The 57,671-nt window shown below is 71.2% G+C and carries 45 protein-coding genes (1 of these 45 running past the window's edge); 37 read left to right on the top strand and 8 right to left on the bottom strand.

Annotated elements, in window-relative coordinates; genetic code table 11:
* From ACZ7MG_RS39835 to ACZ7MG_RS39805, 7 genes are all read left to right on the top strand, one after another.
* Nucleotides 1–1,350: the 3' portion of an ABC transporter substrate-binding protein gene (locus ACZ7MG_RS39835; RefSeq protein ID WP_471396660.1), read on the top strand. Its footprint begins 408 nt before the window's first position; the window shows 1,350 of its 1,758 coding nt (coding positions 409–1,758); its start codon lies off the left edge, out of view; the stop codon is at nt 1,348–1,350.
* Nucleotides 1,351–1,419: 69 nt separating this feature from the next.
* A complete protein-coding gene (locus ACZ7MG_RS39830; RefSeq protein WP_471396662.1) occupies nt 1,420–2,427 on the top strand; it encodes an ABC transporter permease in 1,008 nt (335 codons plus the stop codon).
* Nucleotides 2,424–3,518 (top strand): ABC transporter ATP-binding protein, encoded by a 1,095-nt coding sequence (locus ACZ7MG_RS39825; RefSeq protein WP_471396664.1) that lies wholly within the window; start codon nt 2,424–2,426, stop codon nt 3,516–3,518. Before ACZ7MG_RS39830 ends, ACZ7MG_RS39825 begins: the two co-directional genes overlap by 4 nt.
* On the top strand, nt 3,515–4,729 hold the full coding sequence (locus tag ACZ7MG_RS39820) for an ABC transporter ATP-binding protein (RefSeq protein WP_471396667.1): 1,215 nt from the start codon (nt 3,515–3,517) through the stop codon (nt 4,727–4,729). Before ACZ7MG_RS39825 ends, ACZ7MG_RS39820 begins: the two co-directional genes overlap by 4 nt.
* Nucleotides 4,730–4,791: 62 nt before the next feature.
* The gene (locus tag ACZ7MG_RS39815; RefSeq protein ID WP_471396670.1) at nt 4,792–5,424 is read left to right on the top strand and encodes a trimeric intracellular cation channel family protein; all 633 of its coding nucleotides are present in this window, start codon (nt 4,792–4,794) and stop codon (nt 5,422–5,424) included.
* 42 nt (nt 5,425–5,466) lie between these two features.
* On the top strand, nt 5,467–6,321 hold the full coding sequence (locus tag ACZ7MG_RS39810; RefSeq protein ID WP_471396672.1) for a thioesterase family protein: 855 nt from the start codon (nt 5,467–5,469) through the stop codon (nt 6,319–6,321).
* A 332-nt stretch (nt 6,322–6,653) separates the two neighbouring features.
* The gene (locus ACZ7MG_RS39805) at nt 6,654–7,058 is read left to right on the top strand and encodes a hypothetical protein (RefSeq protein ID WP_471396675.1); all 405 of its coding nucleotides are present in this window, start codon (nt 6,654–6,656) and stop codon (nt 7,056–7,058) included.
* Nucleotides 7,059–7,127: 69 nt separating this feature from the next.
* On the opposite strand, the gene ACZ7MG_RS39800 is transcribed toward ACZ7MG_RS39805, so the two are convergent.
* Nucleotides 7,128–7,754, bottom strand: a complete 627-nt coding sequence (locus ACZ7MG_RS39800) for a TetR family transcriptional regulator (RefSeq protein ID WP_471396677.1) — start codon at nt 7,752–7,754, stop codon at nt 7,128–7,130.
* 158 nt (nt 7,755–7,912) lie between these two features.
* Between ACZ7MG_RS39800 and ACZ7MG_RS39795 the strand changes: the two genes are divergently transcribed.
* From ACZ7MG_RS39795 to ACZ7MG_RS39785, 3 genes are all read left to right on the top strand, one after another.
* The gene (locus ACZ7MG_RS39795) at nt 7,913–8,077 is read left to right on the top strand and encodes a hypothetical protein (protein WP_471396679.1); all 165 of its coding nucleotides are present in this window, start codon (nt 7,913–7,915) and stop codon (nt 8,075–8,077) included.
* A 33-nt stretch (nt 8,078–8,110) separates the two neighbouring features.
* Nucleotides 8,111–8,395 carry a DUF4190 domain-containing protein gene (locus tag ACZ7MG_RS39790; protein WP_471396681.1) on the top strand — a complete coding sequence of 95 codons (285 nt, stop codon included), beginning with the start codon at nt 8,111–8,113 and terminating at the stop codon, nt 8,393–8,395.
* Between the two features lie 74 nt (nt 8,396–8,469).
* Nucleotides 8,470–9,633, top strand: coding sequence for a cysteine desulfurase family protein (locus tag ACZ7MG_RS39785; protein ID WP_471396682.1), 1,164 nt, complete (start codon nt 8,470–8,472; stop codon nt 9,631–9,633).
* A 36-nt stretch (nt 9,634–9,669) separates the two neighbouring features.
* Here the strand turns inward: ACZ7MG_RS39785 and ACZ7MG_RS39780 are convergent, their stop codons facing one another.
* Together ACZ7MG_RS39780 and ACZ7MG_RS39775 are read right to left on the bottom strand one after the other, a co-directional pair.
* A complete protein-coding gene (locus ACZ7MG_RS39780; protein ID WP_471396685.1) occupies nt 9,670–11,175 on the bottom strand; it encodes a multicopper oxidase family protein in 1,506 nt (501 codons plus the stop codon).
* Nucleotides 11,176–11,523: 348 nt separating this feature from the next.
* Nucleotides 11,524–12,252, bottom strand: coding sequence for an N-acetylmuramoyl-L-alanine amidase (locus ACZ7MG_RS39775; RefSeq protein WP_471396688.1), 729 nt, complete (start codon nt 12,250–12,252; stop codon nt 11,524–11,526).
* A gap of 60 nt (nt 12,253–12,312) precedes the next feature.
* Between ACZ7MG_RS39775 and mnmA the strand changes: the two genes are divergently transcribed.
* The 16 genes from mnmA (at nt 12,313) to ACZ7MG_RS39695 (ending at nt 32,932) form a co-directional block, all read left to right on the top strand.
* Complete coding sequence (mnmA, locus tag ACZ7MG_RS39770) at nt 12,313–13,443, top strand: tRNA 2-thiouridine(34) synthase MnmA (protein WP_471396691.1); 1,131 nt, start codon at nt 12,313–12,315, stop codon at nt 13,441–13,443.
* 145 nt (nt 13,444–13,588) lie between these two features.
* Entirely contained in the window at nt 13,589–14,434 is an 846-nt protein-coding gene (locus ACZ7MG_RS39765; RefSeq protein ID WP_471396694.1) for a class I SAM-dependent methyltransferase, read from the top strand.
* Between the two features lie 9 nt (nt 14,435–14,443).
* Nucleotides 14,444–14,983 (top strand): LOG family protein, encoded by a 540-nt coding sequence (locus ACZ7MG_RS39760; protein ID WP_471396696.1) that lies wholly within the window; start codon nt 14,444–14,446, stop codon nt 14,981–14,983.
* 54 nt (nt 14,984–15,037) lie between these two features.
* Nucleotides 15,038–15,727: an SDR family oxidoreductase gene (locus ACZ7MG_RS39755; protein WP_471396699.1), complete on the top strand. Its 690-nt coding sequence runs from the start codon at nt 15,038–15,040 to the stop codon at nt 15,725–15,727.
* A gap of 148 nt (nt 15,728–15,875) precedes the next feature.
* On the top strand, nt 15,876–16,892 hold the full coding sequence (locus ACZ7MG_RS39750; protein WP_471396702.1) for a methionine synthase: 1,017 nt from the start codon (nt 15,876–15,878) through the stop codon (nt 16,890–16,892).
* Nucleotides 16,893–16,907: 15 nt separating this feature from the next.
* On the top strand, nt 16,908–19,145 hold the full coding sequence (gene ligA, locus ACZ7MG_RS39745; RefSeq protein ID WP_471396704.1) for an NAD-dependent DNA ligase LigA: 2,238 nt from the start codon (nt 16,908–16,910) through the stop codon (nt 19,143–19,145).
* A gap of 228 nt (nt 19,146–19,373) precedes the next feature.
* On the top strand, nt 19,374–21,776 hold the full coding sequence (locus ACZ7MG_RS39740) for a putative bifunctional diguanylate cyclase/phosphodiesterase (protein ID WP_471396706.1): 2,403 nt from the start codon (nt 19,374–19,376) through the stop codon (nt 21,774–21,776).
* A gap of 284 nt (nt 21,777–22,060) precedes the next feature.
* Nucleotides 22,061–22,357 (top strand): Asp-tRNA(Asn)/Glu-tRNA(Gln) amidotransferase subunit GatC, encoded by a 297-nt coding sequence (gene gatC, locus ACZ7MG_RS39735; protein WP_005480000.1) that lies wholly within the window; start codon nt 22,061–22,063, stop codon nt 22,355–22,357.
* A gap of 7 nt (nt 22,358–22,364) precedes the next feature.
* On the top strand, nt 22,365–23,861 hold the full coding sequence (gene gatA / locus ACZ7MG_RS39730) for an Asp-tRNA(Asn)/Glu-tRNA(Gln) amidotransferase subunit GatA (protein WP_336541097.1): 1,497 nt from the start codon (nt 22,365–22,367) through the stop codon (nt 23,859–23,861).
* On the top strand, nt 23,858–24,100 hold the full coding sequence (locus ACZ7MG_RS39725; RefSeq protein WP_086751135.1) for a hypothetical protein: 243 nt from the start codon (nt 23,858–23,860) through the stop codon (nt 24,098–24,100). Before gatA ends, ACZ7MG_RS39725 begins: the two co-directional genes overlap by 4 nt.
* 15 nt (nt 24,101–24,115) lie before the next feature.
* Nucleotides 24,116–25,630: an Asp-tRNA(Asn)/Glu-tRNA(Gln) amidotransferase subunit GatB gene (gene gatB, locus ACZ7MG_RS39720; RefSeq protein WP_471388343.1), complete on the top strand. Its 1,515-nt coding sequence runs from the start codon at nt 24,116–24,118 to the stop codon at nt 25,628–25,630.
* A 258-nt stretch (nt 25,631–25,888) separates the two neighbouring features.
* The gene (locus tag ACZ7MG_RS39715; RefSeq protein ID WP_471388346.1) at nt 25,889–28,126 is read left to right on the top strand and encodes an MMPL family transporter; all 2,238 of its coding nucleotides are present in this window, start codon (nt 25,889–25,891) and stop codon (nt 28,124–28,126) included.
* Nucleotides 28,104–28,679, top strand: a complete 576-nt coding sequence (locus tag ACZ7MG_RS39710) for a GNAT family N-acetyltransferase (protein WP_471388349.1) — start codon at nt 28,104–28,106, stop codon at nt 28,677–28,679. Before ACZ7MG_RS39715 ends, ACZ7MG_RS39710 begins: the two co-directional genes overlap by 23 nt.
* Before the next feature lie 35 nt (nt 28,680–28,714).
* The gene (locus tag ACZ7MG_RS39705) at nt 28,715–29,350 is read left to right on the top strand and encodes a hypothetical protein (protein WP_471388352.1); all 636 of its coding nucleotides are present in this window, start codon (nt 28,715–28,717) and stop codon (nt 29,348–29,350) included.
* Between the two features lie 187 nt (nt 29,351–29,537).
* Nucleotides 29,538–29,753, top strand: coding sequence for a hypothetical protein (locus ACZ7MG_RS39700; RefSeq protein ID WP_471388355.1), 216 nt, complete (start codon nt 29,538–29,540; stop codon nt 29,751–29,753).
* A gap of 74 nt (nt 29,754–29,827) precedes the next feature.
* A complete protein-coding gene (locus ACZ7MG_RS39695; RefSeq protein WP_471389124.1) occupies nt 29,828–32,932 on the top strand; it encodes a helix-turn-helix transcriptional regulator in 3,105 nt (1,034 codons plus the stop codon).
* 11 nt (nt 32,933–32,943) lie between these two features.
* Here ACZ7MG_RS39695 and ACZ7MG_RS39690 read toward each other — a convergent pair whose 3' ends face one another.
* Both ACZ7MG_RS39690 and ACZ7MG_RS39685 read right to left on the bottom strand, forming a co-directional pair.
* Entirely contained in the window at nt 32,944–34,113 is a 1,170-nt protein-coding gene (locus ACZ7MG_RS39690; protein ID WP_471388358.1) for a PQQ-dependent sugar dehydrogenase, read from the bottom strand.
* Nucleotides 34,114–34,245: 132 nt separating this feature from the next.
* A complete protein-coding gene (locus ACZ7MG_RS39685) occupies nt 34,246–35,244 on the bottom strand; it encodes an aldo/keto reductase (RefSeq protein ID WP_471388361.1) in 999 nt (332 codons plus the stop codon).
* Nucleotides 35,245–35,319: 75 nt separating this feature from the next.
* Between ACZ7MG_RS39685 and ACZ7MG_RS39680 the strand changes: the two genes are divergently transcribed.
* From ACZ7MG_RS39680 to ACZ7MG_RS39650, 7 genes are all read left to right on the top strand, one after another.
* Nucleotides 35,320–36,321 carry a 2-hydroxyacid dehydrogenase gene (locus tag ACZ7MG_RS39680; RefSeq protein WP_471388364.1) on the top strand — a complete coding sequence of 334 codons (1,002 nt, stop codon included), beginning with the start codon at nt 35,320–35,322 and terminating at the stop codon, nt 36,319–36,321.
* A gap of 391 nt (nt 36,322–36,712) precedes the next feature.
* Nucleotides 36,713–39,718, top strand: a complete 3,006-nt coding sequence (locus ACZ7MG_RS39675; RefSeq protein WP_471388367.1) for a putative bifunctional diguanylate cyclase/phosphodiesterase — start codon at nt 36,713–36,715, stop codon at nt 39,716–39,718.
* A 352-nt stretch (nt 39,719–40,070) separates the two neighbouring features.
* On the top strand, nt 40,071–41,918 hold the full coding sequence (locus tag ACZ7MG_RS39670) for an acetolactate synthase large subunit (protein WP_471388369.1): 1,848 nt from the start codon (nt 40,071–40,073) through the stop codon (nt 41,916–41,918).
* A gap of 22 nt (nt 41,919–41,940) precedes the next feature.
* The gene (gene ilvN / locus ACZ7MG_RS39665) at nt 41,941–42,468 is read left to right on the top strand and encodes an acetolactate synthase small subunit (protein WP_381341224.1); all 528 of its coding nucleotides are present in this window, start codon (nt 41,941–41,943) and stop codon (nt 42,466–42,468) included.
* 129 nt (nt 42,469–42,597) lie between these two features.
* Nucleotides 42,598–43,599, top strand: coding sequence for a ketol-acid reductoisomerase (gene ilvC, locus ACZ7MG_RS39660; RefSeq protein ID WP_471388372.1), 1,002 nt, complete (start codon nt 42,598–42,600; stop codon nt 43,597–43,599).
* A gap of 231 nt (nt 43,600–43,830) precedes the next feature.
* Entirely contained in the window at nt 43,831–45,420 is a 1,590-nt protein-coding gene (gene serA / locus ACZ7MG_RS39655; RefSeq protein ID WP_471388375.1) for a phosphoglycerate dehydrogenase, read from the top strand.
* A gap of 248 nt (nt 45,421–45,668) precedes the next feature.
* On the top strand, nt 45,669–48,593 hold the full coding sequence (locus ACZ7MG_RS39650) for a helix-turn-helix transcriptional regulator (protein ID WP_471388378.1): 2,925 nt from the start codon (nt 45,669–45,671) through the stop codon (nt 48,591–48,593).
* A gap of 90 nt (nt 48,594–48,683) precedes the next feature.
* On the opposite strand, the gene ACZ7MG_RS39645 is transcribed toward ACZ7MG_RS39650, so the two are convergent.
* Entirely contained in the window at nt 48,684–50,312 is a 1,629-nt protein-coding gene (locus tag ACZ7MG_RS39645; RefSeq protein WP_471388381.1) for an MFS transporter, read from the bottom strand.
* Nucleotides 50,313–50,423: 111 nt separating this feature from the next.
* Between ACZ7MG_RS39645 and ACZ7MG_RS39640 the strand changes: the two genes are divergently transcribed.
* Nucleotides 50,424–51,023, top strand: a complete 600-nt coding sequence (locus tag ACZ7MG_RS39640) for a TetR/AcrR family transcriptional regulator (protein ID WP_471388384.1) — start codon at nt 50,424–50,426, stop codon at nt 51,021–51,023.
* An 11-nt stretch (nt 51,024–51,034) separates the two neighbouring features.
* Here the strand turns inward: ACZ7MG_RS39640 and ACZ7MG_RS39635 are convergent, their stop codons facing one another.
* Both ACZ7MG_RS39635 and ACZ7MG_RS39630 read right to left on the bottom strand, forming a co-directional pair.
* Nucleotides 51,035–52,846, bottom strand: a complete 1,812-nt coding sequence (locus ACZ7MG_RS39635; RefSeq protein WP_471388387.1) for a serine/threonine-protein kinase — start codon at nt 52,844–52,846, stop codon at nt 51,035–51,037.
* Nucleotides 52,847–52,951: 105 nt separating this feature from the next.
* Entirely contained in the window at nt 52,952–54,175 is a 1,224-nt protein-coding gene (locus ACZ7MG_RS39630; RefSeq protein ID WP_471388390.1) for a PucR family transcriptional regulator, read from the bottom strand.
* A gap of 119 nt (nt 54,176–54,294) precedes the next feature.
* Between ACZ7MG_RS39630 and ACZ7MG_RS39625 the strand changes: the two genes are divergently transcribed.
* From ACZ7MG_RS39625 to ACZ7MG_RS39615, 3 genes are all read left to right on the top strand, one after another.
* Nucleotides 54,295–55,227, top strand: coding sequence for a proline dehydrogenase family protein (locus tag ACZ7MG_RS39625; protein WP_471388393.1), 933 nt, complete (start codon nt 54,295–54,297; stop codon nt 55,225–55,227).
* A 240-nt stretch (nt 55,228–55,467) separates the two neighbouring features.
* Nucleotides 55,468–57,099, top strand: coding sequence for an L-glutamate gamma-semialdehyde dehydrogenase (pruA, locus tag ACZ7MG_RS39620; RefSeq protein WP_471388396.1), 1,632 nt, complete (start codon nt 55,468–55,470; stop codon nt 57,097–57,099).
* Between the two features lie 326 nt (nt 57,100–57,425).
* Nucleotides 57,426–57,557 (top strand): hypothetical protein, encoded by a 132-nt coding sequence (locus ACZ7MG_RS39615; protein WP_005479955.1) that lies wholly within the window; start codon nt 57,426–57,428, stop codon nt 57,555–57,557.
* Nucleotides 57,558–57,671: the final 114 nt, after the last annotated feature.

Here is a 57,671-nt window from a genome sequence, read left to right as displayed (position 1 = left end):
ACCTCCAAGGACGTCAAGTACGCCGTGGAGCGCTCGAACTTCGCGCGTGACGTGCTGTCCCTCGGTCCGAACTACTTCCAGCAGATGCTGGACGACCCGGACAAGTACAAGGGCCCCTACGAGGACAAGAGCGACAAGGGCATCGCCTCCATCGAGACGCCGGACGACCACACGATCGTCTTCAAGCTGAACAAGGCGTTCTCCGAGTTCGACTACCTGGCGAGCATGCCGCAGACGGCTCCGGTGCCGAAGGCCAAGGACACCGGCGTCGACTACACCAAGAAGGTCGTCTCCTCCGGCTCGTACAAGTTCGAGAAGTACGAGGAGGGCAAGCAGATCGTCCTGGTGCGCAACGACCAGTGGGACGCCAAGACGGACCCGCTGCGCAAGCAGTACCCGGACAAGATCGTGGTGAACCTGAAGGTCAACAAGGCCACCATCGACAAGGACGTCATGGCCGGCGACACCATGATCGACATCCAGGGCACCGGTGTCGACGCCCAGACCCAGGCCCAGGTCCTCAAGGACAAGGACCAGCTGGCCAACACCGACAACGCGCTCGGCGGGCGTCTGGTCTACACGGCGATCAACACCAAGGTCGCGCCGTTCGACAACATCGAGTGCCGCAAGGCCGTCGAGTACGCGATCGACAAGGTCGCCGTGCAGACCGCGATGGGCGGCCCGATCCGCGGTGACGTCGCCTCCACCGTCCTGCCCACCGATGTCTCGGGCTACGCGAAGGACGACCTGTACGCCACCCCGGACAACAAGGGTGACGTCACCAAGGCCAAGGAGCACCTGAAGGCCTGTGGCAAGGAGGGCGGCTTCAAGACCTCCATCTCCGCGCGCACCGACCGGCAGGGCGAGGTCGACGCGGCCACCGCGGTCGTCGAGGCGCTGAAGAAGGTCGGTATCGAGGCCGACATCAAGCAGTACCCCTCGGGCAAGTACTTCTCCGACTACGCGGGTGTGCCCTCGTTCAACAAGAAGAACAACATCGGTCTGATCATGATGCAGTGGGGCTCCGACTGGCCCACCGGCTACGGCTTCCTGCAGCAGATCGTGCACGGCAAGGCCATCGGTCAGTCCGGTAACACCAACCTGTCCGAGCTGGACGACCCGGCGATCAACAAGCTGCTGGACGACGCGATCGGCAACACCGACGAGGCCGCCCGCACCGCCGCGTACACCGAGGTCGACAAGAAGGTCATGGAGCAGGCCGCCATCGTGCCGCTGACCTACTTCAAGGTCCTGCTGTACCGCTCGCCGTACGCCACCAACCTGGTGTCGTCCTCGGCCTTCAGCGGTCAGTACGACTACCTCAACGTCGGCACCACGGAAAAGAAGTAGCCCCGGAAGGCAGGTGAAGGCATTGGCGCCCGCGGGTGAACACACCCGCGGGCGCCGGCGCCGGTCCTCGTGATCTCGTACATCCTCCGCCGGACGATCGCGGCGGTGATCCTGCTGCTCGTCGTCACCGCGGTCACCTTCGGCATCTTCTTCATCCTGCCGAAGCTCGCCGGGCAGTCCGTCGACCAGCTGGCACAGCAGTACATCGGCAAGAACCCCACGCCCGAGGACATCGCGGCGGTCAAGCGGAACCTCGGCCTGGACCAGCCGGTCTACGAGCAGTACTGGAACTTCCTCAAGGGGATCGTCTCCGGTGCCACGTACGACCTCGGTCCCACCACGGTCCGCTGCGACGCGCCCTGCTTCGGCTACTCCTTCAAGGACCACCTGGAGGTCTGGCCGCAGCTCACCAGCCGGCTCCCCGTGACGATCTCGCTCGCGGCCGGTGCCGCCGTGCTGTGGCTGCTGGGCGGCATCATCGCCGGTGTCATCTCGGCCCTGAAGCCCGGCTCGGTCTTCGACCGGGCCGCCATGGGCGTGGCCCTCGCGGGCGTCTCCCTGCCCATGTTCTTCACCGGTCAGCTGGCCCTGCTGCTGTTCAGCTACCAGCTGGAGATCTTCGGCAGGACGTACGTCCCCTTCACCGAGAACCCCTCGCAGTGGGCCAACACCCTCTTCCTGCCCTGGTGCTCGCTGGCGCTCCTCTACTCGGCCATCTACGCCCGGCTCACCCGCTCGGGCATGCTGGAGACGATGAACGAGGACTACATCCGCACCGCGCGGGCCAAGGGCCTGCGGGAGCGCAACGTGGTCGTGAAGCACGGTCTGCGGGCCGCGCTGACCCCGCTGGTGACCGTCTTCGGCATGGACGTCGGTCTGCTCCTCGGCGGTGCCCTCATCACCGAGACCGTGTTCTCCCTGCACGGCATCGGCGAGTACGCGGTCCAGTCGATCAGCGCCAACGACCTGCCCCCGATCCTCGGGGTGACCCTGCTCGCGGCGTTCTTCGTCGTCTTCATGAACCTTGTGGTGGACCTGCTGTACGCCACGATCGACCCGCGGGTGAGGCTCTCGTGACCGAACTGTCCAAGACCGGGGCCGCCGTCGGCGAGCCCGCACGCGCCGGGGACGCCCCCGAGGCGTTCCTCGAAGTGCGCGACCTCAGGGTGCACTTCCCCACCGACGACGGTGTGGTCAAGTCCGTCGACGGTCTCTCCTTCCAGCTGGAGAAGGGCAAGACCCTCGGCATCGTGGGCGAGTCCGGCTCCGGCAAGTCGGTGACCTCGCTGGCGATCATGGGCCTGCACCGGCTCGGCGCGCGCGGCAAGAACGTGAAGATGTCCGGCGAGATCTGGCTGGACGGCAAGGAACTCGTCGGGGCGAGCCCCGACGAGGTGCGCCGGCTGCGCGGCCGCGACATGGCGATGATCTTCCAGGACCCGCTGTCCGCGATGCACCCGTACTACAAGGTCGGCAGCCAGATCGTGGAGGCGTACCGCGTCCACCACGACGTGAGCAAGAAGGTGGCTCGCACGCGCGCCATCGAACTGCTCGACCGCGTCGGCATTCCCGAGCCCCACAAGCGCGTCGACGGCTACCCGCACGAGTTCTCCGGCGGTATGCGCCAGCGCGCGATGATCGCCATGGCCCTGGTCAACAACCCCGAACTGCTGATCGCCGACGAGCCGACCACCGCGCTCGACGTGACCGTGCAGGCGCAGATCCTCGACCTGATCCGGGACCTGCAGAAGGAGTTCGGCTCCGCGGTCATCATCATCACGCACGACCTCGGCGTGGTCGCCGAGATCGCCGACGACATCCTCGTGATGTACGGCGGGCGCTGTGTGGAGCGCGGCCCGGTCGACGACATCTTCTACCAGCCGGCCCACCCCTACACCTGGGGTCTGCTCGGTTCGATGCCGCGCATCGACCGCGCCCAGACCGACCGGCTCATCCCGGTCAAGGGCCAGCCGCCGAGCCTCATCAACGTCCCCTCGGGCTGCGCCTTCAACCCGCGCTGCCCCTACGCGGACGTCCCCAAGGACAATGTCACCCGCACCGAGCGCCCCGAGCTGCGTGAGGTCGGCGGCCGGCACTTCACCGCCTGCCACCTCTCGCAGGAGGACCGCACGCGGATCTGGACCGAAGAGATTGCGCCGAAGCTGTGAGTGAGACTGAGACCGGGGCCAAGACCGGGAGCGGGGCCGCCGTGCCGGCCCAGCGCGCCGACACCGACGAGAAACCGCTGCTCAGGGTCGAGGGCCTGGTCAAGCACTTCCCCATCAAGAAGGGCCTGCTCCAGCGGCAGGCCGGGGCGGTCAAGGCCGTCGACGGCATCGACTTCGAGGTGCGCCGTGGCGAGACCCTCGGTGTCGTCGGCGAGTCCGGCTGCGGCAAGTCGACCATGGGCCGGCTCATCACCCGCCTCCTTGAGCCGTCCGGCGGCAAGGTCGAGTTCGACGGCACGGACATCACGCACCTCAAGACCGCGGGTATGCGTCCGCTGCGCCGTGACATTCAGATGATTTTCCAGGACCCGTACGGTTCGCTGAACCCCCGGCACACCATCGGCACCATCGTCTCGGCGCCGTTCAAGCTGCAGGGCGTCGAGCCCGAGGGCGGGGTGAAGAAGGAGGTCCAGCGGCTCCTGGAACTGGTGGGCCTGAGCCCCGAGCACTACAACCGCTACCCGCACGAGTTCTCCGGCGGCCAGCGCCAGCGCATCGGCATCGCCCGCGCGCTCGCCCTGAAGCCCCGGATGGTCGTCGCGGACGAGCCGGTCTCCGCGCTGGACGTGTCCATCCAGGCCCAGGTCGTCAACCTGATGGACGACCTCCAGGACGAGCTCGGCCTGACGTACGTGATCATCGCGCACGACCTCTCCGTGGTCCGCCATGTCTCCGACCGCATCGCGGTGATGTACCTCGGCAAGATCGTGGAGCTGGCCGACCGGGACTCCCTGTACGCGGCGCCGATGCACCCGTACACCAAGGCGCTGCTCTCGGCCGTGCCGATCCCGGACCCCAAGCGCCGGGGCGCCAAGAGCGAGCGCATCCTGCTCAAGGGCGATGTGCCCTCGCCGATCGCGCCGCCGAGCGGCTGCCGCTTCCACACCCGGTGCTGGAAGGCGACGCAGGTCTGCACGACCACCGAGCCGCCCCTCGCCGAGCTGAAGCCGGGCCAGCGGGTCGCCTGCCACCACCCGGAGAACTTCGAGGACCAGCAGCCCCAGGACGTCGTCCTGCTGACGTCCGCGAAGGCCGCGGGCGAAGGGGTGGCGAAGGTGGCGCCGGAGAAGGCGCCTGAGGCGGCGCCGGAGAAGGCGCCTGAAGCGGCGCCGGAGAAGGCGCAGGACGTCGAGGGACCCGGCAAAGACTGACCCTGTCGCGTGTGCGCCTTGCATTGCAAGGCGCACACGCATTTCTGGGGGAGAATGTGCGGGTGTCCCAGTACCCGCTCGACCTGATAGGCATCTTCGTCTTCGCCATCTCCGGCGCCCTGCTGGCCGTCCGCAAGAACTTCGACGTCTTCGGCATCGCCGTCCTCGCCGAGGTCACCGCGCTCGGCGGCGGGCTCTTCCGGGACCTGGTGATCGGCGCCGTCCCCCCGGCCGCCTTCACCGACCTCGGCTACTTCCTCACCCCGCTGCTCGCCGCCCTCCTCGTCTTCTTCCTCCACCCGCACGTGGAGCGCATCCAGACCGGCGTGAACGTCTTCGACGCGGCCGGCCTCGGCCTCTTCTGTGTCGCCGGCACGACGAAGGCGTACGACTACGGCCTCGGCCTGACCGCCTCCGCCGCCCTCGGCCTCGCCACGGCGGTCGGCGGCGGTGTGCTGCGGGACGTCCTCGCCAACGAGGTGCCCTCACTGCTGCGCTGGGACCGCGACCTGTACGCCGTGCCCGCGATGGTCGGCGCCGGGATGATCGTCCTCTGCATCCAGCTCGACGCCCTGACCCCGCTCACCTCCGCCTTCGCCGCGCTCACCGCCTTCGTGCTGCGGCTGCTCGCGATGCGCTACCACTGGCGGGCGCCACGGGCCTGGAACCGGCGCTCGTCGGCGGCGGAGCAATAGATAAAGCTACCGCTTAGTAATAACCTGTTGTACGGTTCAGCCATGCCCGAAGCAGCTTCCGTACAGGCCACCGTCGGCGACAGCGAGTTCGACCGGGACACCGCGGTCACCCGGAGGGCGCCCGGCGTCTACGACATCGACCTCTCCGCCGGCTGGACGATCATCGGCGCCGTCAACGGCGGCTACCTCCTGGCGGTCCTCGGCCGTGCCCTCGCCGACGCGCTCCCGCACGACGACCCGTTCACGATCTCCGCCTACTATCTGACCGCGTCCCAGCCCGGCCCCGCCGTCGTCCGCACGGACGTCGTCCGCACCGGCCGGACCCTGTCGACCGGCCAGGCCTCCCTCTTCCAGTACGACGACGAGGGCCGCGAGATCGAGCGGATCCGTGTCCTCGCCTCCTACGGCGACCTGGACACCCTCCCCGACGACGTCCGGACGACGGCGAAGCCGCCCGCGATCCCGCCGATCGAGCAGTGCTTCGGCCCGCAGGACGCCCCCGGCCCGGTCCCCGGCGGCTCCGCGATCGCCGACCGGCTGTTCCTGAAGCTCGACCCCGCCACCCTCGGCTGGGCGCTCGGCGCGCCCTCCGGCAAGGGCGAGATGCGCTCCTGGTTCGGGCTCGCCGACGGCCGCGACGCCGACCCGTTCTCGTTGCTCCTCGCGGTGGACGCGCTGCCGCCGACCGCCTTCGAGATGGGCCTCAAGGGCTGGGTCCCGACGGTCGAGCTGACCGTGCACATCCGGTGCCGCCCGGCGCCGGGACCGCTCCGGGTCGCCATCACCACCCGCAACCTCGCCGGCGGCTTCCTGGAGGAGGACGCCGAGGTCTGGGACAGCGCGGACCGACTGGTCGCCCAGTCCCGCCAACTGGCCCGCGCCCGGCTGTCGGGCTGAGGCGTCAGGCTGTCGGGGCGAGCGGTCCGCGGCCCAGCCGGGCCGCCCTCCGACCGTAGGAGTCGGCCCCTTCGGGGCCACCCCGGTCGTCGGCGTCCGTGCGGACAAGCCGGACGGGGACCGGTCGCCGAGGCGCGCTCTGTCACGAGCCTGTATCAGGGCCGAGTTGCGGGGGAGCGGTGAAAGTCCAGGTGGGGCGGGGTGGGTTGGTGATCGCTTTGCTGTTCGCACAGGGTTGGCACAGTGCGCGCCCAAGAGAGCCCCAAGCTGCGTTGGTTCGATGCGGCCACGAACTCCCTCATCGTTCTTCATCGTTCCTGGAGTTGTTTCTCATGCAGCGTGCACGTCTCGTCCCCGCCGTCGCCCTGCTGGCGGCCGCACCCCTCTTCCTGGTGGCGTGCGGCTCCGGCGACTCGTCCTCCTCCACCTCGAACAACGGCAACTCGGGCCAGCAGACCTGTCAGGCCCCCTCGGGCGCGCCGTCCGGCGCCCCCTCCGGCCAGCCCTCCGCCAACGGCCAGGCCCCCTCGGGCGCTCCATCCGGCGCGCCGTCGGGCCAGCCGTCCGGTGCGCCGAGCGGTGCCCCGGGCGGCGGCGGCCAGAACGGCGGCCCCGGCGGCGGTGGCGGCTGCGGCGGCCCCGGTGGCGGCGGCCAGCCGGGCCAGGGCGGCCAGGCCCCGAGCGGGGCACCGAGCCAGGAGGCCTCGGCGTCGGCGTCGGCGTCCAAGGACAGCTGACGGCCCATACGCCAGAGGGAGGGCGCACCCGGTCACCGGGTGCGCCCTCCCTCTCGTGTGTGCGCCGGTTCAATCCAGCCAGTGCCGACAGCCGATGCTGATCAGCCGCATACGGCGGCTCGCCAGCCGGGTGACCCTCAGACGCTCCTCCGCCGGCTCGTCCCGGGCCTCCAGAAACAGAGAGGCGGTCACCAGCATCTGATCGACGTACAGACCGGCGAGCATCAGCCGGTCGTCGTCGGTCCACCCCTCGGTCTCCGGCCGCCGCGCCAGCTCACCGCACACCTCCTCGGCGAACCGCACCAGTTGCCCCTGGATCGCGTCCCGCACCTGCTGGACCCCGCTGTGCCGTTCGCGCGCGATGAACCGGACGTGTGCGGGGTACGCGTCCACATGGCGGGCGATCAGATCGACGGCGCGCTCGATGAGTTCGTCGCTGTCGCCCACCGCCGCCATCAGATCCCCGAGCACGGGGTGCAGACTGCCGAGCACCTCCTCGACCAGCGCGACCCCGAGGTCCGCGGTCGACCGGAAGTGCCGGTAGAACGCGGTGGGGGCGACGCCCACGGCCCGGGTGACCTCACGAAGTCCCAGGCTGCTGAGGCTCTGCTCCTCCAGCAGACCGAGGGCGGCGTCCATGAGCGCCTGGCGGGTCTTCTGCTTCTGGACCTGCCGGATGCCGAGAGTGTGACTCATGCCATGCAGTTAACAACTGTTCTCCGTAATTGCAAAGCCGGGAGGCGCGCTAGACTTGGCAGTCAGTGAACAGTTGTAACCACAACCGTTCACCCAGCTGTAACGAACAAGACGAACGACGAATCGAAACGACGAACCGAACGAGAGGCGAACCCGACATGCTGTTCCTCGTCGCCGCACTTCTGCTGCTGGGGGTCGTCCTGGGCACCGTCGCCCATGTGCCGCTGGCCGTCTCGTCCGCCCTCGCGGCCGGTATCGCCCTCTGGCTCGCGGTCTTCGCGTATCGCGAGCGCCACGCCCGCCGCACCCGCACCAGCGACTGACCGTCCCCTCCATCCGTTGGGAGCAGACCGATCATGCAGCTCACCGCCGCCCGTCAGCAGACCGCAACCACCACCACGCGCACCCGGGGCCGCGACGCCGACGGCATGGCCGTCGCCTCCTTCATCCTGGGCCTCCTGGGCCTCCTCGTCCTCAACCTCTTCCTCGGCCCCATCGCCATCGTCCTGGCGGCGGTGGCCCTGAAGCGCGGCACCACCCGCCGCGGCCGCGCCTTCCTGGGCCTCGGCCTGGGCGTCGCCGACCTCGTGGTCCTGGCCACCCTGATGCAGACGACGGACACGGTGTCCTGGAGCTTCTGAGCGCCGGGTGTCTTACGGCCAACTCCAGGAGCGCCCGAGGCCGCTCGAAAGCGGCCCCGTAGAATCGGCTCACCATGGCTTACCTCGACCACGCGGCGACCACCCCGATGCTCCCCGAGGCGGCAGAGGCCCTGACCGCCCAGCTGAGCGTCACCGGCAACGCCTCCTCGCTGCACGCCTCCGGCCGCCGAGCGCGGCGCACCGTCGAGGAGGCCCGTGAAACCCTCGCCGAAGCCCTCGGGGCCCGCCCCAGCGAGGTGGTCCTCACCTCCGGCGGCACCGAGGCCGACAACCTCGCCGTGAAGGGCCTGTACTGGTCCCGCCGCGACGCCGACCCGGCCCGCACCCGTGTCCTCGCCAGCCCCGTCGAGCACCACGCGGTCCTCGACGCCGTCCACTGGCTCGGCGAACACGAGGGCGCCACCGTCGAATACCTCCCGGTCGACCGGTACGGCAGGGTCCACCCGGACGCCCTGCGCGAGGCCATCGCCCGCAACCCCGACGACGTCGCCCTGGCCACCGTGATGTGGGCCAACAACGAGATCGGCACGATCCTCCCGGTCCGCGAACTCGCCGACGTGGCAAGGGAGTTCGGCGTCCCGCTGCACGCCGACGCGGTCCAGGCCTTCGGTCAGGTTCCGGTCGACTTCGGCGCCTCCGGCCTCGCCGCGATGACCGTCTCCGGCCACAAGATCGGCGGACCGTACGGCATCGGCGCGCTGCTGCTGGGCCGCGAGTACAGCCCCGTCCCCGTGCTGCACGGCGGCGGCCAGGAGCGCCATGTCCGCTCCGGCACCCTCGACGTCCCGGCCGTCGCCTCCTTCGCGGTCGCCGGCCGGCTCGCCGCCGAGCAGCAGGGCTGGTTCGCGCGGGAGATCGGATCCCTGCGTGACTCCCTGGTCGACGCGATCCGTGCGGCGGTGCCGGACGCGATCCTCGGCGGGGACCCGGTGGACCGCCTTCCGGCCAACGCGCACTTCACCTTCCCCGGCTGCGAGGGCGATTCCCTGCTCCTCCTCCTCGACGCCCAGGGCATCGAGTGCTCCACGGGCTCCGCCTGCACCGCCGGTGTCGCCCAGCCCAGCCATGTCCTGCTCGCCACCGGCACCGATCCGGACCTGGCCCGCGGCACCCTCCGCTTCTCCCTCGGCCACACCTCCACGGAGGCGGACGTCGAAGCGGTCGCCAAGGCGATCGGCCCGGTGGTGGAGCGCGCCCGCACCGCGGGCCTCACCTGAGAAGCCGTCTGCCGTCGTCCTGGGGCCCGCCGGACGCTAGCTCTCCATCACCATCAGGCCGGCCATCATGCCCTCGTCCTCGTGCTGGAGGAGATGGCAGTGGAGCATGTACATGTAGGTGTCGTCCGCGAAGTCGGTGAACTCCATGGCGATCTTGATGGAGCCGCCGCCGACCACCTCGTAGGTGTCGAACCAGCCGAGATCGACGCCGGTCGGTTCCTCGCCGTTGATCTCGATCAGCTGGAACGGCACGTCGTGCAGATGGAACGAGTGCTCCAGCATCGTGTTGTTGGTGATCGTCCAGATCTCCTTCGAACCGAGCGTCGTCATGATCGTCGCCATGGAATCCATGGTGGTGCCGACCGCCCCGTTGATCGCCATCTCCAGCCCGTCCTGGTCGAGCGTGATCTCCCGTGCGGTGAAGCCCGACGTGTCGTACCGCTCGATCGTGTTGAGCGAGGACGGCAGGTCGTCGGGGGTGTCCGAGGCGTCCGGGGTGACGGTCAGGAAGTCGAACGTACCGCTGCCGCCCCGGACCCACCCGGTCGTGATGACCGCCTGGAGCGTGACCGCGTCGCCTAGGTCCATGACGAACTCGGCGCGCCCGCCCGCCACCAGCCGGATGGTCGACACCTCGGTGGCCTCGGTGAGATAGCCCTGCTCGGTGGCGATCTGGGTGAGCGTGCCGCCGTCGCTCCGCTGGACGGTGATGATGTCGGACGGCGAGGCGTTCAGGACGCGGAACCTGGTGCGGGTCCTGGTCGCGGTGAAGGTGAGCGTCGTGTCGTCGACGTTCGTGCCGTTGCAGAGCACCGGGAAGCTGAGGGCGTTGCGCAGATAGCCGTTCAGGTCGTACTTGATGTCGCCCGCGGCGTCGGTGGCCAGGCACTGCAGCACGATCGGGATGTCGTCGACGCCGTACTCGCTCGGCAGCGCGGCGGACGCGTCGGTCTCGTCCTCCACGATGATCAGACCGGCCAGTCCGTGCACGACCTGCTCGGCCGTGGTCCCGAGCGCGTGCGGGTGGTACCAGAGCGTTTTGGCCTCGTCGAGGATCTCGAAGGTGGGGGACCAGGTCTCCCCGGCGGCGAAGGCGTTCTGCGGGCCGCCGTCCATGTCGGGCGGGATGTGCGCCCCGTGGAAGTGGACGCTGGTGTCGGCGTCGAGGTCGTTGGTGATGTTCAGCAGGACCGTGGAGCCGGTGGCCCACTTCATGGTGGGGCCGAGGTAGGACCCGTTGTAGCCGGCGGTGTCGCTGGTGACACCGCTGAGCACCTCGTGGGTGCCGGTCTGGGCGGTGAGCGTGAACGTGGTGGTGCCGTCGGAGGTGGTGCCCTCCAGGAGGTCCGGGATGTTCAGCGTGGCGGTGTTGGTCGCGGCGCCCGCCTTGTTGCCCTTCGCGTCGGTCAGCAGCGAGAAGGTGGTCCCGGCCGCCGCGACCGCCGCCAGCCCGGCCCCCGCCATCCCGCCGAGGAACTTGCGGCGGTGCAGTCCCTTGCCCTTGCCCCGGTGGCCGGCCTTGCGCTCCATGTTGTTCGTCATGGGCCGGGATGTTTGACCTGAGGGCTGTGTGATGACTGGGCCGACATTAGGAGGGGGCCGAGCGGGCTGTGAGACCGCCGTGAGCGACGGGCCGTCATCAACTCCCTTGCGGAGAGGGTGAGTTGGGTCCGCCGCAGGTCGAGTCCGTGACGCGGGACGTATCGGACGGCCGTCGCGCGTGCCGTGCTCGCGGGAACGTGATGATGTGATGCGTGTCACATTCTGCGGGGGCTGTGGCGTCGCTGTCCCGGCCCCCTCGCACCCCTGTGCCCCGACTGTCCGAGGCCCGGCGGAGCGGCCGTGGCGGGGGTGGTGCCCGGGCTGCGGCCGTCGGGGGTCAGGCGGGCGTCAGGCGGGCGTCGACGTCTGCGAGGCCGCCGCCGCGCGCACCAGCTTCATGTAGCGGTCCCAGTCCCAGCCCTCGCCGGGGTCCGTGTGGTCCGTGCCCGGGACCTCGACATGGCCGAGGATGTGCTCACGGTCGAGCGGGATGTCGTAGCGCGCGCAGATCCGGGCCGTCAGCCGCGCCGAGGCCTCGTACATCTCGGCCGTGAAGTCCTCGGGCTTCTCGACGAAGCCCTCGTGCTCGATGCCGACACTGCGCTCGTTGTAGTCGCGGTTGCCCGCGTGGTACGCCACGTCCAACTCGCGGATCATCTGCGTGACATGGCCGTCCTCGCGGACGATGTAGTGCGCCGCCGCGCCGTGCTGCGGGTCCTGGAAGACCTTCACCGCGCTGTCGAAGCTGCCCTGGGTGACATGGATGATCACCATGTCTATGCCGAAGTCGTCCGGCCGGTCCGCCAGCCGCCAGTTCGCGTCCGAGGCCGCGACCCACTTCGCGCCCGTGTAGTCGACCTCGCCCTCCTTGCGCGGCTTCGTCACCCCGGGCACCCGCCACCACGCGCGCGTCAGCTCGTCCCGGGCCACCACGGCCGTACCGACGGCGGCCACCGCCGTACCGATCAGCAGCGCGCGGCGGCCCACGCGCCGGCCCGCGTCCTTGCCGCCGGAGGCGCTCGCACCGGCGCCCCCGGAACCGCCCGACCCGTTCTTCGAAGCCCGTCTCGTTCCCACGAGATCGTCAACGGATACTCGCGGGCTCCGGTTCCCGGCGCCCCTTACCCTTGAAGGGTTATGACTGAGATCTCGCAGCGCCCCCGCCCCCTCCGTGTCCTCGCCGCCATGTCCGGCGGGGTCGACTCCGCCGTGGCCGCCGCCCGCGCGGCGGAAGCCGGGCACGACGTGACAGGCGTCCATCTGGCGCTGTCCGCGAACCCGCAGTCGTTCCGGACCGGCGCGCGCGGCTGCTGCACGATCGAGGACTCCCGGGACGCCCGCCGCGCCGCGGACGTCATCGGCATCCCCTTCTACGTGTGGGACCTCGCCGAGCGCTTCCGCGAGGACGTCGTCGAGGACTTCGTCGCCGAGTACGAGGCCGGGCGCACCCCGAACCCGTGCCTGCGCTGCAACGAGAAGATCAAGTTCGCGGCCCTCCTCGACAAGGCCCTCGCCCTGGGCTTCGACGCGGTCTGCACGGGCCACTACGCCCAGGTGATCGTGAACCCGGACGGCACGCGTGAGCTGCACCGCGCCTCCGACATGGCCAAGGACCAGTCGTACGTCCTGGGCGTCCTGGACGACCGGCAGCTCGCGCACGCCCTGTTCCCCCTGGGCGACACGGTGACGACGAAGGACGAGATCCGCGCCGAGGCCGAGCGCCGGGGGCTGGCCGTCGCCAAGAAGCCCGACTCCCACGACATCTGCTTCATCGCCGACGGCGACACCCAGGGCTTCCTCGCCCACCGCCTGGGCCGCGCCGAGGGCGACATCCTCGACGAGTCCGGCAATGTCCTGGGCACCCACGAGGGCGCGTACGGCTACACCATCGGCCAGCGCAAGGGCCTGCGCATCGGCACCCCGGCCCCCGACGGCAAGCCGCGCTACGTCCTCGACATCTCCCCGGTCGACAACACGGTGACGGTCGGCCCCGCCGCCTCCCTCGACGTCGACGCCCTCACCGCGATCCGCCCCCGCTGGTGCGGCGCCGCCCCCACCGGCCCCGGCACCTACACCGCCCAGCTCCGCGCCCACGGCGGCGAGACCGAGGTCCGCGCGGAACTGGTCGACGACACCCTCCAGGTCACCTTCACCGAGCCCGTCCGGGGCGTGGCCCCCGGCCAGGCGATCGTGCTCTACGACGACACGCGCGTGGTGGGCTCGGCGACGATCGCGTCGACCACGCGCGCGCGTGCGGCTGCCGTATAGATCCACGGGTCGGACCCACGGCCACGATCGCCCTCCCCGGGTAGCCGTCCGCGTCCGCGCGGCGCAGGCTGCTTGGTGAGCTTCGAAGCTCTTCCCAGGCGGCCCTGCCGGGCCGCAGGGGACGTGGGGGACGGAGGAGGTCGTCATGACAGCCACAGATCCGGCCGGGCGGTCCGGGAGCGACCTGGGCAGGAACCGGCGGAGTCTCGGTCATCGGATGCGGTACGCGCTGCGGCATCCGAAGCGGGTGCCCGCGCACGCCCACCGGGTGGCCCGGGACACCTGGCTGCGGCTGCGGCACCGGGACCACATCGCGTACTACCGGGCCGTGATGGCCGCCGACACGGCACGCAGCCCGGAGGCCGCCGTCGGGCACAACCCGTCGGTGGAGAAGTGGGAACGCCTCGGGCGGATGCAGTTCGACTACCTGCTGCGGCACGGTCTGCAGCCACGGCACCGGATGCTGGAGATCGGCTGCGGGAACCTGCGGGCCGGACGGCTGTTCATCGACCATCTCGACGCCGGGAACTACTACGGCATAGACATCTCGCCGGCCATCCTCATGGAAGCCCAGCGCACCCTCGCGCGCGAGGGCCTGCAGTCCAAGCTCCCGCATCTGGCGCTCGTCGCCGACCTGACGTTCTCCTTCCTGCCCGCCGGGCACTTCGACGTCGTCCACGCGCACAGCGTGTTCTCCCACTCGCCGCCGCACGTCATCGAGCAGTGCCTCGCGCACGTCGGCCGTGTCCTCGCCCCCGGCGGCTTCTTCGACTTCACCTTCGGCCGCACCGAGGGCCACGAACACCAGGTGCTCCACGAGGACTTCTACTACCGGACCGAGACCCTGGTCTCCCTGGCCCGCGAACACGGCCTGTCCGCCCGCCTCATGGACGACTGGGAGGACCTGCCGCACCGCCAGTCCAAGATCCGTGTGACCGTGGCGGAGGAAGCCGGTGGCGGGCAGGGGCCCGATGTCGGTGGGGCCCCTTAGCGTGGACGCATGAACATCTGCGTCTTCCTCTCCGCCGCCGACCTCGACGACCGTTACACGCGCCCCGCGAAGGAGTTCGCCGAGCTGATCGGCAAGGGCGGTCACACCCTGGTGTGGGGCGGTTCGGACGTCGGGCTGATGAAGGTGGTCGCCGACGGTGTGCAGGAGGCGGGCGGCAGACTCCTGGGCGTCTCGGTCGAGTTCCTGTCGGCCAAGGCGCGGCCCGGCACCGACGAGATGGTGGTCGCCCGGGACCTCGCCGAGCGTAAGCGGCTGCTCCTGGAGAAGGCCGACGCGGTCGTCATCATGGTCGGCGGGACCGGCACGCTCGACGAGGCGACCGAGATCCTGGAGCTGAAGAAGCACGGCCACACCGAGATGCCCGTCGTGCTGCTGAACACCGCCGGTTTCTACGACGGTCTGAAGGAACAGTTCCGCCGCATGGAGGACGAGGGATTCCTGCCCCGCCCCCTCACCGACCTGGTCTTCTTCGCGGAGGAGCCGGTGGGGGCGCTGGCGTACCTGGAGGAGAGCCGGGGCGTGGTCTAGGTCGTGGCGGCCGGGGCGTTCTTGGCGGTGTGGGGGTGATGCGAGCATGACCGTATGGCTACTCATGTGATCACCGGGGCGGGTTCCGGCATCGGCGCGGCCGTCGCCCGACGGCTGCACGAGCGCGGGGACGACCTCGTGCTGCACGCGCGCGACGCGGGGCGGGCGAAGGAGCTGGCGGCGGAGTTCCCGGGGGCGCGGACGCTGGTCGGCGATCTGGCGGACCCGGACAAGCTCTCCTGGGCCTTCTCCCACCAGACGCTGCCCGACCGGGTGGACTCGCTGCTGCACATCGCGGGCGTCGTCGACCTCGGTTCGGTGGGCGAGCTGACGCCGAAGGCCTGGCGGCACCAGCTCAACGTCAACCTCGTCGCACCCGCCGAGCTGACCCGGCACTTCCTGCCCCAACTACGGGCCGCGCGCGGGCACGTGGTGTTCGTCAACTCCGGGGCCGGGCTCAACGCGCACGCGGACTGGTCGGCCTACGCGGCGTCCAAGCACGGGCTGAAGGCGTTGGCGGACTCCCTGCGCTGGGAGGAGCACGGGAACGGAGTGCGGGTCACCACGGTGTACCCCGGGCGGACCGCGAGCCCCATGCAGGCGAAGGTCCACCAGCAGGAGGGCAAGGAGTACGACCCCTCCCGGTGGATCGCGCCCGATTCGGTCGCCACGACCATCCTCATGGCCCTGGACCTTCCCCGGGACGCGGAGGTCAACGACCTGACGGTCCGCCCGGGGGCCTGACCCGAGGGGCGCGTAGGCGGTGCGGGTGCGGGTGCGTGGGGGCTGGTCGCGCAGCCCCCGCTATTCAGGGGCGCGGGGAACTGCGCGAGAAGCCCCACCGGACCCGCACCCGACCACGCACCCCAACGGAAAACGTAGGCTTCGGCACGTGAAAGAAGACTTCGGCTTCGGCCCCGCCACCGGCATCGGCTCCATGCCCGGCGGCGACGCCAGAGAGGCCGCGAAAACCGTCACCGGCACCCTTGAATGGCCGGAGACGGGCATGGCCCACCTCCCCGAGCTGCCCGCACGAGGCCCCGGCGCCGACATGATCGGCAGAACCGCGGGCATGCTGGTCGAGCTGTACGCGCGCGTGGAGCCCAGCGGCTGGCGCATCGGCGACCGCCCCGGACGCGACACCAAGCGGGCCAGGTCGTGGCTGGGCGAGGACCTGGACGCACTGGAGGAGTTCACCCAGGGCTACGAGGGCCCGCTGAAGGTGCAGGCCGTAGGACCGTGGACGCTGGCGGCCGCGCTGGAGTTGAGGAACGGCGAGGTGGCCCTCTCCGACCCCGGCGCCTGCCGCGACCTCGCCGGCTCCCTCGCCGAGGGCCTGCGCCAGCACCTCGCCGAGGTCCGCCGCCGAGCCCCGCGGGCCCGACTCGTCCTCCAGCTCGACGAACCCTCCCTCATCGCCGTCCTGCGCGGCCAGGTGAAGAGCGCCAGCGGCTACCGCACCCACCGTGCCGTCGACCGTCAACTCGTCGAGGCCACCCTCCGCGACGTCATCGGCGTCCACACCGAGCAAGGGGCGGTCGTCGTGCACTCGTGCGCCCCCGACGTACCCTTCGCGCTCCTGCGTCGAGCCGGTGCCACCGGGATCTCCTTCGACTTCACCTTGCTCACTGAGCGTGACGATGACACGATCGGGGAAGCAGTGGAGGGGGGCACCAAGCTGCTGGCCGGTGTCGTGCCGACCACGGAGGGGGCGCTGTCAGACCCTGCCGGTAGCGTCATGGGGGTCAGGACGCTGTGGCGCAGGCTGGGGCTGCATCCGGGGCTTCTCGCGGACGCGGTCACGGTCACTCCGACGTGCGGGCTCGCGGGGGTCTCCCCGACGTACGCGCGCCGGGCGCTCGCCCACTGCGTCAAAGCGGCGAGATCCCTCGCGGACAACCCAGAGTAACGGGAGGACAACACGGTGGCCGGCGACAAGGACGCACAGCCCACATCGGTACCCGCCGAGGCGACGGTGCCTGCCGACGCGACGGTGCCCGCCGAGGCACGCGAGAAGCACGCGCGGCTCGCCGAGGAGATCGAGGAGCACCGCTTCCGGTACTACGTGAAGGACGACCCGGTCGTCAGCGACGCGGAGTTCGACCAACTCATGCGCACCCTGGAGGCGTTGGAGGACGAGTACGCCGAGCTGCGCACCCCGGACTCACCGACGCAGAAGGTCGCCGTCGAGTACGAGACCGGCCTCGCCGAGGTCGAGCACCGCGAGCGCATGCTCTCCCTCGACAACGTCTTCGACGACGAGGGCCTCGCCGCCTGGGCCGAGCGCGTCGCCAAGGACGTCGGCACCACCGACTACCACCTGCTGTGCGAGCTGAAGATCGACGGCCTCGCGGTGAACCTGACGTACGAGGACGGCAGACTGACCCGAGCCGCCACCCGGGGCACCGGCCAGGTCGGCGAGGACATCACACCCAACGTGATGACGATCGCCGAGATCCCGCACCGGCTGAAGGGCGACCGCGTCCCCGGGCTCGTGGAGATCCGCGGCGAGGTCTACTTCCCGATGGAGGCCTTCCAGGGCCTCAACGAACGCCGCGTCGCGGCCGGCGAGAAGCCGTACGCCAACCCCCGCAACTCCGCGTCGGGTTCACTGCGCCAGAAGGACCCCAAGGTCACGGCCACACTGCCGCTGCACATGGTCGTCCACGGCATCGGCGCCCTGGAGGGCTTCGACGGCGGCTTCACCCGCCTCTCCCAGGCCTACGACCTCCTCAAGTCCTGGGGCCTGCCCACCGCCGAGCACAACAGAGTGGTCGACGACCTCGACGGCGTACGGGAGTTCATCGCCTACTACGGCGAGCACCGCCACTCCGTGGCGCACGAGATCGACGGCGCGGTCGTCAAGCTCGACGAGATCCGGCTGCAGGGGCGCCTCGGCTCGACGGCCCGCGCCCCGCGCTGGGCGATCGCGTACAAGTACGCGCCGGAAGAGGTCAACACCAAGCTCATCGACATCAAGGTGGGCGTCGGCCGCACCGGCCGGGTCACGCCGTACGCCCAGGTCGAGCCGGTGACGGTGGCGGGCTCGGAGGTCGAGTTCGCCACGTTGCACAACCAGGAGGTCGTCAAGGCCAAGAACGTCCTCATCGGCGACACCGTCGTGATCCGCAAGGCCGGTGACGTCATCCCCGAGATCCTCGGACCCGTCGTGAGCCTGCGCGACGACAAAGAGGTGCGCCCCTTCGTGATGCCCACCGAGTGCCCCGAGTGCGGGACACCGCTGCGCGCGATGAAGGAGGGCGACATCGATCTGCGGTGCCCCAACGCCCGCAGCTGCCCGGCCCAGTTGAGAGAGCGCGTCGCCTATCTCGCGGGCCGGCAGTGCCTGGACATCGAGCACTTCGGGGGAGTCGCCGCCGCGGCCCTCACCCGGCCCCTGGAACCGGCCGACCCGCCCCTGGTCGACGAGGGCGACCTCTTCGACCTCACGGTGGAGAAGCTCCTCCCCATCAAGGCGTACGTCCTCGACATGGACAGCGGGCTGCCCAAGCACGACCCCGAGACGGGTGAGCCGAAGATCGCCACGGTCTTCGCCAACAAGGAGGGCGGGCCGAAGAAGAACACCCTCGCCCTGCTCCAGAAGATCGAGGAGGCCAAGAGCCGACCGCTCGCCCGCTTCCTCAACGGCCTCTCCATCCGCCATGTCGGACCGGTCGCCGCCCAGGCCCTGGCCCGCGAGTTCCGTTCCATCGACCGGATCGAGCAGGCCACGGAGGAGGAGCTGACGGCGGTAGACGGCGTGGGCGGCATCGTCGCGACGGCGCTCAAGGAGTGGTTCGCCGAGGAGTGGCACCGCGAGATCATCCGTAAGTGGAAGGCCGCCGGTGTCCCCCTGGAGGACGCGGGCTCCGGCGAGGACGAGGGCCCCAGACCCCTCGAAGGGCTGACGGTCGTGGTGACCGGCACACTCGAACACCACACCCGCGACGGCGCCAAGGAGGCTCTGCAGAGCCGGGGCGCCAAGGTGACCGGGGCGGTGTCCAAGAAGACCTCGTTCGTCGTAGTGGGCGAGAACCCGGGCTCCAAGTACGACAAGGCGATGCAGCTCAAGGTGCCCGTGCTCGACGAGGACGGCTTCGCCGTGCTGCTCGAACAGGGGCCGGACGCGGCGGCGGACGTCGCGCTCCCGATCGAGGAGTAGGGGTTGAAGGTCACCCGTTCGGCGCATACCAGATGCATACGGGTGGCCGGTCGCATTCGGGCAACCGACGTCGACCGCTGCCCGTGGAAGCCTTGTGCGGCCTACTGTTGAGGTTGTGCGCCTGCCGTGCCCGGACGCGTGGTGGGTTCTCGGACGCGGTGCCGTTGAGGGTTGTCGGGAGCAACGGGCCGCGTGGCGTGGGCACCGCCGGCTGTGAGAGGGACGGGAATGGAACCGACCGAGAGCGTCGCCCCGGACTCACGGCTGCGCCTGCGCCGGGTCTCCGGGGCCTGGCGATGGGGACGCTCCCTGCTCATGGGAGGACACCCGTTCGAGGGAAGCCGGGAGCAGGACGACCGGGAGTGCGGTCCCGGGCCGACGACGACGGCGGCGGAGTCCGGGATCGGGGCGGCCCGGCCGCCGGGCCGTGCGGGCGCGAGCGCACGCGGCGCCCTCGTACCGGGCCCGGCACGGCTCACCGCCGGCCCCGCGGCCGGCACCGGCGGCGCCCCCTCCCTCACCGGCGCGCTCGGCGCGGGCCGCGGACACGAACTGACCGGACACGAACTGCCCGGTCACGACGCCGAACGGCACATGTCCTGGCCCGCGCTGCCCGCCGTGATCGTGGGTCTCGCCGGCGCCATCCTCGGCGCCGGTTTCTACCGTGCGTTCGTCGGACAGCACGCGCTCTTCCCGGCCGGCACGGTCGGCTGGTCCCTCGCCCTGCTGACCGGCATCATCGTCGGCCACCTCGTCGCCATGGGCCGCGCCCGCTGGTGGGGCGGCACCGGCTCCGGCGCCGCTCTCACCCTCGCCGTCCTGCTGCTGTACGGCTGGGTGGCCGCCGGCATGGTCAGCCTCACCGTCGTCGTCCTCGTCGGCATCGCCCGCCGGGGCCGCTGGCGCCAGGGCGTGCTGCACGGCGCGGTCGACATCCTCGGCATCGGCGCCGCCGCGCTCGTCCTCCGGGTCTTCGGCCGCGTCCCCTCGGTGGAGCGGCCCTGGGACCCCGACAGCTGGACCTTCTACTCGGCGCCCCAGGTGGCCCTGGTCGCCATCGCCTACCTCGTGGTCAGCCGCGTCCTGCTCTGGCATCTGGCGGCGCCGCGCGGCGGACTGCCCACGGTCGCGCGCACCGCCCTGGTGAGACAGGGCCTCGTCGCCGTCGCGCTGCTCGGCATCGCCCCGCTCGTCTGCGTCGTCGCCCTCGCCCAGCCGCTGCTGCTGCCGCTCTTCGCCATCCCGCTCATCGCGCTCGACTCCACCCTGTGGATAGCCCGCGCCCGCGCCGAGGAACAGCTGCGCGACCCGCTCACCGGACTGCCGAACCGTCAGTGGCTGCTGGAACGCACCTGGACCGCCCTGGACGATGCCGAACGCATCGGAGCGAGGTCGGCACTGATGCTGATCGACCTCGACCGTTTCCGGTCCGTCAATGACACGCTCGGGCATCTCGCGGGCGACCGGCTGCTGTTGCAGATAGCCGATCGGCTGCGGGTCGCCCTGCCGCGCGGAGCGGAGGCCGCGCGGCTCGGCGGCGACGAGTTCGCCGTCCTGCTGCCCGTCGCCGACTCCACCACGTCCGCGTCGCGCGTCGCCCGCAACCTCGTCGCCGCGCTCGGCTCACCCCTCGACCTCGACGGGCTCACCCTCGTCCTGGAGGCCAGCGCCGGGCTCGCCGTCTTCCCCGACCACGCGCTCGACGCGGAGGGGCTGCTGCGCCGGGCGGACGTGGCGATGTACCAGGCGAAGCGGGACCGTACGGGCGTCGAGGTCTACGAGTCCAAGCGGGACTCCAACACCCCCGACCGGCTCGGACTGCTCGGCGATCTGCGGCGCGCGCTCGACGCGAACGAGGTCGAGCTGCACTACCAGCCGAAGGTGCGCTTCGACGGGCAGGTCGCCGGTCTTGAGGCGCTGGTGCGGTGGGTGCACCCCGAGCGCGGGAAGGTCCCGCCGGACGAGTTCATAGCGATCGCCGAGTCCTCCGGGCTGATGCCGCATCTCACGGAGTACGTCCTGGAGACCGCGCTCGGGCAGGTGGCGCGCTGGCGGGCGCAGGGGCTGCACGTCCCGGTCGCGGTGAACGTGTCGCCGCGCGACGTCCACACCCCCGGGTTCGCGGGCGCGGTGGCCGCGCGGCTCGCCCGGCACGGGGTGCCCGCCGGGGCGCTCCAGCTGGAGATAACGGAACACGTGCTCCTGGAGGACCCGCAGCGGGCCGCGGACACGCTCGCCGGGCTGACCGGGCACGGGGTGAAGATGTCGCTCGACGACTTCGGGACGGGGTACTCCTCGCTGGTGCATCTGCGGCGGCTGCCGGTGAGTGAGTTGAAGATCGACCGGTCGTTCGTGGCGCGGCTGGCCATCGACAACGAGGACGCGGAGATCGTGCGCTGCACGGTCGATCTCGCGCACTCGCTCGGGCTGCTCGTCGTCGCGGAGGGGGTCGAGGACGACGAGACGTGGGAGCGGCTGCGGGACCTCGGGTGCGACGCGGTGCAGGGGTGGCTGGTCGCCGCCGCGATGCCTCCGGAGGAGGCCACGGCCTGGCTGCGGGCACGGGGGTCTCGGGGGTGGCAGCGGCCTGCCGCGGCGTTGCCGGCGGCGGTGGAGGGCGAGGGCGCCTAGTAGCTCGGGGTGGCGGGTGCGTTGGCGGCTGCCGGCCCGGTGGGGCTTCTCGCGCAGTTCCCCGCGCCCCTTGAGGGCCTACGGCCCTTCCGGGCCGAAAAGCAGGGGCGCAGCCCTGCTTTTTCAGGGGCGCGGGGAACTGCGCGAGAAGCCCCACGCACCCGCACCCGCCCGATTACAGTGCACCCCGAGCTACTAGGCGCCCGGCCCAGCGGCGCAGCCACTCCGCGCGGCCCCATAGGATTGGCGCCAAACCACACACACTCACCCCAGAGGATCGCTGCATGCCTGGCATTACGCGCGAGGAGGTCGCCCACCTCGCCCGGCTGGCGCGTCTGGAGCTGAAGCCCGAAGAACTCGAACACTTCGCGGGCCAGCTGGACGACATCATCGGCGCGGTCGCCCGCGTCAGCGAGGTCGCCGACCAAGATGTACCGCCGACCTCGCACCCGCTGCCGCTGACGAACGTCATGCGCGCGGACGAGGTCCGTCCCTCGCTCACCCCCGAGCAGGCGCTTTCCGCCGCCCCGGCCCAGGAGCAGCAGCGTTTCAAGGTGCCGCAGATCCTGGGGGAGGACTGATCACGTCATGACCGACAGCATCATCAAGCTCACCGCGGCCGAGATCGCCGCGAAGATCGCCGCCGGCGAACTCACCGCCGTCCAGGTCACCGAGGCCCACCTCGCCCGGATCGAGGCCGTCGACGAGAAGGTGCACGCCTTCCTGCACGTCGACCGCGAGGGCGCCCTCGCCCAGGCCCGTGCCGTCGACGAGAAGAAGGCCCGGGGCGAGAAGCTCGGCCCGCTCGCCGGTGTCCCGCTCGCGCTCAAGGACATCTTCACCACGGTCGGGATTCCCACCACCGTCGGCTCGAAGATCCTGGAGGGCTGGATCCCGCCGTACGACGCCACGCTCACCAAGCGGCTCAAGGACGCGGACGTCGTCATCCTCGGCAAGACCAACATGGACGAGTTCGCCATGGGGTCCTCCACCGAGAACAGCGCCTACGGCCCGACCGGCAACCCCTGGGACCTGACCCGTATCCCGGGCGGCTCCGGCGGCGGTTCCTCCGCCTCGCTCGCCTCCTACCAGGCGCCCCTCGCCATCGGCACCGACACCGGCGGTTCCATCCGTCAGCCGGCCGCCGTCACCGGCACGGTCGGCGTCAAGCCGACGTACGGCGCGGTCTCCCGCTACGGCATGGTGGCGTTCTCCTCCTCCCTCGACCAGGGCGGGCCCTGCGCCCGTACGGTCCTGGACGCGGCGCTGCTGCACGAGGTGATCGCCGGGCACGACCCGCTCGACTCCACCTCCATCGACGCCCCGGTCCCGCCGGTCGTCGAGGCCGCGCGCAACGGCAGCGTCGCCGGGATGCGCGTCGGTGTCGTCAAGCAGTTCCGCGGCGAGGGCTACCAGGCCGGTGTGGTCCAGCGGTTCGACGAGTCCGTGGCCCTCCTCAAGGAGCTGGGTGCCGAGATCGTCGAGCTGGACTGCCCGTCGTTCGACCTGGCGCTGGCCGCGTACTACCTGATCGCGCCGAGCGAGTGTTCGTCGAACCTCGCCCGTTTCGACGGGCTGCGCTACGGCCTGCGGACCGGCGACGACGGCACCAACTCCGCCGAGGCCGTCACCTCCCTCACCCGTGAGGCGGGCTTCGGCCCCGAGGTCAAGCGCCGCATCATGCTCGGCACGTACGCGCTCAGCTCCGGCTACTACGACGCGTACTACGGCAGCGCCCAGAAGGTCCGGACGCTCATCACCCGGGACTTCGAGAAGTCGTTCGAGCAGGTCGACGTCATCGTCTCGCCGACCACGCCCACCACCGCCTTCCCGATCGGCGAGCGCGCCGACGACCCGATGGCGATGTACCTGGCGGACCTCTGCACCATCCCGACCAACCTCGCGGGCAACGCCGCGATGTCCCTGCCCTGCGGCCTCGCGCCGGAGGACGGGCTGCCGGTCGGACTGCAGATCATCGCTCCGGCGCTGAAGGACGACCGTCTTTACAAGGTCGGCGCCGCCGTCGAGGCAGCCTTCGTGGAAAAGTGGGGCCACCCGCTTCTCGAGGAGGCTCCGTCGCTGTGAGCAACGCACTGTCCAAGGCCAAGGACTTCCAGAAGTCCAAGTCCGGTACGTACGTGTCCATCGCCTCCACCGCCTTCGGCGCGTGGGGCATCGCCAAGCGGATCAAGAAGGCCCGCGCCGAGCAGGACACGCTGCGGCTGATCGACGCGTCCGTGGCCGCCGTCGGCATCGTCACCGGCCTCGCCATCCTGTACCGCGAACTGAAGCGGCTGGGCGACGACGACGTCCTGCTGGGCTGAGAGGGAACCAAGACCGTGACCACCACGACCGACCTGGTGTCGTACGAGGACGCGCTGGCGTCGTACGACCCCGTCATGGGCCTTGAGGTCCATGTCGAACTCGGCACCAAGACGAAGATGTTCTGCGGCTGTTCGACCGAACTCGGTCAGGACGCCAACACGCAGACCTGCCCCACCTGCCTCGGCCTGCCCGGCGCGCTCCCGGTCGTCAACGCGATCGGCGTCGAGTCGGCGATCAAGATCGGTCTCGCGCTGAACTGCGAGATCGCCGAGTGGTGCCGCTTCGCCCGGAAGAACTACTTCTATCCGGACATGCCGAAGAACTTCCAGACCTCCCAGTACGACGAGCCGATCGCCTTCAACGGCTATCTCGACGTGCAGCTGGAGGACGGCGAGACCTTCCGCGTGGAGATCGAGCGCGCCCACATGGAGGAGGACACCGGCAAGTCGACGCACGTCGGTGGCGCGACGGGCCGTATCCACGGCGCCTCGCACTCCCTGCTCGACTACAACCGCGCGGGCATCCCCCTCATCGAGATCGTCACCAAGCCGATCGAGGGCGCGGGCGAGCGCGCTCCCGAGGTCGCCAAGGCGTACGTCCGTGAGCTGCGCGAGGTCATCAAGGCGCTCGGCGTCTCCGAGGCCCGCATGGAGATGGGCCAGATGCGCTGCGACGTGAACCTGTCGCTGCGCCCGCACGGCCGCGAGAAGTTCGGCACGCGCTCCGAGACGAAGAACGTGAACTCGCTGCGATCCGTCGAGCGCGCCGCCCGCTTCGAGATCCAGCGGCACGCGGCCGTCCTGAACGGCGGCGGCACGATCATCCAGGAGACCCGGCACTTCCACGAGGACACGGGGTCCACGACCTCGGGCCGCGTGAAGGAGGAGGCCGAGGACTACCGGTACTTCCCCGAGCCGGACCTCGTGCCGGTGGCCCCCTCCCGTGAGTGGGTCAAGGAGATCCGGGCCGCGCTGCCCGAACTGCCGCTGGTCCGCCGCAACCGGCTCCTCGCCGAGTGGGGCATCTCCGGCACCGAGATGCAGGCGATCCTCAACGCCGGCGCGCTGGACCCGATCGTCGCCACCATCGAGGCCGGGGCGGACGCCGCCTCCGCCCGCAAGTGGTGGATGGGCGAGCTGGCCCGCAGCGCCAACGAGTCGGGCAAGGCGCTCGACGAGCTGGCCATCACGCCGGAGCAGGTAGCCCGGGTCACCGCGCTGGTGACGAAGGGCGATCTGAACGACAAGCTGGCGCGTCAGGTCATCGAGGGCGTCCTCGCGGGCGAGGGCACCCCGGACGAGGTCGTCGACAAGCGCGGTCTGAAGGTCGTCTCCGACGAGGGCGCCCTGACGACGGCCGTCGAGGAGGCCATCGCCGGCAACCCGGGCATCGCCGACAAGATCCGCGGCGGCAAGGTGGCCGCGGCCGGTGCGCTGGTCGGCGCGGTCATGAAGGCCACGCGTGGCCAGGCCGACGCGGCCCGCGTCAAGGAACTGATCCTGGAGAAGCTGGGCGTCAGCGAGGGCTGAGCGCGTGGTTGAACAAATATTTGGTGGGCGCTGAACAAACGTTTGGCAGAACCCGTACCCCTGAGGGCGGCACATCCTCGCGATGAGCCGCCCTCAGGTGTGCCACGGCGGTGACGCGAGGCGACAGAGTGCCGCCGTTTGTCCTGTGAGGTGCCTCCCATCCCCTGTGAGGAGACCCTCAAAGGGGCCAAACGATCACATTGTGGTGCAACAGTTGCCAGGAATTGTTCATGTCTCCCCTCCCCAGGAGCACGATCCGTGGCAGCCCTCGCGCGCTGGTGTGTCCGGCACCGTCTTGTCGCCGTACTTCTGTGGCTTCTCGCCTTCGCCGGCACGGCCGCGGGTGCCGCCGTCGCGGGAGCCGCGTACTCGAACGACTACAAGACCCCCGGAACCGAGTCCAGCCGCGCCACCGACCTCCTGAACGAGGGCTTCCCCGGCGTCGGCGGCGACAGCGCCACCGTCGTCTGGCACACGGACGCGGCGGGCGGGTCGGTACGGGCCGCCGCCGTCGAGCAGACCATGACCCGGACCCTCGACCGGATCGCCGACCTGCCGGGTGTCGCCGCCGTGACCGACCCGTACGACGGGGCCGACGGCGGCCGGATCAGCCAGGACGGCCGTACGGCGTACGCCACCGTCACCTTCGACGAGCCGGCCGAGGACGTGGACAAGGCACAGGCCGAGGCCGTCGTCGACACCGCGAAGGCCGCCGACAGCGACGGGCTCCAGGTGGAGCTGGGCGGCACCTCGATCGGGCTCACCGAGACCTCCGGCGGGCATCTCGCCGAGATCGTCGGGGTGCTGGTCGCCGCCGTGGTCCTCCTCCTGGCGTTCGGCTCGCTCGCCGCCAGCCTGCTGCCGATCGCGACCGCCCTGGTCAGCGTGGGCACCGCCTACGCGGGGATCACCCTGCTCGGGCACGCCATGACGGTCGCCGACTTCGCGCCCATGCTGGGCACCCTGATCGGCCTCGGCGTCGGCATCGACTACGCGCTGTTCATCGTGACCCGGCACCGCCGAGGGCTGAAGCGGGGACTGTCCGTCGAGGAGGCCGCGCGCAGTGCCGTCGCCACCACCGGACGGGCCGTCGTCTTCGCCGGTGCCACGGTCTGCATAGCCCTGCTCGGCATGCTGATCCTGCGGCTCGGCTTCCTCAACGGCGTCGCGATCGCCGCCTCGCTCACCGTGGTCCTCACCGTCGCCGCGTCCGTGACCCTGCTGCCGGCCCTGCTGTCGTTCATCGGCATGCGGGCGCTCAGCCGCCGCGAACGCCGCCGCCTCGCCGAGCACGGCCCCGAGCCCGAACTGCCCACCGGCTTCGCCGCCCGTTGGTCCGCCTTCGTCGAACGGCACCCCAAGAAGCTCGGCGCGATCGCCCTCGTCGTCATGACCCTGCTCGCCCTGCCCACCCTCGGACTGCGCCTCGGCACCTCCGACCAGGGCAACGACCCGGAGGCCACCACCACCCGCCAGGCCTACGACCTCCTCGCGGAGGGCTTCGGCCCCGGGGTGAACGGCCCCCTGACCCTGGTCACCGAGGTCGACGGCGCCGCCGACAAGCTCGCCCTCGACAACCTCGACACCACGCTCAGGGCCACCGAGGGCGTCTCGGCGGTGACCCCGGTGACGTACAGCACCGGCGGCGACACCGCGTACCTCACCGTCGTCCCCGACTCCTCCCCGCAGTCCGCGAGGACCAGCGAGCTGGTCGAACGGCTGCGCGACGAGGTGCTGCCGCGCGCCGAGACCGGCACCTCCCTCGATCTGCACGTCGGCGGGGTGACCGCCGGTTACGACGACTTCGCGGACGTCATCGTCGGCAAGCTGCCGCTGTTCGTGGGCGTCGTCATCGGCCTCGGCTGTCTGCTGCTCCTGCTCGCCTTCCGCTCCATCGGGATACCGCTGAAGGCCGCCGCGATGAACGTGGCCGCAGTCGCCGCCGCGTTCGGCGTCGTCGTCGCGATCTTCCAGTGGGGCTGGGGAAGCGAGCTGCTGGGCCTCGGCCAGGCCGGACCGATCGAACCCTTCCTCCCCGTGATCATGGTCTCGGTCCTCTTCGGGCTCTCCATGGACTACCAGGTCTTCCTGGTCAGCCGGATGTACGAGGAGTGGCTGGAGACCGGCGACAACCGGCGCGCGGTCCGCGTCGGCCTCGCCGAGACCAGCCGGGTCATCAACTCCGCGGCGGTCATCATGATCTCCGTCTTCCTCGCCTTCGTGCTCAGCGGCGACCGTGTGATCGCCATGTTCGGCATCGCGCTGGCCGCCGCCGTCGCCCTGGACGCCTTCGTCCTGCGGACGCTCCTCGTCCCCGCCCTGATGCACCTGCTCGGCGGCGCCAACTGGTGGCTGCCCCGCTGGCTCGACCGGCGCATGCCCCGCATCAGCATCGAACCGCCCGAGACCCGAGCCGCCCATGAGAGGCTCGCGGACGTCGTGGTGGAAGACGTGGAGAAGGAGCGGCCGAAGGATGTACGCGATATCCCTGGGTGACGACGGGGCCGAACTGCGGCCGCTGGAACCCTGGCACGCCGAGGAGTTCCTCGCGCACCTGGAACGGGGACGGGACTTCATCAACCAGTACGTCCCCTTCGGCCAGTCCGCCACGGACGTCGAGGGCGCGCGTGCCGTCCTCCAGCGGTACGCCGACATGCGCGCCGCCGACACCGGCTCCCTGCACGGCATCCGGCTCGACGGCAAGCTCGTCGGCGGGGTCCTCTTCCTCAACTTCGACGCGGAGAGCGCCAACTGCGAGGTCGGCTGCTGGCTGGAGCCCGCCGGCACCGGCCGGGGGCTCGTCACCCGCGCCATGCGGATCCTCATCGACTGGGCCGTCGACGTCCGCGGCATCCACCGCGTCGAGTGGATCGCCGCCTCCGGCAACACCCCCAGCCTGAACGTGGCACGGCGGCTCGGCATGGTCAAGGACGGTGTACAGCGGGAGAGATATCCCCACCGGGGTGTCCGGCACGACGTGGAGATATGGTCCGTCCTGGCGCCCGAATGGCGTGCGGCACGCGCTCGCGGTGGTCACAGCGAGCGTTAAGAAAGCTCTCAGACAACATTCGTACGGTGCGAGGTATGGGAACCAAGACAGCTGACGAGACCGGGGCCGACACGGGCGCCGAGGCCAGGAACGACGACGAGTCGGTGAAGGGCACCGACCTCACCAAGGGGAACGCGGCCAAGGAGGACGCCACGCCGGCAGCCGCGGCGGAGGCCGGTGACGCGGTCGCGGCCGACGGCTCCGGTGACCCCGAGGGCTCCGACGAGGCCGGAGAGTTCGACGAGGAGTTCCCGCCGGCCGCCGCGAAGGCCACGCCGGGTGTGGGGCAGGGTGCCGCCGGCATCGTCTCCGTGGTGCTGGGCCTGGTCTCCCTGACCGGCGGCTGGGTCGGCACGGTCGCCTCCGCGCGCGAGGAGATCACCGGACAGCTGGAGATGCAGGCCGCGACGAACGCGACCGTCGCCACCCAGCTCCAGGCCGTCTACGGCGACGCCTGGCAGGCCTCCGCGCTGTGGGGCGGCGTCTTCGCGCTGGTCGGCCTGCTCGTCGGTGTCGCCGTACTGGTGCGGCCCGCGTTCGGCGACCCCGACCAGGTGCAGACACCGTGGATCAAGTCCGTCGCCTGGGCCGGTGTCTCGGTCGGCTTCATCGGGCTGGTGCTGGCCGCCCTGAAGTACTCCGACCTCCTGCTGGCACTGCCGAGCACCTGACGCCTGCCCCGGCAGGACGCTCTTCTGAGGGGCCTTAGGCCCGTCCCAGGTATCCCTGCGACGGGCCTAAGGCCCCTCCCACGTGTGAAGATGCGGAACTCTCCCGATGTGGCGGACCCCCCTGGGAGACGAAGGTTGAGGCATCGCGAGAAGCGAACCGCAACCGACTCTTCACCAGGGGTACGAGATGTTCGAGCACGAACTGCACCAGATCCGTTCCGCGGAACTCATCCGTGAGGCGGAGCACTACCGCCAGGTCCGCGAGGCCCGCCGCGCCCGCCGCGAGGCCGCACACGACTCCAGGACCACACGGAGGTCCGCGTCGGGAGAGGCCGACAAGGAGGCCGAGGGGCGGGCCCTCGGCGAACGCCTACGCCGACTCCGCTCCCCGCGCGCCGCGTGAGCGCGGGGGCGGGCGCGGGGCCGGTTCCTCGGGGGCTGCGGATAATCGGTGCCGAAGTGTCCGAGGGTCGTGCGATGCTCGGCGATGTGGAGACCAGGTCCGTCAGTCCGGTGTTCGTCGGTCGCGTCGGCGAACTGGAGGTGTTGCGCGAGGCGTTGACCCGCGCCGATGGAGGCGCCGCGCGCGCTGCGGCGAATGGGGGAGTGCAGAGCGGGGGAGCGGCCGACGGGCCGCAGGCACTGCTGCTCGGCGGGGAGGCCGGAGTCGGCAAGACCCGGCTGGTCGAGGAGTTCACCGGCGAGGCCGCGCGCGGGGGCGCGGTCGTCGCCCTCGGCGGCTGCGTCGAGATCGGCGCCGACGGCCTGCCCTTCGCCCCCTTCTCCACCGCGCTGCGCGCCCTGCGCCGCCGGCTGCCCGACGAACTGGCCGCCGCGTCCGCCGGCCAGGAACAGGAACTGGCCCGGCTGCTCCCCGAGTTGGGCGAGGCCCCCCGCGCACGGCACGACGAGGAGGGCACGGCCCGCCTGTTCGAACTCACCGCCCGGCTGCTGGAACGCCTCGCCGCCGACCGCACGATCGTCCTCGTCCTGGAGGACCTGCACTGGGCCGACGCCTCCACCCGCCACCTCCTCTCCTATCTTCTGCGCACGCTGCGCACCGGCCGCCTCGTCGTCCTCGCCACCTACCGCTCCGACGACATCCACCGCCGCCACCCGCTGCGCCCCCTCCTCGCCGAACTCGACCGCCTCCGCACGGTCCGCCGCCTCGAACTGCCCCGCTTCAACCGCGCCGAGGTCGCCCACCAGCTCGCCGGCATCCTCGCCGCCGAACCCGCACCGGAGCGCGTGGACGAGATCTTCGACCGCTCCGACGGCAACGCCTTCTTCGTCGAGGAACTCGCCGTCGCCGCCCACGACGGCGGCTGCCCCGGCCTCACCGACACCCTGCGCGACCTGCTCCTCGTCCGGGTCGAGCGGCTCTCCGAGGACGCCCAGCGGGTCGTCCGCATCGTCGCCGAGGGCGGCTCCACCGTGGAGTACGCCCTGCTCGCGGCCGTCGCCCGGCTCCCCGAGGACGACCTCATCCAGGCCCTGCGGACCGCCGTCGGCGCCAACATCCTGATCCCCGCCCCCGGCGGCGACGGCTACCGCTTCCGCCACTCCCTGGTCCGCGAGGCCGTCGGCGACGACCTGCTCCCCGGCGAACGCTCCCGCCTCAACCGCCGCTACGCCGAGGTCCTGGAGGCCGACCCCGCCCTCGTACCCGCCGACGGCCGCGCCACCCGCCTGGCCAGCTACTGGTACCACGCCCACGACCCCGCCAAGGCCCTGCCCGCCGTCCTCGACGCCTCCACCGAGGCCCGCTCCCGGCACGCCCACGCCGAGCAACTACGCCTCCTGGAACGGGCGATGGAGCTGTGGGACGCCGTCCCTGACGCCGTCCGCGCCACCCTGCGCCCCGTCGACTACACCGAGGTCTACCCGCCCTGCGGCTGCGCCCCGGGCACCCATCCGCTGCGCTATCTCGACCTGATGGCCGAGGCGGCCGTCGCGGGACGACTGTGCGGCGAGCGCGAGCGGGCCCTGCGGATCACCCGCCGGGCCCTCGACCGGCTGGCGGACGGCAGCAGCCCTTTGCGCGCGGCGTGGTTCTGGGTACAGCGCTCGGTGTTGGTGCAGGCCTTGGCCCGAGGTGACGGATGGGCGGAACTGCGAACCGCGCAGGATCTGGTACGCGGCCTGCCCCCGTCCGAGGTTCACGCCGAAGTACTCGCGATGGCCGCCGCGTGGTCGATGCTCCACCAACCCGGTCCGGAAGCCGTCTCCGCCGCCGAACGAGCCGTCGAGTACGCGTGCATGGTCGGTGCCGAGAACATCGAGCTGAACGCCCGCCTCACGCTGGGTGTGCTGATGGTCGACGCGGGGGACACCGAGGCAGGACTGGCCCAGATGCACCGGGTCAGGAACCGGGTGCTGGAGGACCCCGGGGGCTTTGCCACCGTCCTCGGCAACGCCCTGGTGAATCTGCCATCCGTCCTGGAGAGCGTCGGCCGCTCCCGGGAAGCTGTGGAACTTCTCCACGAAGCCCTCGTGCTCACCGATGAACTGGGCCTGCGGGACATCCAGTCCTGGATGTGGACCAATCTCGCCGAATCCCTGGACTCCCTGGGCCAGTGGGCCGAAGCCGCCGAGGCCGCGACAAGGGCGCAAGGTATCGGCCGCCACTCCAAGCCGCGCGGTGCCGGCGCCACCCACGGTGCCCATCTGGCCCTTGCTCGGGGAGACATCAGTGAGACCGCACGACAACTCGCTGCCGCGCGTCAGTTCTTCGGCACCCACGATTCCGTGCCGCAGTTCACGCTGCCCCTGTCCCGCATCACCATCGGCATCGCCGCCGCCGAAGGCCGCCTCCCCGACGCCCGCGCCGAACTGGCCCACGTCCTCGACACCGGCTTCCCCGTCGGCACCCAGCGCTACGCCTGGCCCCTGTTGATCACCGCCGTCACCGCCGAGGCCGACGCCCGCACCCTGCCGATCGCCGGGCCCGGCCGCGCCGAGGTCCTCGACCGGATCCTCGCCGTGGTCAAGAAGCTCACCACCGGCGCACCGATCTGGCTCGCCCACGAACGCTGGGTGCGCGCCGAACTCCAGCGCGCCGAGGGCCTGATGGCCCCGGACACCTGGTCCGACGTCGTCACCGCCTTCGAGCCCCTGGACCGGCCCTACGACCTCGCCCGCGTCCGGCACCGCCTCGCCGAGGCACTGCTGGCCGACGGCACCGACGACGAGGCCCGCGACCGCGCGACCGAGCTGCTGCGGCTGGCCGCCGCCGTCGCCGGCCATCTCGGCGCCCGCCCCCTCGCCGACGAGGTCGCCCAGCTCGCCCGCCGCGCCCGCCTCACCCTGCACCGCGCCCCCGAGCCGGCCCTCACCTCCGCCGACCCCGTGGCCGCGCTCGGCCTCACCGACCGCGAACACGACGTCCTCCGCCTGGTCGCCGCCGGCCGCACCAACCGCCAGATAGCCGGGGAACTCTTCATCTCCCCCAAGACCGCCAGCGTGCACGTCTCCAACATCCTCGCCAAACTCGGCGTCTCCGGCCGCGGCGAGGCGGCGGCGGTGGCCCACCGGGTCGGCCTGGCCCCGGCGGGGGAGGGGGAGCGGCTCGTCGTGGGATAGGACCCGGCCGGCTACGTCACCTCCAGCTCAAGGATCTTGTCGTCGCCGTCCTCCGGAGTGCCGCGGCCGTCCGTCTCGCTGGTGACCAGCCAGAGTTTGTCGCCGCCGGCGGAGAGGACGGTACGGAGGCGGCCGTAGTCACCGTCCAGGAAGGCCTGGGGGTCGGCGGCGGTCTTGGTGCCGTCCAGGGGGATGCGCCACAGGCGCTGGCCCTTGAGGCCCGCCATCCAGACCGAGCCCTCCGCCATCGCGATACCGCTGGGGGAGGCCTCGTCCGTGGTCCAGACGGCCACCGGGTCGATGTAACCGGACTTGCCCTCCTTGCCCTCGACCTCGGGCCAGCCGTAGTTCCCGCCGGGCTGGATGAGGTTCAGCTCGTCCCAGGTGTTCTGGCCGAACTCCGAGGCCCACAGACGCTGTTTGGTGTCCCAGGCCAGGCCCTGGACGTTGCGGTGGCCGTACGAGTACACGACGGAGTCGTCGAAGGGGTTGCCCGGGGCCGGTTCGCCGTCCGGGGTCATCCGGAGGATCTTGCCGCCGAGGGAGTCCTTGTCCTGGGCCAGAGGGCCTTCGTACCGCTCGCCCGTGCTTGCGTACAGCATCTTGTCGGGGCCGAAGGCGAGACGGCCGCCGTTGTGATTGGTGCCCTTGGGGATCCCGCGGAGGATGGTGTCGGGGGCGCCGAGCTGCTCGCCCGCGGGCTTCTCGGGGGCGTACAGCATCCGCACGATCCGGTTGTCGGACTCCGAGGTGAAGTACGCGTAGATCATGTGGTCCGAGGCGTACTCCGGGGAGACCGCGATGCCCATCAGGCCGCCCTCGCCGGCCGGGGCCACCCCCGGGACCTCGCCGAGCACGGTCTCCTTGCCGGACTCCTCGTCGATTCTGCTGATCGTGGCCCCGTCACGGGAGGACACCAGCAGTCCGCCCTCGGGCAGGGCCGCGAGGCCCCAGGGGGTGTCGAGGCCCTCGGCGACGGTGCGGACCACCTTCACCGAGCCCTTCGCGGGGGGCACCGCGTCCGCCGCCCCCTGATCCGGCGGGGACGACCCGGTACTGCTGCTGCTCGGGGGCGAACTGCCGGCCGCGTCCTTGCTCTCTCCGTCGTCGGAGGAGCAGCCGGTCGTCACCAGGAGCACGGCCGCGGCCAACACGGCCGTCACCACTCGACGTTGCACCATCACGATCCCTTCGGCGTGGAACTTCTACTTGTCTTACACCGCGAGTGCCCCACAAGTTCCACCTCCGCCGGATCAAGAGGATTTTCCGGCTCGACGGCCGACCGCCGTCCCCCTCGGTCCCAGAATCCCCGCTCAGTCCCAGGATCCCCGCGCCGGCGGCAGCCCCGCCACCTCCGCCAGATCCCCGGCCGTGAGCCGCAGCGCCTGCGCCGCCGCGTTCTCCGTCACCCACCGCGCCTGCTTGGTGCCCGGCACCGGGACCACGTGCGGGCCGAGGGACAGGATCCAGGCCAGCGCGACCTGGGCCGGGGTCACCGTCGCCCCGTGCCGGGCGGCGATCCGGCGCAGTCCCACGACGAGGGGCTGGTTGGCGGCCATCATCTCGGAGGTGAACCGCGGATGCCGAGCGCGGAGGTCGTCGGGCTCGAAGCCCCCGCCCGGAGTCAGCGTGCCGGTGAGGAAACCATTCCCCAGAGGCATGGCGGCGAGGAAACCGATACCCCGGGCCACGCACCAGGGGAGAAGGGCGTCCAGCGCCTCCCGCGACCAGACCGACAGCTCGGCCTGCACGGCGCTCACCGGGAAGACCTGCTGGACCCGCTGGAGCTGGCGGATCGTGGTGTCGTACATGCCCGCGCCCGGCCGGCGCCCCGCCCGCGCGCCCACCGCGCACAGGCCCAACGCCCGTACCTTCCCGGCCTGCACCAGCTCCGCCATCGCGCCCCACGTCTCCTCGACGGGGACCTCGGGATCCGCCCGGTGCAACTGGTAGAGGTCGATGACATCGGTCTGGAGCCGGCGCAGCGACGCGTCGCAGGCCCGGCGCACATAGCCGGGGCGGCCGTTGGCCACGATGTGCTGCTCGCCCACCAGCAGCCCCACCTTGGTGGAGACGAAGGCCTCCGCCCGCCGCTCCTTCAGCACCCGGCCCACCAGCAGCTCGTTGGTGAAGGGGCCGTACATGTCCGCCGTGTCCAGCAGCGTGGTGCCGAGGTCGAGCGCCCGGTGCACCGTCCGCATCGACTCGTCGCCCCGTTGCCGCGACCCGGTGTACGCCCAGCTCATCGGCATGCACCCGAGTCCTACGGCCCCCACCTCGAGCGTCGCCGCGCCGATCGTCCTGCGCTCCACCTGGTCGTGACCCTCCCTCTCCCGACCCCCAACCTAACCTCTGCCGTACCGCGTACCTGACATAGCCTCCGGAGCATGACTGCTGACGCGACTGGCGACCCGACCGCGGACGTCACCGGCGATGTGTGGCTCTCCATCCCGCCGGACGAGATCGAGGGGCTCCCGCAGGGCCCCACCTACCTCTTCTGGGACGGGGGCGAGGACGGCACCCAGCCGTATCCCGGCGATCCCGCGGACTGCGTCCTGTACGTGGTCCCCTACATGAAGCGCCGCCCGGTGGCCGTGACCCCGCTGGAGTCCATGCGCAACCTCCGGGTCGTCCAGACGCTCACGGCGGGTGTCGACGACGTCCTGGCCCGGCTGTCCACGCTCGCTCCCGGGGTGCAGCTGTGCAACGCGCGCGGCGTGCACGAGGCCAGCACCGCCGAACTCGCGCTCACCCTGACCCTCGCCTCGCTGCGCGGCGTCCCCGACTTCGTGCGGGCCCAGCAACAGGAGCGCTGGCAGGGCGACTTCCGTCCCGCGCTCGCCGACAGGTCCGTCCTGATCGTCGGCTACGGCGCGATCGGCGCCGCCATCGAGGACCGGCTCGTTCCCTTCGAGGTGGCGCGGGTGGCGCGCGTCGCGCGCTCTGAGCGCACCACGGCGCGCGGACCGGTGCATTCGTTCACCGAACTGCCCTCCCTGCTGCCGCAGGCCGACGTCGTGATCCTCTCCACTCCACTCACGGAACAGACGAAAGGCCTGGTCGGCGCCGATTTCCTGGCCCGTATGAAGGACGGCGCCCTCTTGGTGAATGTTGCCCGCGGAGGCGTCGTCGACACCAAGGCACTGCTCACGGAACTGGACGGCGGGCGCATCACCGCCGCACTCGACGTCACCGACCCCGAGCCGCTGCCGCCGGGGCACCCGCTCTGGCGCGCGCCCGGCGTGCTCATCAGCCCGCACGTCGGCGGCCCCACGTCGGCCTTCCTGCCGCGTGCCAAAAGGCTGCTGGTGGACCAGTTGGGGCGATTCGTGAACCGGGAGCCGCTGCGCAACGTGGTCCTTACGACGGGCGAGACGGACGACGTGTAATCCACTTCGGGCACCCTCCGCGTTCCTTCGGAAGCGGACCGTGCTCGTGTTGCCAGAGGTGGTCACTGAGCGTAGAGGAACTATGTCCCTGAGTGACGAGACTGGTGTATCGTCCCGACAGGGGCTGCGCCGCGCACCGTTCGGCGCCGGGGACGGACTTGAGACAGCGAGGGGGGCGACGGGCGATGCACGGCCTATGGACGAACGATCCGACGCGGCGGAGCCGCCGACGGCGGCCCTGGCGAGCCGCGACGCCGAGGCACCCGCACGGGAGTCACGGCGGCCCCGGCGGTCACGGTCAGCACCGCAGGCACAGCAGCCGCAGAAAGCACACCCACCCGACGCACCGGGACCAGCGGGACACCGGAGCGGCACTCACCGGGGAGACCCGGTGAGCCCCCGCCCGTCCGCCTCCACGCTGAGCCCCACGCTCCGGGCCGCCAAGCCGGCCGCCGGGCCGCTGCCCTCCGGCGGGCAGGCGCCCGACCGCAGAGGCGCGAGCCTGCGGACCCAGCTCGTCCTCGCCCTGCTCTGCGCGGCCTACGCCGTCGGCGCCGCGCTCGGCTGGGGCAACGAGCAAGTGGCCCTCGTCATGGGCGACTTCGGGCTCAGCGCGGCCGCCGCCGCGGCCGCCGTCTCCTGCTTCCGCTACGCGCGCAGCCGCCGCAGCCGCTTTCGACCCGCCTGGCTGCTGTTCGCCCTCTCCTCCGCCATGGCGGCCCTGGGCAACGGCGTCTGGGGATGGTACGAGGTCGTCCTGGAGCGGCCCGTGCCCGAGCCGAGCTACGCGGACCTGTTCTTCCTCTGCTTCGCGCCACCCGCCATCGTCGGACTGCTGGTGCTGGCCAAGCGGCCCGTCACCAAGGCCGGCTGGATCTGCCTCGCGCTGGACTCCTGGCTCATCGGCGGCTCCCTGGTCACCCTCTCCTGGAGCCTCGCGCTGGCGCAGAACGCGCAGCTCGACGACTCCGACACCGCGCACACCGCGCTCTCCCTGGCGTACCCGCTGCTCGACATCGCCCTGGTCAGCATGGTGCTCGCGCTGCACTTCCGCCGCTCCTCGATGCACCGCTCCGCGGTCAACACCGCGATCGGCGCCCTCGCGCTCACCGTGATGTGCGACGCCCTGTTCACCTCGCCCCTGCTGCACACCAGCTACCAGTCCGGCCAGCTCCTCGACGCCGGCTGGTTCGCGGGATCCGTGCTCCTCGCCTACGCCCCCTGGGCCGGCCAGCGGCACGGACAGCCGGACGAGGGCGGGCACGCGCGCGTGGTGCACGAACACATCCCGGGCCAGCGGCACGACCTGAAGCCGGTCCACCGCCACGAGGCCCATCCCGGCCACCGGCACGACGGCCCCCAGGGAGGACACGTGCATGTGCTCCTCCAGGGAGGAGGTCACAGTCGGTATCCGGCCACCCGCCCCATCGCCGGATCCCTGGCCGCACTCACTCCCTACCTGGCCGCCGCCGTCTGCACCCTGGGCATCCTCTACAACGTGCTCAACGGCCGCAGCGTCGACCGCGTGGTGCTGATCACCGCCTGCACCGTAGTACTCGCCCTCGTCGTGCGCCAGGGCATCATGCTCCTCGACAACATCACCCTCACCCAGGAACTGGCCCAGAAGGAGAACCACTTCCGCTCCCTGGTGCAGAGCTCCAGCGACGTCATCATGATCGCCGCACCGAACGGCATCCTCCGCTACGTCAGCCCGGCCGCCGCCGGGGTCTACGGACGCCCCGCGGAGGACCTCGTCGGCAAGGAGCTGGCCTCGATCATCCACCCCGAGGACCTCGGCTGCGTCGTCCACGAGGTACGCCGCTTCCTCGCCGCCAGCCCCGCGGAGGAGCCCACCACCCGCATCGAGTGCCGCTTCAAGTCCGGCGGCGGGGGAGGCTGGCTGAACGTCGAGTCCACGGTCAACCGCCACCACGGCGGCCTCATCTTCAACAGCCGGGACGTGACCGAAAGAGTGCGCCTGCAGGCGCAGTTGCAGCACAACGCCGAGCACGACCCGCTGACCGACCTGCCCAACCGCGCCCTGTTCACCAAGCGCGTCCAGCAGGCGCTCTCCGGCCGCCGCTCCTCCGACCGGGGCGTCGCCCTGCGCAACACGGCGGTCCTCTTCATCGACCTCGACGGCTTCAAGGCCGTCAACGACACGATCGGGCACCAGGCCGGGGACGAGCTGCTGGTCCATGCCGCCCGCCGGCTCCAGGACGCCGTCCGGCAGGGGGACACCGCCTCCCGCCTCGGCGGCGACGAGTTCGCGGCCCTCATCGTCGGGGACGGCTCCCGCGACCGCACCGCCCGGGAGCAGCACATCCTGGAGCTGGCCGACAGGCTCCGGATCGCCCTCTCACAGCCGTACACCATCGACGGCAACGATGTCCGGGTCGCCGCCTCCATCGGCGTCTCCTTCGCCGAGCCCGGTCTTGGCGCGGGCGAGCTGCTGCGCAACGCCGACCTCGCCATGTACCGGGCCAAGGCGTCCGGCAAGGGCCGGGTCGAGCTGTACAAGCCGCAGATGCAGCAGGACGTCGTCCGCAAGGCCGAGCTGGCCACCCGGCTGCGGGCCGCGCTGCACGACGGCGAGTTCATGCTGCTGAACCAGCCCGTGGTGGAGCTGGAGACCGGCCGGATCTCATCGGTCGCCACCGCGGCCCGCTGGCGTTCGTCCCAGGGGGTGCTGTTCACGCCCGCCGAGTTCCTGCGGGTCTCCGAGGACAGCGAGAAGACCGCCGAGCTGGGCCGCTGGATGCTGGAGCAGGCCGTCGAGCAGGCCGCCGACCGCCTCACCGGCGGCCTGAACGTCCCGGTCTCCGTCCGGATGAGCGCCCGGCGTCTGCTGGACCGCTCCCTGCCTCCCGGCTCGATCGAGACGCTCCTGACCCGCCATGGGCTGCCCTCCGGTTCGCTGGTCGTCGAGCTGTCCGACACCGAGCTGAAGTGCCCCCTGGACGAGCTGGAGCGGCGGCTGAACCAGCTGCGGCGCCTCGGTGTGCGGATCGCCCTGGACGGCCTCGGCAGCGGGCACGCGCCCATCACGGCACTGCGCCGGCTCCCCGTCGACGTACTGAAGCTGGACCGCGGTCTGATCGAGGGGATCGTGGAGTCCACGCGGCTGCAGAAGATCACCCGCGGGCTGCTGCGGATCGCCGGCGACCTGGGAGTGCAGTCCGTGGCCGACGGGGTGGATCTGCCCGAACAGGTCGTCGCCCTGCGCGCGATGGGCTGCACCCACGGCCAGGGCGCCGCCTTCTCCGGGCCACTGGACGAGTACCGCCTCCGCCGTGCCCTCTCCCTCGGGCACTACCCGGTGCCCGGCGGAGTGCGGATGCCCGAGGCGCTGAGCGCGGTCGTGGCGTCGCCACCGACCCTGACACCCCGGAGGTGAGCGGGCATCCAGGGGTGCGGGGGTGTAGACAAGGGGGATACCCGCGGTCGACGGAGGCGGACGTGCCCATCGCTCACATAATGAGACTCCCGTCCCACCCACTTGACACACGGTGCGCGCCGGGGGGAGGGTCAGTGCCATGCGCACCCGAATCCTCGTACTTGGAAAGCGCGTCGGCTGAAGCTGGGACCCACCGGACGACGTTCCGGAATCCCCAGCGACCGTACCCGGCGCGCTCCCCTCGCTTGCCTCGTGGCAAGGAGGGGTTTTTTGTTGCACGGGCACCAGTCGGCGTGAGTCGCACACCGCACGAACCTCGCAAAACACCCTCAGCATCGAGAAGAGAATGCCGATGACCGAGCAGGCCACCGGGGCCCACCATCCGCAGCCGCGGCCCCGATCCGGAGGACCGTCCACCCCCGTCGAGCACGTGACGGGTGCGCAGTCCCTCATCCGCTCGCTTGAGGAGGTCGGGGCCGACACCGTATTCGGCATCCCCGGGGGCACCATCCTGCCGGCGTACGACCCGATGATGGACTCCAAGCGGGTGCGCCACGTGCTGGTCCGCCACGAGCAGGGCGCCGGTCACGCGGCCACCGGTTACGCGCAGGCCACCGGCAAGGTCGGGGTGTGCATGGCGACGTCCGGGCCGGGCGCCACCAACCTGGTCACCCCGATCGCGGACGCGCACATGGACTCCGTGCCGCTGGTCGCGATCACCGGCCAGGTCGTCTCCAAGGCGATCGGCACGGACGCCTTCCAGGAGGCGGACATCGTCGGCATCACCATGCCGATCACCAAGCACAGCTTCCTCGTCACCAAGGCCGAGGACATCCCCCGGGCCATCGCGCAGGCGTTCCACATCGCCTCCACCGGCCGCCCGGGGCCGGTCCTGGTCGACATCCCCAAGGACATCCTCCAGGCGAAGACCACCTTCAGCTGGCCGCCCACCATGGACCTGCCCGGCTACCGGCCCGTCACCAAGCCGCACGCCAAGCAGATCCGCGAGGCCGCCAAGCTGATCACCGCCGCCAAGCGGCCGGTGCTGTACGTCGGCGGCGGCGTCATCAAGGCGCATGCGACGGCCGAGCTGAAGGTGCTGGCCGAGCTGACCGGCGCGCCCGTCACCACCACCCTGATGGCGCTCGGCGCGTTCCCCGACAGCCACCCGCAGCACCTGGGCATGCCCGGTATGCACGGCTCGGTGGCGGCCGTGACGGGACTGCAGAAGGCCGACCTGATCATCGCGCTCGGCGCCCGCTTCGACGACCGGGTGACCGGCAAGCTGGACAGCTTCGCGCCGTTCGCCAAGATCGTCCACGCGGACATCGACCCGGCGGAGATCGGCAAGAACCGCGCCGCCGACGTGCCGATCGTCGGTGACGCCCGCGAGGTCATCGCCGATCTGATCCAGGCCGTGCAGAAGGAGCACAGCGAGGGCGTCCGGGGCGACTACAGCGCCTGGTGGAAGGACCTCGACCGCTGGCGCGAGACCTACCCGCTCGGCTACGACCAGCCCGGCGACGGCTCGCTCTCCCCGCAGGCCGTCATCGAGCGCATCGGCCAACTCGCCCCCGAGGGCACGATCTTCACCGCGGGCGTCGGCCAGCACCAGATGTGGGCCGCCCACTTCATCCAGTACGAGAAGCCCGCCACCTGGCTGAACTCCGGCGGCGCCGGAACGATGGGGTACGCGGTCCCGGCCGCCATGGGCGCCAAGGCCGGCGCCCCCGGGCAGACCGTCTGGGCGATCGACGGCGACGGCTGCTTCCAGATGACCAACCAGGAACTCACCACCTGCGCCCTGAACAACATCCCGATCAAGGTCGCCATCATCAACAACGGCGCGCTCGGGATGGTCCGCCAGTGGCAGACCCTGTTCTACAACCAGCGCTACTCCAACACGGTGCTGCACAGCGGCCCGGACGACGTCAATCCGAACGCCCGCGGCACCCGCGTCCCCGACTTCGTGAAGCTCTCGGAGGCCATGGGCTGCTACGCGATCCGCTGCGAGTCCCCGGACGACCTCGACAAGGTCATCGAGGAGGCGAACTCGATCAACGACCGCCCGGTCGTCGTCGACTTCGTCGTCCACGAGGACGCGATGGTGTGGCCGATGGTCGCCGCCGGCACCTCCAACGACACGATCATGGCCGCCCGGGACGTCCGCCCCGACTTCGGCGACAACGAAGACGACTGAGCGAAAGAGACGTAAAGAAGCCATGTCCAAGCACACGCTCTCCGTCCTGGTGGAGAACACCCCCGGCATCCTGGCCCGGATCGCCGCCCTGTTCTCCCGTCGCGGCTTCAACATCGACTCGCTCGCGGTCGGTGTCACCGAGCACCCCGAGATCTCCCGCATCACCATCGTGGTGACGGTCGTCGAGGAACTGCCGCTGGAGCAGGTGACGAAGCAGCTCAACAAGCTCGTCAACGTCCTGAAGATCGTCGAACTGGAGCCGGGCTCCGCCGTTCAGCGGGAACTCGTTCTGGTGAAGGTGCGCGCCGACAACGAGACGCGCTCCCAGATCGTCGAGATCGTCCAGCTGTTCCGCGCCAAGACCGTCGACGTCTCCCCGGAGGCCGTCACGATCGAGGCCACCGGCTCCAGCGACAAGCTGTCCGCCATGCTCAAGATGCTGGAGCCGTTCGGCATCAAGGAGCTGGTCCAGTCCGGCACGATCGCCATCGGCCGCGGCTCCCGTTCGATCACGGACCGCTCGCTGCGCGCGCTCGACCGCTCGGCCTGAACACTTGAACACGGGCGGCCGGCCGTCGACCATCGACTCGGCCGCCCGTATGCCGAGACCCGCAGACTTTCATTCCGCCCGCCGTCATACGGTGGGACGCAACACCTGCACTCAAGGAGAGAACCCAAAGTGGCCGAGCTGTTCTACGACGCTGACGCCGACCTGTCCATCATCCAGGGCCGCAAGGTCGCGGTCATCGGCTACGGCAGCCAGGGTCACGCCCACGCGCTGTCCCTGCGCGACTCGGGTGCCGACGTCCGCGTCGGTCTGCACGAGGGCTCCAAGTCCAAGGCGAAGGCCGAGGAGCAGGGCCTGCGCGTGGTGACCCCGTCGGAGGCCGCCGCCGAGGCCGACGTGATCATGATCCTCGTCCCGGACCCGATCCAGGCCCAGGTCTACGAGGACCACATCAAGGACAACCTCAACGACGGCGACGCGCTGTTCTTCGGCCACGGCCTGAACATCCGCTTCGGCTTCATCAAGCCCCCGGCCGGCGTCGACGTCTGCATGGTCGCCCCCAAGGGCCCGGGCCACCTGGTCCGTCGCCAGTACGAGGAGGGCCGCGGCGTTCCGTGTATCGCCGCCGTCGAGCAGGACGCCACCGGCAACGCCTTCGCGCTGGCGCTCTCGTACGCCAAGGGCATCGGCGGCACCCGCGCCGGCGTCATCAAGACGACCTTCACCGAGGAGACCGAGACCGACCTGTTCGGTGAGCAGGCCGTTCTCTGCGGTGGTACGGCCGCGCTGGTCAAGGCCGGTTTCGAGACGCTGACCGAGGCCGGCTACCAGCCGGAGATCGCGTACTTCGAGTGCCTGCACGAGCTGAAGCTCATCGTCGACCTCATGTACGAGGGCGGCCTGGAGAAGATGCGCTGGTCGATCTCCGAGACCGCCGAGTGGGGCGACTACGTCACCGGCCCGCGGATCATCACGGACGCCACCAAGGCCGAGATGAAGAAGGTCCTCGCCGAGATCCAGGACGGCACCTTCGCCCAGCAGTGGATGGACGAGTACCACGGCGGTCTGAAGAAGTACAACGAGTACAAGACCCAGGACTCCGAGCACCTGCTGGAGACCACGGGCAAGGAGCTGCGCAAGCTCATGTCGTGGGTCAACGACGACGAGGCCTGATCCTGTGAGGTCGGCCGTGGCAGGGTTCACCCGGCGCCACGGCCGACCTCGTTTTTCACGTCCGGGTGATCCTTCCGCGGTGGCGTGAGGCGATGCCCCCGGCGCCACTACACTGCTGCACTACATACGCGTCGGGCCCACAGCGTCGTGCGTCTTCCACGCGGACACCACCCTCCACCGCCTGCGGCCGTCGGGACGGCCGTCCGCAGCATTGGACTTGTGAGGACTCACGTGAGCTCGAAACCAGTCGTACTGATCGCTGAAGAGCTGTCGCCGGCCACCGTCGACGCGCTGGGCCCGGACTTCGAGATCCGGAACGTCAACGGAGCGGACCGAGCCGAACTGCTTCCGGCCATCGCCGACGTCGACGCGATCCTGATCCGCTCGGCCACCAAGGTCGACGCCGAGGCGATCGCCGCCGCGAAGAAGCTGAAGGTCGTCGCGCGGGCCGGCGTCGGCCTGGACAACGTGGACGTCTCCGCCGCCACCAAGGCCGGCGTGATGGTCGTCAACGCCCCCACCTCGAACATCGTGACCGCCGCCGAGCTGGCCTGCGGTCTGCTGCTCGCCACCGCCCGCCACATCCCGCAGGCGAACACGGCGCTGAAGAACGGCGAGTGGAAGCGCAGCAAGTACACGGGCGTGGAGCTGGCCGAGAAGACCCTCGGCGTCGTCGGCCTCGGCCGCATCGGCGCGCTGGTCGCCCAGCGCATGTCCGCCTTCGGTATGAAGGTCGTCGCCTACGACCCCTACGTGCAGCCCGCGCGGGCCGCGCAGATGGGCGTCAAGGTCCTCTCCCTGGACGAGCTCCTTGAGGTCTCCGACTTCATCACCGTCCACCTGCCGAAGACCCCCGAGACGGTCGGCCTGATCGGCGCCGAGGCGCTGCAGAAGGTCAAGCCCTCGGTGCGCATCGTCAACGCCGCGCGCGGGGGGATCGTCGACGAGGCCGCGCTGTACTCGGCGCTCAAGGAGGGCCGGGTCGCCGGCGCGGGCCTCGACGTGTACGCGAAGGAGCCCTGCACCGACTCGCCGCTGTTCGAGCTGGACGAGGTCGTCTGCACGCCGCACCTGGGTGCCTCGACGGACGAGGCCCAGGAGAAGGCCGGTATCGCCGTGGCCCGCTCGGTGCGCCTCGCGCTCGCCGGTGAGCTGGTCCCGGACGCGGTGAACGTGCAGGGCGGTGTCATCGCCGAGGACGTCAAGCCGGGTCTGCCGCTCGCCGAGCGGCTCGGCCGGATCTTCACCGCGCTGGCCGGTGAGGTCGCGGTCCGTCTCGACGTCGAGGTGTACGGCGAGATCACCCAGCACGATGTGAAGGTGCTGGAGCTGTCCGCGCTCAAGGGTGTCTTCGAGGACGTCGTCGACGAGACGGTGTCGTACGTCAACGCTCCGCTGTTCGCGCAGGAGCGGGGGGTCGAGGTGCGGCTGACGACCTCGTCCGAGTCGCCGGACCACCGCAATGTCGTCACCGTGCGGGGCACGCTCGGCAGTGGTGAGGAGGTGTCGGTGTCCGGGACGCTGGCCGGGCCGAAGCACCACCAGAAGATCGTGGCGGTCGGTGAGTACGACGTGGATCTGGCGCTCGCCGATCACATGGTCGTCTTCCGGTACGTCGACCGGCCCGGGGTCGTCGGCACGGTGGGGCGGATCTTCGGTGAAGCCGGCATCAACATCGCGGGGATGCAGGTCGCCCGGTCCACGGCCGGGGGCGAGGCGCTTGCGGTGCTGACCGTGGACGACACGGTGCCGCAGCCGGTGCTTGCCGAGGTCGCGGAGGAGATCGGTGCGACGTCGGCGCGGTCGGTGAACCTGGTCTGAGGTTCGGTACGTCGTAGGAGGCGGGGCCTGGTCACCTGGGGTGGCCGGGCCCTTCCTTGCGTTGTCGGGTGCGGGTGGGTGGGGGCTGGTCGCGCAGTTCCCCGCGCCCCTTGAGGGCCTACGGCCACTCAGGGGCGAAAAGCACGGGGCGCAGCCCCTGCTTTTCAGGGGCGCGGGGAACTGCGCGAGAAGCCTCACCGGAGCCGCACCCGACAACCCACCCCACCCGGCCGTGCCAGGATGGCGGCGTGGCTCAGAGCATCGTTCACGCGCCGTTCGTCGGGCGGGACACCGAGATGGCCCGGCTGCGGGACGTGCTGGACCGGGCCGGGCGCGGGGAGCCCCGGGCCGTGCTGGTCGCGGGGGACGCGGGGGTCGGGAAGAGCCGGACGCTCGCGGAGGCCGCGGCGTATGCGACGGCGAAGGGGACCGTCGTCTTCACCGGACACTGCGTGGACCTCGGGGACGTAGGTCTGCCCTATCTGCCGTTCACCGAGATCCTGGGCGCCCTCGCCGCGGACGAGCGGTTCGCCTCGCTGCTGGAGGCGCACCCGGCGGCAGGCCGCCTCCTCGGCGGCGGAGCCGACGGCGGAGACCGGCTGCAGCTCTTCGAGGGCGTCGCCGCACTGCTGACGGACCTCACCGCGGCCACCCCCACCCTGCTCGTGCTGGAGGACCTGCACTGGGCCGACCAGTCCTCACGGGACCTGCTGCGTTTCCTGCTCAGCCGGGGCGTCCTCCAGCGCCCCACCCCCGGCGCCCCCGTCCACCGCCTCGCCGTGTTCGCCTCGTACCGCGCCGACGACCTGCACCGCCGCCACCCGCTGCGCCCCCTGCTCGCCGAGTTGGTGCGGCTGCCCGCCGTGGAACGGCTGGAGCTGCGGCCGATGCCGGACCGGGAGGTCGCGCGGCTGGTGCGTTCGCTGCGCGCCGAGCCGCTGCCCGAGGCCACGGTCGGCCGGATCGTCGAACGGGCCGAGGGCAACGCCTTCTACGCGGAGGAACTGCTGGCCGCGACCGCGGACGAGCCGGGCGCGGTCCTGCCGAGCGGACTGGCCGACGTCCTGCTGATCCGGATCGAGCAACTGCCCGCCGCCGCCCAGCAGGTGCTGCGCACGGCGGCCGTGGCGGGCCGCCGGGTCGGACACGAGCTGCTGCGGGAGGCCGTCCAACTCCCCGACGACGAGCTGGATTCGGCGCTGCGGGAGGCGGTCGGCCGGCAACTGCTGCTGACGGGCCGGGAGTCGACGTACGAGTTCCGGCACGCCCTCACCCGGGAGGCCGTCTACGCGGATCTGCTGCCGGGCGAACGGGTGCGCCTGCACGGGGTGTTCGCGAAGCTGCTGGCCCGCCGGGGACGGGCGGGGGAGAGCGCCGAGCGGGCGCACCACTCGCGTGAGAGCCATGACCTCGCCGACGCGCTGACCGCGTCCGTCGAGGCCGCCGACCACGCGCACGGCATCGGCGCGCCCGCCGAGGAGCTGCGGCATCTGGAGGGCGCCCTCGATCTGTGGCCGTCCGTCGAGTGCGCGGCCCGGCCCCGGGGTCTCGACACGGTCACCCTCACCCTGCGCGCCTCGTCCGCCGCAGCGCGCGCCGGGGAGCACCACCGCGCGGTCTCGCTGTCCCGCTCCGCGCTCGCCGGAGCCGGCGCGGACGCCGACTCCGAACTGGCCGCCCGGGTGCGCTACACCCTCGCCGACGACCTGATGCGCGTGGACAACCTGGAGGCCGCCTTCCGGTACAGCAGCGAGGCGCTGGCGATGATCCCCGCCGAACCCCCGTCCCGTACCTGGGTGTGGGCGGCGGCCACGCATGTGATGGCGGCACGGTACGTGGGGGAGGACGAGGAGGCCGGGCGGGTCGCGAGACAGGCGCTGGACGTGGCTGGGCGGCTCGGGCTGTCCGACGCCGAGGCCGATCTGACCATCTCCGTCGTCGGCCTGGACCCCCGGGGCAACCGGCGTACCCCGGAGGGCCGCGCGCGGCTGAAGAACGCCCGGGAACTGGCGCTGCGCGCGGGCAATGTCCCGGTGGAGATGCGCGCCCTGTTCAACCTCGCCATCGGCTGCTTCGAATCCGGCGACCCCGACGGGTGCCTCGGCTGGCTCTCCGAGGGGCTGGAGCGGGCGGGCCGCACCGGGCTGCTCTCCTCCCCGTACCCGGTGGGGATGCGCTATCTCCACTCGCTGTGCCTCTACACGCTGGGCCGCTGGGACGAGTGCGCCGCCTCGGCCGCCGACGCCGACCGGCTGCCCGCGACCGCCGGTTACGCGGTCGGCCCCGCCCTGTACGTCGCCCTCGCCCGCGGTGACGAGAGCGCGGTGGAGCGGGCGCGGGCGCTCGTGGACGGGCCGTACGACTTCATGGCCGCCCTTGTCGCGGGGATCGCCCTCACCGAGGCGGCCGTCCTGCGGCACGATCCCGAGGCCGCGGTCGAACAGTTCCGTACCAGTGTCGCCGTCCTCACCGAGCAGGCCGGGGGCCGGCCCGACGCGACCGTCCGCCTGGCCGCGCTCGCCCTCGGGGCCGTCGCGGACGCGGTGGCGGAGCGGCGGTCGGCCGGGGACGAGGCGGGGGTACGGCACTGGGCCCCCACCGGGGAAGAACTGGTGCGGGCCGCGCGTGCCACCGCCGCCGAGGGGGAGGACGGGGCCCGGCAGGGCCCGGAGGGGCTGGCCTGGCTGGCGCGGGCCGAGGCCGAGTGGACGCGGGTGACGACCGGGCCCGACGCGGAGGCCTGGCGCGGGGTGGTGGAGGCGTTCGCGTTCGGTGATCCGTACGAGCGGGCGCGGTGCCGACTGCGGCTGGCGGAGGCGCTGTTGGGCGCGGGCGCCCGGGAGGAGGCCGGGGCCGAGGCGCGGGCGGCGCGGGAGACCGCCGACCTGCTGGGGGCCGTGGCGCTGCGCGCTGACCTGGACGCGCTGGTCCGGCGGGGGCGGCTCGCGGAGACCTCGGCGGCCTCGGGCGTCCCCGCGCTCACCGCGCGGGAGAGCGATGTCCTGCGGCTCCTCGCCCTCGGGCGCACCAACCGGCAGATCGGCGACGAGCTGTTCATCACCGGCAAGACGGCGAGTGTGCATGTGTCCAACATCCTCGCCAAGCTGGGGGCGGCGAGCCGTACGGAGGCGGTGGCCATCGCGTACCGGGTGGGGCTGATCACGGCGGGCTGATCACGGCGGGGTGACGGCGGAGGGCTGACCGTGGCGGGCTGATCCCGAGAGGGCCGGTCACGCGTGGGTCGATCGCGGACGGGCTGGTCGTCATCGGCCTGCCGTCCTGACCGGGCTCGCCTCCGCCGCCTGCGCTTGCCCCGGCGCCTGCGCCTGCGCCTGTGCCTTCGCCGTCTGCGCCTCCGCCTCGTGGTCCCGTACCCGTACTCCGCGCAGTGCGCCGACCGCCAGGACCGCCGCTGCCAGCAGGACGAGCGCGCCGGCTGTCGCCGCGCCCTGCATGCCGGTGGTGAAGGCGGCTCGGGCGGCTGTCGTCAGGGACTCGGCCGCGGGGCCGGGGAGTTGCTCGGCCACGGCCAGGGCGCCGCCGAGGGTCTCGCGGGCCGGGGCGGGCGCGGTGGCCGGGATCTCGTGGTGGTAGAGGGCGGTGCCGATGGAGCCGAGGGTGGCCATGCCGAGGGCGCCGCCGAACTCCTGGCTGGTCTCCAGCAAGGAGGAGGCGGAGCCCGCGCGCTCGACGGGGGCGGCACCGAGGGCGAGGTCGGTCATCTGCGCGAAGACGGCGACGATGCCCGCGGCGAGGACTCCGGCGCCGATGATGACCAGCCAGAGGGAGGCGGTGCCGGCCAGGGCCAGCAGCGCGTAACCGCACGCGGCGGTGCCGAAGCCGGCGGACACGACGTACGCGCGGTTCACACCCCGCTGGACGAGATGTGTGGTGACCGGCGCGGCGACACCGACGAGGACGGAGGGCAGCAGCCCCCACAGCGCGGCCTCCAGCGCGCTCTTGCCGAGGACGGACTGGAGGTACTGGGTGGTGAAGTAGACCGAGCCCAGCATTCCGAAGGCCGCGACGAGGTTGAGGACGAGCGCCGGGGTGAAGCCGCGGGCCCGGAACAGCGCCGGGGAGATGAGTGGGGAGGCCGTGGTGCGCTGGCGGTGGACGAACAGGGCGGCGAAGAGCAGACCGACGGTCACGGACAGCACGTACCGCACGTTCCAGCCCTCCGAGGGGATCTCCTTCAGGCCGTAGATCACCGGCAGCACGGCCGCCATCGACAGCGGGACGCTCAGCAGGTCGAAGCGGCCGGGGGCCGGATCCCTCGACTCGGGGAGCAGGAGCGGGCCGAGGAGCAGCAGCAACGCCATCGCGGGCAGGTTCACCAGGAAGACCGAGCCCCACCAGAAGTGCTCCACCAGCACACCGCTGAGCACCGAGCCGAGTGCGACCCCGGCCGCCATCACGCCCGACCAGACACCGATGGCCTTCGCCCGCTGACCGGGGTCGGTGAACATCGTCCGGGTCAGCGCCATCGTCGACGGCATGAGCGTCGCCCCGCCGATTCCGAGCACCGCGCGGGCCGCGATCAGTGTCTCGGGGCTGTGCGCGTACGCGGCCACCAGGGATGCCGCGCCGAACGCCGCCGCGCCGATCAGCAGGAGCCGGCGGCGGCCGACGCGGTCACCGAGCGAGCCCATCGTCATCAGCAGTCCGGCCAGCACGAACGCGTAGATATCGAAGATCCACAGCAGTTGGGTGCCGCTCGGTTCCAGGTCGGCGGTGATCGCGGGGACCGCGAAGTACAGCACCGACACGTCCATCGAGACCAGCAGCAGCGGAAGCATCAGCACGCCGAGGGCGGCCCATTCGCGGCGGCCGGCCCGACCGGCTCCGCCCGGGGTGCCGGGGGAGGGCGGGCACGTGGGGTTCGTCGTCATGGCGGTGACTGTACGGGTGTCTTATACGTTCGTCTAGTACGCCTGTATGAAACGGGCGTCTAGAATGAGCGTCTAGGACGTACGTATGAACCCGGGGCTACGCTGACCCGCATGGGACACCGTGAGGATCTGCTCGAAGGCGCCAAGCGCTGCCTGCTGGAGAAGGGGTTCGCGCGGACGACGGCGCGCGACATCGTCAAGGAGTCGGGCACGAATCTGGCGTCGATCGGCTACCACTACGGCTCGAAGGACGCGCTGCTGGCACAGGCCTACGTGGCGATGGTCGAGGAGGTCTCGGACACGTTCGACGGTGGCGAGGCGGTCGGGAGCGACAGTGCGCCCGGCTCGGTCGAGCGGTTCCGGGAGGTGTGGGCGAACGCCGTCGAGACCATGCGGGAGCCGGGCTCGATGTGGCGGCTCAGCATGGAGGTGCTGGCCATGGGGGACCAGATGCCGGAGGTGCGCGAGCATCTGGCGCGGGCCCAGCAGGAGGGCGCGCGGGGGATCGTCCCGCTGTTCATGGGCGGCCGGGAGGAGGACGTCCCGGACTCTGCCGCGGACACCCTGGGCCGCTTCTATACGACGCTCCTGCTGGGCCTGGTCGCCCAGTGGACCTTCGACCCCGAGAGCGCGCCCGACGCCGAAGCCCTCACGGAAGGGCTCCGCCAGGTGATGGAGGCGGCGGCGAAGCCCGGGGGTGACGGGTCCTAGTCCGTCCTGTCCTAGTCCGCCCGCCAGACCGTCATGTCGCCGTTCACGAAGGCCACGCCGCTGTCCGGCAGCGCGGTGGACTTCACCTGGACCACATACAGGGCGATGTCCCCGGCGGGGGTCTTGAAGCACAGCTCGCTGCCGGCCGCCGCCGCGGCCAGGGGGAACCGGTGGCTCGTGGCCCCGGTGAGGGCGATGCGGCACGATTCGAGGCCGCCGCCCGGCTCGGCGTACAGCATGGTGATCACGCTCTTGTCGCTCTCCAGCGCGCAGCTGCCCTGCGCGCAGGTGAAGCGGATGTCGCCCTTGCGGTCGTCCCGGACGTTCTCGTAGAGCGCCGCCCTGATGTCGAGGGAGTTCTCCTCGTTCAGGAACACCAGCGGGTTGGCGATGCCGCGGGGCTCGGCGGACGCGGTCGGGGAGGAGCCGGACGACGTGTCGGACGTCCCGTCGCCCGTCTCCTGCGACCCCTCGGACCCCTTGGATCCCTTGGATCCCTGCGCCTTCGATTCCTCGGACCCGCCGGATCCCGTGGACTCCTCCGAGGTGCGGTCGTCCGTCCCCTCCGATCCCGCCGTCGTCCCCGTTCCGGAGGTCGACGAGGACGAGGAGGTCGTCACCCGGTCGCGGATCCGGTCCACCCCTTCCGTGACCGTCCAGACCAGGCCCGACAGCAGCAGGGCGCCGCCGGTCACGGCCGCGGTCGTGATCAGTGCGGTACGCCGGCGCCGGGCGCGCCTCCGCTCCGGCCCCTCCGGTCCTGCGGGGCCGTGCGGACCCGTCGCCCCCGGGGGCCCGTGCAGCACCAGTGGCCCGTTCGGCGTCATCGGCCCGTACGGCGTCATCGGACCGTGCGGCCCCAGCGGACGGGTCGGCGACAGCTGTGGCACGGGGTGGGGGACGGTGGCCCTGTGGGCCGTAGCCGGGGGTGGGACCGGGAGCTCAGGTCCGGTGACCTCCTGCCAGACGGCCGGTCCGCCACCCGTGTCGGCGTCCCCGCCCAGCTCACCGCGGCACCACTCGACGACCTCCGCCGGAGTGGGCCGCTCCGCCGGGTCGAGGGCGAGACAGCGGGCCATCATCGGGCGGAGCGGCTCGGGCAGCAGGGACAGCTCGGGCTCCGAGTGCACGATCCGGTACAGCACGCCGACCGAGGGGCCGTCCCCGTACAGCGGCTCGCCCAGGGCGGCGAACGCGGCCGTCTGGCCCAGCGCGAAGACATCGGTCGCCGTCGTGACATCGCCCCCGGTCGCCTGCTCGGGGGCCATGAACTGGGGGGTGCCGACGGCGGTGCCGGTGGCCGTGTGCGAGGTGAGGTCGGCGGCCACCGAGATACCGAAGTCGATCACCCGGGGCCCGTCGGCGGCCAGCAGCACGTTCGACGGCTTCAGGTCGCGGTGCACGATGCCCTCGTCGTGGATGGCACCCAGCGCCTCGGCCACCCCCGCCATCAGCCACAGCACGGCGGGCACCGGCAGCGGCCCGCGCCGGCCGACTGCCTCGGCCAGGGAGGGGCCGGGCACGTAGAGCGTGGCCAGCCAGGGCGGTACGCCGTCCGCGTCGGCGTCGATCAGCTCGGCGGTGTACGCGCCCCGGACCCGCCGGGCCGCCTTGATCTCCCGGCCGAACCGCCGTCGGAAGGCCGGGTCGTCGGCCAGCTCCGGGCGGACCACCTTGAGCGCCACCGGCCTGCCGCCCTGGGTGTGCGACAGATACACCCGGCCCATGCCGCCCGCCCCGAGCCGGGCGGCCAGTCGGTAGCCCGCCACCTGCGGCGGGTCGTCGGCCTGGAGCGGCTGGAACACCTCGGTCGCGTTGTTCAACGGCGCACGTCCCCCTGATCCCCTGATCCCCCATGCGTCGGTCCGATGATCCGACCGACGAGAGCAGCCTAAAGGTTGCCGTGTGCATGCCGTCCGGACCGGACGTCAGAGCCGCGCCCCCTTGAGCGCCATGTGCAGCAGCAGCCGGTCCTCGCCGTCGGTGAGGTGGAGGCCGGTGAGCTGTTCGACGCGGGAGAGGCGGTAGTAGAGGGTCTGGCGGTGGATGCCCAACTCGGCGGCGGTACGGCCCGCCTGGCCCGCGTGATCGAGGAAGACCTCGGCGGTGCGGGCGAGTTCACGGTGGGCCGGGGTGAGGAGGGCGCGGACGGACGGGTCCTGCGGGGTGCCGGGAGGGAGTGCGGTGAGGAGGCGGTACGGCCCGATGGAGCGCCATTCCGCGACCGGGCCGAGCCGCGGCTCCGCCAGCGCCGCGCGCGCCGCCGCCGAGGCCTCCCGCCAGTCGGTGCCCAGCTCGGCGAGGCCCGCGCGGGCGCCCGAGACACCCGCCGCCGCGTGCGCGCCCGCGCGCTCCAGCAGCCGCGCGGCGGCCGTGAGCGCCGGGGCCGGTACGTCCGCCGAGCGGAGCCGCACCAGCAGGGCCAGGCCCTGGCCCGCCGCACCCCACGGCACCGTGCACAGCGCGGTCGCCCCCGGCACCGTACGGAAGGACGGGGCGTCGTCCGGATCGGCGGACGGCCAGGGGGCCACGCACACCATCGTGTGGACGCCGTCGCCGCGTGGGCCGAGGGCCGCGCGCAGCTCCGCCACCGCCATGTCGCGTTCCCAGTCGCGGGCGGCGGTGAGCACCGCGCGCAGCTCCCGGGTGAGGTCGGCGCCGGCCTGGGCCTCGTCCGCGAGGAGGGCGCCGATCCGGGAGGCGACCGCCATCGCCGCCGACAGCTGGGCGGCGGTGGGGCCCGGGTCGCCGTCCAGGAGCCAGACGTAGCCGAGGACGACCCCCCGATGGCGTACGGGGAGGCAGATTCGGCCCCGGAGCACCCCGGCCTCCGGGGTCGGCGGGATACGGACCGGGGCCGTCGCCCGGGTGATGCCGAAACCCTCGAACCACTCCCGGACCGCGGTCGTCGAGCGGCGGGTCAGGATCGAGCGGGTGCGGACCGGGTCCAGGGCCGAGGGATCGAGGTCGCCCTCGCTGTCGTACGCGCCGAAGGCGATCAGCTCGAAGTCGCGGTTCTCCAGCGTCGCCGGGGCGCCGAGCAGACCGGAGATCTCGTCGACGAGGTCCTGGTAGTCACCCACGGGGTGGGGTGCGGGGCTTTCGGGCGTCACCCGGGCATTGTCGCGTATCTCCGAGGGGCCTTCATACATCTGTCTGAGATCTGCGGCACGGATACGTGACAGCTGTCGATGGCCGACGGACGGGGGGATCCTTAGGTTTCACGGTGGTTCTGTCTGCGGTTCTATCTGCTGGTTGTGGAGGTGCCCCCGTGCTGGGTCCCGTGATTCTCGCCGCGTCGCGCAGCGACCGGATACGACGCCTGATCTCGGCGGCGCCCGTGACCAAGCAGGTCGTCGACCGCTTCATCCCCGGTGAACGGGTCGACGACATCGTCCCGGTCGTCCGGGACCTCACCGGCAGGGGTCTGGAGGTGACGCTGGACGTCGTCGGCGAGGACATCACCCGGCCGGAGCAGGCCGCCGCCGCCCGTGACGCCTATCTGGAGCTGATCGACCGGCTGAAGGAGCTGGAGCTGGGCGAGCGCGCCGAGATGTCGGTCAAGCTCTCCCTCTTCGGCCAGGCGCTGGAGGGCGGCCACGAGCTGGCCCTCGCCAACGTCCGCCCGGTCGTCGAGGCCGCCGCCGCGATCGGGACGACGGTCACGCTCGACGCCGAGGACCACACCACCCTCGACTCGATGTTCGCCATCCACGACGAGCTGCGCCGGGACTTCCCGCAGACCGGCTGCGTCATCCAGGCCTACCTGTTCCGCACCGAGGCCGACGCCCGCCGCCTCGCCGAGAACGGCAGCCGGGTGCGGCTGGTCAAGGGTGCCTACAAGGAGCCCGCCTCCGTCGCCTTCCAGCAGAAGGCCGAGATCGACAAGGCGTACGTCCGCGTCCTGAAGATCCTGATGGACGGGGAGGGGTACCCGATGATCGGGTCCCACGACCCGCGCCTCATCTCCATCACCCAGGAGCTCGCCCGGCGGGCCGGGCGCAAACTCGACGAGTACGAGTTCCAGATGCTGTACGGCATCCGCGGCGACGAGCATCTGCGGCTCGCCGCCGAGGGACACCGGATGCGGGTCTACACCGCGTACGGCACGGACTGGTACGGCTATTTCATGCGCCGCCTCGCGGAGAAGCCGGCGAACCTGCGCTTCTTCGCCCGCTCGATGATCAGCAAAGGGGAGCGGTAGCTGTCGAGGCCCGCATAGATCCGAGGCCCCGGCAGCTACCGCCCATCGGTCGGCTGAGCCGACCTGGTTCCCGACAAGCCCGAAAAGGAGACATGGAAACCGTGACTCCGCCCCTAGGGGCTTCTCACGCGCTCGCCGAAGCGGACTCGTGACGGTCAAGCCCTGACCGCCGCCCAACATACGTACAAGGCGTTGGCTCTCGCGGGCCGAAGCCAGGCATTCACTCGGAAGAGGTAGCTCATGGACGCCGTCACCCAGGTCCCCACGCCCGTCAACGAGCCGGTGCACGGCTACGCCCCCGGCTCGCCCGAGCGGGCCCGGCTCGAAGTCAAGTTGAAGGAGCTGGCCGAGAACCCGGTCGACCTGCCGATGACCATCGGCGGGGAGAAGCGGATGGGCGGCGGCGACCGCTTCGACGTCGTACAGCCGCACAACCACAAGGCCCGCCTCGGCACCTACGCCAACGCCACCCGGCAGGACGCCCAGGACGCCATCGACGCGGCCCTCGCCGCCGCGCCCGCCTGGCGCGCGATGTCCTTCGACGACCGCGCCGCGATCATCCTGCGCGCCGCCGAACTGCTCGCCGGCCCCTGGCGCGAGACGCTGGCCGCCTCCACCATGCTGGGCCAGTCGAAGACCGCCCAGCAGGCCGAGATCGACTGTCCCTGCGAACTGGTCGACTTCTGGCGCTTCAACGTCAAGTACGCCCGTGACCTGCTCGCCGAGCAGCCCCCGGCGAACTCCCCGGGCGTCTGGAACCGCCTCGACCACCGCCCCCTCGAAGGCTTCGTCTACGCGATCACGCCCTTCAACTTCAGCGCGATCGCGGGCAATCTGCCGACCGCCCCGGCCCTGATGGGCAATGTCGTCGTCTGGAAGCCGTCGCCGACCCAGACCCACGCCGCCGTGCTGCTCATGCGGCTGCTGGAGGAGGCGGGGCTGCCCAAGGGCGTCATCAACCTCGTCACCGGTGACGGCATCGAGGTCTCCGAGGTGGCCCTCGAACACCGCGACCTCGCGGGCATCCACTTCACCGGCTCGACCAAGACCTTCCAGTACCTGTGGAAGACGGTCGGCGCGAACATCGAGAAGTACCGCTCCTACCCGCGCCTCGTCGGCGAGACCGGCGGCAAGGACTTCGTGGTCGCCCACCCGAGCGCCGACCGCGCGGTGCTCAAGACGGCCCTCACCCGGGGCGCGTTCGAGTACCAGGGCCAGAAGTGCAGCGCGACCTCCCGGGCGTACATCCCGGCGTCGATCTGGAACTCCGGTTTCAAGGAGGAGTTCGCCGCCGAGGTCGACTACCTGACCATGGGCGATGTCACCGACCTGGCCAACTTCGTCGGCGCCGTCATCGACGAACGCTCCTTCGCCAAGAACAAGGCCGCCATCGACCGCGCCAAGGAAGACCCGACCTGCACGATCGTCGCGGGCGGTTCCTACGACGACTCGGTGGGCTACTTCGTCCGCCCGACCGTCGTCGAGTGCACCGACCCGGAGAACGAGGTCTTCACCACCGAGTACTTCGGCCCGTTCCTCGCCGTGCACGTCTACGAGGACGACCGGTACGAGGAGATGCTGACCCAGATGGAGTCGGTGTCGGCCTACGCGCTCACGGGCTCCGTCATCTCCGGGGACCGCGCGGCGGCGGCTTACACGATGGAGAAGCTGCGCTACGCGGCCGGCAACTTCTACATCAACGACAAGTCCACCGGGGCGGTCGTCGGGCAACAGCCGTTCGGCGGCGGCCGTGCCTCCGGCACCAACGACAAGGCCGGCGCCCCGCAGAACCTGATGCGCTGGACCCTGACCCGCGCCATCAAGGAGACCTTGGTCGCGCCGACGGACTACACGTACCCGCACATGGGCTGAGATCGGCCACCGGCAACGGCGCCCGGCCCCTCCGTAGTGGAGGTGCCGGGCGCCGCCATGTCCGGGGAGATCATGGAAACCGCAGGTCAGCGCGGTGTGACCCAAGTCGCTGTCTCAGATAGTAGGAAGTCCGACTACTTGTAGAGACAGACGCGCGTCCCTCGCCTAGCTTTGTAGGAGCCGAACGTCTCGCTCGATCCAGCGAATGGCGGTCGTGAGCCGGAGCCCGAGGCAGGCAACCCCTGCGGCCCCGCTCCCCGCCCCACCCGGCGTCTCGTAACCCCCCGTTTCCGTACTCCGGATTGCCTCGAAGGAGTCGATTCCCCATGGCCGAGACGACCGTCCGCCGCCGAGTCCGTCACGTTTCCCGGACCACCGAGTCCGACCGCAAGAACGCCGCCGCCGCCCTTCAGCGCGCCCTCGACCGCAGGGACAACGGCGGTTCGACCGGGCACTGAGCGCCCGCACCGACCGGGAGCCGCACCCCGAAGCGGACGTCACGCGCCGCACCGCGCCCCGAAGTGGATTCACGCCCCGCGCCGCACCTCGAAGTGGTCGATGCGTTCGCCGTC

The organism is Streptomyces sp. NPDC107538, from assembly GCF_055657445.1.
This window is presented reverse-complemented; position numbering and strand designations above follow the sequence as displayed.

Excerpts from the sequence above, each read along its gene's own strand:
- ACZ7MG_RS39810 (WP_471396672.1), top strand. The coding sequence starts at position 5,467 with ATGCCCGAAGCAGCTTCCGTACAGGCCACCGTCGGCGACAGCGAGTTC.
- ACZ7MG_RS39805 (WP_471396675.1), top strand. The coding sequence starts at position 6,654 with ATGCAGCGTGCACGTCTCGTCCCCGCCGTCGCCCTGCTGGCGGCCGCA.
- ACZ7MG_RS39800 (WP_471396677.1), bottom strand. The coding sequence starts at position 7,754 with ATGAGTCACACTCTCGGCATCCGGCAGGTCCAGAAGCAGAAGACCCGC.
- ACZ7MG_RS39795 (WP_471396679.1), top strand. The coding sequence starts at position 7,913 with ATGCTGTTCCTCGTCGCCGCACTTCTGCTGCTGGGGGTCGTCCTGGGC.
- ACZ7MG_RS39790 (WP_471396681.1), top strand. The coding sequence starts at position 8,111 with ATGCAGCTCACCGCCGCCCGTCAGCAGACCGCAACCACCACCACGCGC.
- ACZ7MG_RS39785 (WP_471396682.1), top strand. The coding sequence starts at position 8,470 with ATGGCTTACCTCGACCACGCGGCGACCACCCCGATGCTCCCCGAGGCG.
- ACZ7MG_RS39780 (WP_471396685.1), bottom strand. The coding sequence starts at position 11,175 with ATGACGAACAACATGGAGCGCAAGGCCGGCCACCGGGGCAAGGGCAAG.
- mnmA (WP_471396691.1), top strand. The coding sequence starts at position 12,313 with ATGACTGAGATCTCGCAGCGCCCCCGCCCCCTCCGTGTCCTCGCCGCC.
- ACZ7MG_RS39765 (WP_471396694.1), top strand. The coding sequence starts at position 13,589 with ATGACAGCCACAGATCCGGCCGGGCGGTCCGGGAGCGACCTGGGCAGG.
- ACZ7MG_RS39760 (WP_471396696.1), top strand. The coding sequence starts at position 14,444 with ATGAACATCTGCGTCTTCCTCTCCGCCGCCGACCTCGACGACCGTTAC.
- ACZ7MG_RS39755 (WP_471396699.1), top strand. The coding sequence starts at position 15,038 with ATGGCTACTCATGTGATCACCGGGGCGGGTTCCGGCATCGGCGCGGCC.
- ACZ7MG_RS39740 (WP_471396706.1), top strand. The coding sequence starts at position 19,374 with ATGGAACCGACCGAGAGCGTCGCCCCGGACTCACGGCTGCGCCTGCGC.
- gatC (WP_005480000.1), top strand. The coding sequence starts at position 22,061 with ATGCCTGGCATTACGCGCGAGGAGGTCGCCCACCTCGCCCGGCTGGCG.
- gatA (WP_336541097.1), top strand. The coding sequence starts at position 22,365 with ATGACCGACAGCATCATCAAGCTCACCGCGGCCGAGATCGCCGCGAAG.
- ACZ7MG_RS39710 (WP_471388349.1), top strand. The coding sequence starts at position 28,104 with ATGTACGCGATATCCCTGGGTGACGACGGGGCCGAACTGCGGCCGCTG.
- ACZ7MG_RS39705 (WP_471388352.1), top strand. The coding sequence starts at position 28,715 with ATGGGAACCAAGACAGCTGACGAGACCGGGGCCGACACGGGCGCCGAG.
- ACZ7MG_RS39700 (WP_471388355.1), top strand. The coding sequence starts at position 29,538 with ATGTTCGAGCACGAACTGCACCAGATCCGTTCCGCGGAACTCATCCGT.
- ACZ7MG_RS39695 (WP_471389124.1), top strand. The coding sequence starts at position 29,828 with ATGCTCGGCGATGTGGAGACCAGGTCCGTCAGTCCGGTGTTCGTCGGT.
- ACZ7MG_RS39690 (WP_471388358.1), bottom strand. The coding sequence starts at position 34,113 with ATGGTGCAACGTCGAGTGGTGACGGCCGTGTTGGCCGCGGCCGTGCTC.
- ACZ7MG_RS39680 (WP_471388364.1), top strand. The coding sequence starts at position 35,320 with ATGACTGCTGACGCGACTGGCGACCCGACCGCGGACGTCACCGGCGAT.
- ACZ7MG_RS39670 (WP_471388369.1), top strand. The coding sequence starts at position 40,071 with ATGACCGAGCAGGCCACCGGGGCCCACCATCCGCAGCCGCGGCCCCGA.
- ilvN (WP_381341224.1), top strand. The coding sequence starts at position 41,941 with ATGTCCAAGCACACGCTCTCCGTCCTGGTGGAGAACACCCCCGGCATC.
- ACZ7MG_RS39645 (WP_471388381.1), bottom strand. The coding sequence starts at position 50,312 with ATGACGACGAACCCCACGTGCCCGCCCTCCCCCGGCACCCCGGGCGGA.
- ACZ7MG_RS39640 (WP_471388384.1), top strand. The coding sequence starts at position 50,424 with ATGGGACACCGTGAGGATCTGCTCGAAGGCGCCAAGCGCTGCCTGCTG.
- ACZ7MG_RS39630 (WP_471388390.1), bottom strand. The coding sequence starts at position 54,175 with ATGTATGAAGGCCCCTCGGAGATACGCGACAATGCCCGGGTGACGCCC.
- pruA (WP_471388396.1), top strand. The coding sequence starts at position 55,468 with ATGGACGCCGTCACCCAGGTCCCCACGCCCGTCAACGAGCCGGTGCAC.
- ACZ7MG_RS39615 (WP_005479955.1), top strand. The coding sequence starts at position 57,426 with ATGGCCGAGACGACCGTCCGCCGCCGAGTCCGTCACGTTTCCCGGACC.